This window comes from Microvirga guangxiensis, assembly GCF_900102135.1.
Lineage (GTDB): Bacteria > Pseudomonadota > Alphaproteobacteria > Rhizobiales > Beijerinckiaceae > Microvirga > Microvirga guangxiensis.
In genome coordinates this window covers 170,451-227,269 of the sequence record NZ_FMVJ01000007.1, presented here as the reverse complement: position 1 = coordinate 227,269, position 56,819 = coordinate 170,451, and the positions used below count along the sequence as shown (strand labels likewise).

52 protein-coding genes (2 of these 52 cut by a window edge) are annotated in these 56,819 nt (G+C 61.7%); 24 read left to right on the top strand and 28 right to left on the bottom strand.

What is annotated here, in order from left to right; all coding sequences use genetic code 11:
• The 3 genes from fabI to BLP10_RS13945 all read right to left on the bottom strand — a co-directional run.
• Positions 1-659, bottom strand: the 5' portion of a protein-coding gene (gene fabI, locus BLP10_RS13955) for an enoyl-ACP reductase FabI (protein WP_091135474.1). The gene continues 166 nt to the left of window position 1, outside the view; the window shows 659 of its 825 coding nt (coding positions 1-659); it begins with the start codon at positions 657-659; its stop codon lies off the left edge, out of view.
• A 122-nt stretch (positions 660-781) separates the two neighbouring features.
• Positions 782-1,726 carry a DnaJ C-terminal domain-containing protein gene (locus BLP10_RS13950; RefSeq protein ID WP_091135472.1) on the bottom strand — a complete coding sequence of 315 codons (945 nt, stop codon included), beginning with the start codon at positions 1,724-1,726 and terminating at the stop codon, positions 782-784.
• A 106-nt stretch (positions 1,727-1,832) separates the two neighbouring features.
• Positions 1,833-2,369 (bottom strand): RT0821/Lpp0805 family surface protein, encoded by a 537-nt coding sequence (locus BLP10_RS13945; RefSeq protein WP_244510531.1) that lies wholly within the window; start codon positions 2,367-2,369, stop codon positions 1,833-1,835.
• Between the two features lie 48 nt (positions 2,370-2,417).
• On the opposite strand from BLP10_RS13945, the gene pdxH reads away from it, so the two are divergent.
• Together pdxH and BLP10_RS13935 are read left to right on the top strand one after the other, a co-directional pair.
• Complete coding sequence (pdxH, locus tag BLP10_RS13940) at positions 2,418-3,026, top strand: pyridoxamine 5'-phosphate oxidase (RefSeq protein WP_091135471.1); 609 nt, start codon at positions 2,418-2,420, stop codon at positions 3,024-3,026.
• An 87-nt stretch (positions 3,027-3,113) separates the two neighbouring features.
• Positions 3,114-3,836: an SDR family NAD(P)-dependent oxidoreductase gene (locus BLP10_RS13935; RefSeq protein ID WP_091135616.1), complete on the top strand. Its 723-nt coding sequence runs from the start codon at positions 3,114-3,116 to the stop codon at positions 3,834-3,836.
• A 122-nt stretch (positions 3,837-3,958) separates the two neighbouring features.
• Here BLP10_RS13935 and BLP10_RS13930 read toward each other — a convergent pair whose 3' ends face one another.
• Positions 3,959-5,026, bottom strand: a complete 1,068-nt coding sequence (locus BLP10_RS13930; protein WP_091135610.1) for a citrate synthase/methylcitrate synthase — start codon at positions 5,024-5,026, stop codon at positions 3,959-3,961.
• A 73-nt stretch (positions 5,027-5,099) separates the two neighbouring features.
• On the opposite strand from BLP10_RS13930, the gene BLP10_RS13925 reads away from it, so the two are divergent.
• The 5 genes from BLP10_RS13925 to BLP10_RS13905 all read left to right on the top strand — a co-directional run bounded on the left by BLP10_RS13925 (position 5,100) and on the right by BLP10_RS13905 (position 8,975).
• Entirely contained in the window at positions 5,100-6,206 is a 1,107-nt protein-coding gene (locus BLP10_RS13925) for a citrate synthase family protein (protein ID WP_091135469.1), read from the top strand.
• Positions 6,203-6,652 (top strand): NUDIX hydrolase, encoded by a 450-nt coding sequence (locus tag BLP10_RS13920; RefSeq protein WP_091135467.1) that lies wholly within the window; start codon positions 6,203-6,205, stop codon positions 6,650-6,652. The genes BLP10_RS13925 and BLP10_RS13920 overlap by 4 nt, the downstream gene beginning before the upstream one ends.
• Positions 6,649-7,215 (top strand): TIGR02301 family protein, encoded by a 567-nt coding sequence (locus BLP10_RS13915; protein WP_244510529.1) that lies wholly within the window; start codon positions 6,649-6,651, stop codon positions 7,213-7,215. The genes BLP10_RS13920 and BLP10_RS13915 overlap by 4 nt, the downstream gene beginning before the upstream one ends.
• Positions 7,216-7,511: 296 nt before the next feature.
• On the top strand, positions 7,512-7,775 hold the full coding sequence (locus tag BLP10_RS13910; protein WP_091135465.1) for a hypothetical protein: 264 nt from the start codon (positions 7,512-7,514) through the stop codon (positions 7,773-7,775).
• Between the two features lie 186 nt (positions 7,776-7,961).
• Positions 7,962-8,975 carry a hypothetical protein gene (locus BLP10_RS13905; RefSeq protein ID WP_091135463.1) on the top strand — a complete coding sequence of 338 codons (1,014 nt, stop codon included), beginning with the start codon at positions 7,962-7,964 and terminating at the stop codon, positions 8,973-8,975.
• A gap of 52 nt (positions 8,976-9,027) precedes the next feature.
• Here the strand turns inward: BLP10_RS13905 and BLP10_RS13900 are convergent, their stop codons facing one another.
• Complete coding sequence (locus tag BLP10_RS13900) at positions 9,028-10,368, bottom strand: dihydroorotase (RefSeq protein WP_091135462.1); 1,341 nt, start codon at positions 10,366-10,368, stop codon at positions 9,028-9,030.
• A gap of 75 nt (positions 10,369-10,443) precedes the next feature.
• Here BLP10_RS13900 and ygfZ point away from each other — a divergent pair, with 75 nt between their 5' ends.
• The 10 genes from ygfZ (at position 10,444) to dxs (ending at position 21,350) form a co-directional block, all read left to right on the top strand.
• Complete coding sequence (gene ygfZ, locus BLP10_RS13895) at positions 10,444-11,337, top strand: CAF17-like 4Fe-4S cluster assembly/insertion protein YgfZ (RefSeq protein ID WP_091135460.1); 894 nt, start codon at positions 10,444-10,446, stop codon at positions 11,335-11,337.
• A gap of 104 nt (positions 11,338-11,441) precedes the next feature.
• Complete coding sequence (locus BLP10_RS13890) at positions 11,442-13,391, top strand: hybrid sensor histidine kinase/response regulator (protein WP_091135458.1); 1,950 nt, start codon at positions 11,442-11,444, stop codon at positions 13,389-13,391.
• 99 nt (positions 13,392-13,490) lie between these two features.
• The gene (locus BLP10_RS13885; RefSeq protein WP_091135456.1) at positions 13,491-14,126 is read left to right on the top strand and encodes an FMN-binding negative transcriptional regulator; all 636 of its coding nucleotides are present in this window, start codon (positions 13,491-13,493) and stop codon (positions 14,124-14,126) included.
• Entirely contained in the window at positions 14,126-14,581 is a 456-nt protein-coding gene (gene aac(6') / locus BLP10_RS13880) for an aminoglycoside 6'-N-acetyltransferase (protein ID WP_091135453.1), read from the top strand. The genes BLP10_RS13885 and aac(6') overlap by 1 nt, the downstream gene beginning before the upstream one ends.
• Before the next feature lie 54 nt (positions 14,582-14,635).
• Positions 14,636-15,244 (top strand): DNA-3-methyladenine glycosylase I, encoded by a 609-nt coding sequence (locus BLP10_RS13875; protein ID WP_091135451.1) that lies wholly within the window; start codon positions 14,636-14,638, stop codon positions 15,242-15,244.
• Positions 15,244-15,834, top strand: a complete 591-nt coding sequence (locus BLP10_RS13870; RefSeq protein WP_091135449.1) for a YfbR-like 5'-deoxynucleotidase — start codon at positions 15,244-15,246, stop codon at positions 15,832-15,834. Before BLP10_RS13875 ends, BLP10_RS13870 begins: the two co-directional genes overlap by 1 nt.
• Before the next feature lie 10 nt (positions 15,835-15,844).
• Complete coding sequence (locus BLP10_RS13865; RefSeq protein WP_091135447.1) at positions 15,845-16,393, top strand: tyrosine phosphatase family protein; 549 nt, start codon at positions 15,845-15,847, stop codon at positions 16,391-16,393.
• 23 nt (positions 16,394-16,416) lie between these two features.
• Positions 16,417-19,119, top strand: a complete 2,703-nt coding sequence (locus BLP10_RS13860; RefSeq protein ID WP_091135446.1) for a DUF2339 domain-containing protein — start codon at positions 16,417-16,419, stop codon at positions 19,117-19,119.
• 41 nt (positions 19,120-19,160) lie between these two features.
• The gene (locus tag BLP10_RS13855; protein WP_091135444.1) at positions 19,161-19,409 is read left to right on the top strand and encodes an exodeoxyribonuclease VII small subunit; all 249 of its coding nucleotides are present in this window, start codon (positions 19,161-19,163) and stop codon (positions 19,407-19,409) included.
• Between the two features lie 33 nt (positions 19,410-19,442).
• Positions 19,443-21,350 carry a 1-deoxy-D-xylulose-5-phosphate synthase gene (gene dxs / locus BLP10_RS13850; RefSeq protein WP_091135441.1) on the top strand — a complete coding sequence of 636 codons (1,908 nt, stop codon included), beginning with the start codon at positions 19,443-19,445 and terminating at the stop codon, positions 21,348-21,350.
• A 69-nt stretch (positions 21,351-21,419) separates the two neighbouring features.
• Here the strand turns inward: dxs and BLP10_RS13845 are convergent, their stop codons facing one another.
• Together BLP10_RS13845 and BLP10_RS13840 are read right to left on the bottom strand one after the other, a co-directional pair.
• Positions 21,420-21,548, bottom strand: coding sequence for a YHYH domain-containing protein (locus BLP10_RS13845; RefSeq protein WP_094078560.1), 129 nt, complete (start codon positions 21,546-21,548; stop codon positions 21,420-21,422).
• 149 nt (positions 21,549-21,697) lie between these two features.
• Positions 21,698-22,411 carry a superoxide dismutase gene (locus BLP10_RS13840; protein WP_091135439.1) on the bottom strand — a complete coding sequence of 238 codons (714 nt, stop codon included), beginning with the start codon at positions 22,409-22,411 and terminating at the stop codon, positions 21,698-21,700.
• Between the two features lie 104 nt (positions 22,412-22,515).
• Between BLP10_RS13840 and BLP10_RS13835 the strand changes: the two genes are divergently transcribed.
• Entirely contained in the window at positions 22,516-23,244 is a 729-nt protein-coding gene (locus BLP10_RS13835) for a TlyA family RNA methyltransferase (protein WP_091135438.1), read from the top strand.
• Complete coding sequence (locus BLP10_RS13830; protein WP_091135436.1) at positions 23,237-24,496, top strand: class I SAM-dependent RNA methyltransferase; 1,260 nt, start codon at positions 23,237-23,239, stop codon at positions 24,494-24,496. The genes BLP10_RS13835 and BLP10_RS13830 overlap by 8 nt, the downstream gene beginning before the upstream one ends.
• Positions 24,497-24,612: 116 nt before the next feature.
• On the opposite strand, the gene BLP10_RS13825 is transcribed toward BLP10_RS13830, so the two are convergent.
• From BLP10_RS13825 to BLP10_RS13795, 7 genes are all read right to left on the bottom strand, one after another.
• Positions 24,613-29,925 carry an Ig-like domain-containing protein gene (locus BLP10_RS13825; protein WP_091135435.1) on the bottom strand — a complete coding sequence of 1,771 codons (5,313 nt, stop codon included), beginning with the start codon at positions 29,923-29,925 and terminating at the stop codon, positions 24,613-24,615.
• A gap of 655 nt (positions 29,926-30,580) precedes the next feature.
• Positions 30,581-31,357 carry a gamma-glutamyl-gamma-aminobutyrate hydrolase family protein gene (locus tag BLP10_RS13820; RefSeq protein ID WP_091135433.1) on the bottom strand — a complete coding sequence of 259 codons (777 nt, stop codon included), beginning with the start codon at positions 31,355-31,357 and terminating at the stop codon, positions 30,581-30,583.
• A gap of 65 nt (positions 31,358-31,422) precedes the next feature.
• Complete coding sequence (locus tag BLP10_RS13815) at positions 31,423-32,475, bottom strand: DmpA family aminopeptidase (protein WP_091135431.1); 1,053 nt, start codon at positions 32,473-32,475, stop codon at positions 31,423-31,425.
• 27 nt (positions 32,476-32,502) lie between these two features.
• Complete coding sequence (locus BLP10_RS13810) at positions 32,503-33,246, bottom strand: amino acid ABC transporter ATP-binding protein (protein WP_091135429.1); 744 nt, start codon at positions 33,244-33,246, stop codon at positions 32,503-32,505.
• 44 nt (positions 33,247-33,290) lie between these two features.
• On the bottom strand, positions 33,291-34,397 hold the full coding sequence (locus tag BLP10_RS13805) for an amino acid ABC transporter permease (protein WP_091135427.1): 1,107 nt from the start codon (positions 34,395-34,397) through the stop codon (positions 33,291-33,293).
• Between the two features lie 17 nt (positions 34,398-34,414).
• Positions 34,415-35,263, bottom strand: a complete 849-nt coding sequence (locus tag BLP10_RS13800) for an ABC transporter substrate-binding protein (protein ID WP_091135425.1) — start codon at positions 35,261-35,263, stop codon at positions 34,415-34,417.
• 39 nt (positions 35,264-35,302) lie between these two features.
• Positions 35,303-36,160 (bottom strand): D-amino-acid transaminase, encoded by an 858-nt coding sequence (locus BLP10_RS13795; RefSeq protein ID WP_091135423.1) that lies wholly within the window; start codon positions 36,158-36,160, stop codon positions 35,303-35,305.
• Between the two features lie 152 nt (positions 36,161-36,312).
• Here BLP10_RS13795 and BLP10_RS13790 point away from each other — a divergent pair, with 152 nt between their 5' ends.
• The gene (locus BLP10_RS13790; protein WP_091135421.1) at positions 36,313-37,266 is read left to right on the top strand and encodes a LysR family transcriptional regulator; all 954 of its coding nucleotides are present in this window, start codon (positions 36,313-36,315) and stop codon (positions 37,264-37,266) included.
• Here the strand turns inward: BLP10_RS13790 and BLP10_RS13785 are convergent.
• The 5 genes from BLP10_RS13785 to BLP10_RS13765 all read right to left on the bottom strand — a co-directional run bounded on the left by BLP10_RS13785 (position 37,224) and on the right by BLP10_RS13765 (position 42,724).
• Positions 37,224-38,024, bottom strand: a complete 801-nt coding sequence (locus BLP10_RS13785; protein ID WP_091135420.1) for a M55 family metallopeptidase — start codon at positions 38,022-38,024, stop codon at positions 37,224-37,226. The two genes, BLP10_RS13790 and BLP10_RS13785, sit on opposite strands and share 43 nt — an antisense overlap.
• A gap of 211 nt (positions 38,025-38,235) precedes the next feature.
• On the bottom strand, positions 38,236-38,985 hold the full coding sequence (locus BLP10_RS13780; protein WP_091135418.1) for an SOS response-associated peptidase: 750 nt from the start codon (positions 38,983-38,985) through the stop codon (positions 38,236-38,238).
• Positions 38,986-39,054: 69 nt separating this feature from the next.
• Positions 39,055-40,050: a magnesium transporter CorA family protein gene (locus BLP10_RS13775; RefSeq protein WP_091135415.1), complete on the bottom strand. Its 996-nt coding sequence runs from the start codon at positions 40,048-40,050 to the stop codon at positions 39,055-39,057.
• A 39-nt stretch (positions 40,051-40,089) separates the two neighbouring features.
• Positions 40,090-40,941: an SDR family oxidoreductase gene (locus BLP10_RS13770; protein ID WP_091135414.1), complete on the bottom strand. Its 852-nt coding sequence runs from the start codon at positions 40,939-40,941 to the stop codon at positions 40,090-40,092.
• Between the two features lie 4 nt (positions 40,942-40,945).
• On the bottom strand, positions 40,946-42,724 hold the full coding sequence (locus BLP10_RS13765) for an acyl-CoA dehydrogenase family protein (RefSeq protein ID WP_091135412.1): 1,779 nt from the start codon (positions 42,722-42,724) through the stop codon (positions 40,946-40,948).
• Between the two features lie 119 nt (positions 42,725-42,843).
• Here BLP10_RS13765 and BLP10_RS13760 point away from each other — a divergent pair, with 119 nt between their 5' ends.
• Complete coding sequence (locus tag BLP10_RS13760) at positions 42,844-43,818, top strand: L-threonylcarbamoyladenylate synthase (RefSeq protein WP_425286956.1); 975 nt, start codon at positions 42,844-42,846, stop codon at positions 43,816-43,818.
• A gap of 20 nt (positions 43,819-43,838) precedes the next feature.
• Here the strand turns inward: BLP10_RS13760 and wrbA are convergent, their stop codons facing one another.
• Positions 43,839-44,441 carry an NAD(P)H:quinone oxidoreductase gene (gene wrbA / locus BLP10_RS13755; RefSeq protein WP_091135407.1) on the bottom strand — a complete coding sequence of 201 codons (603 nt, stop codon included), beginning with the start codon at positions 44,439-44,441 and terminating at the stop codon, positions 43,839-43,841.
• A 166-nt stretch (positions 44,442-44,607) separates the two neighbouring features.
• Here wrbA and BLP10_RS13750 point away from each other — a divergent pair, with 166 nt between their 5' ends.
• Complete coding sequence (locus BLP10_RS13750) at positions 44,608-45,573, top strand: LysR family transcriptional regulator (RefSeq protein ID WP_091135603.1); 966 nt, start codon at positions 44,608-44,610, stop codon at positions 45,571-45,573.
• Here BLP10_RS13750 and acuI read toward each other — a convergent pair.
• From acuI to BLP10_RS13730, 4 genes are all read right to left on the bottom strand, one after another.
• Positions 45,537-46,523 (bottom strand): acrylyl-CoA reductase (NADPH), encoded by a 987-nt coding sequence (gene acuI, locus BLP10_RS13745; protein ID WP_091135405.1) that lies wholly within the window; start codon positions 46,521-46,523, stop codon positions 45,537-45,539. The two genes, BLP10_RS13750 and acuI, sit on opposite strands and share 37 nt — an antisense overlap.
• Positions 46,524-46,611: 88 nt before the next feature.
• On the bottom strand, positions 46,612-47,865 hold the full coding sequence (locus BLP10_RS13740) for an MFS transporter (RefSeq protein ID WP_091135404.1): 1,254 nt from the start codon (positions 47,863-47,865) through the stop codon (positions 46,612-46,614).
• A 130-nt stretch (positions 47,866-47,995) separates the two neighbouring features.
• Positions 47,996-49,216, bottom strand: a complete 1,221-nt coding sequence (locus BLP10_RS13735) for a cell wall hydrolase (RefSeq protein ID WP_244510528.1) — start codon at positions 49,214-49,216, stop codon at positions 47,996-47,998.
• Positions 49,217-49,314: 98 nt separating this feature from the next.
• The gene (locus tag BLP10_RS13730; protein WP_091135600.1) at positions 49,315-50,151 is read right to left on the bottom strand and encodes a helix-turn-helix domain-containing protein; all 837 of its coding nucleotides are present in this window, start codon (positions 50,149-50,151) and stop codon (positions 49,315-49,317) included.
• 153 nt (positions 50,152-50,304) lie between these two features.
• Here BLP10_RS13730 and BLP10_RS13725 point away from each other — a divergent pair, with 153 nt between their 5' ends.
• Together BLP10_RS13725 and BLP10_RS13720 are read left to right on the top strand one after the other, a co-directional pair.
• Positions 50,305-52,278 carry a calcium-binding protein gene (locus tag BLP10_RS13725; protein WP_091135400.1) on the top strand — a complete coding sequence of 658 codons (1,974 nt, stop codon included), beginning with the start codon at positions 50,305-50,307 and terminating at the stop codon, positions 52,276-52,278.
• Between the two features lie 178 nt (positions 52,279-52,456).
• Positions 52,457-52,858 carry a hypothetical protein gene (locus BLP10_RS13720; protein ID WP_091135398.1) on the top strand — a complete coding sequence of 134 codons (402 nt, stop codon included), beginning with the start codon at positions 52,457-52,459 and terminating at the stop codon, positions 52,856-52,858.
• Between the two features lie 279 nt (positions 52,859-53,137).
• Here the strand turns inward: BLP10_RS13720 and BLP10_RS13715 are convergent, their stop codons facing one another.
• The 4 genes from BLP10_RS13715 to BLP10_RS13700 all read right to left on the bottom strand — a co-directional run.
• Positions 53,138-53,488 (bottom strand): GFA family protein, encoded by a 351-nt coding sequence (locus tag BLP10_RS13715; protein WP_091135396.1) that lies wholly within the window; start codon positions 53,486-53,488, stop codon positions 53,138-53,140.
• 15 nt (positions 53,489-53,503) lie between these two features.
• Complete coding sequence (locus BLP10_RS13710) at positions 53,504-53,770, bottom strand: hypothetical protein (RefSeq protein WP_091135394.1); 267 nt, start codon at positions 53,768-53,770, stop codon at positions 53,504-53,506.
• The gene (gene ppdK, locus BLP10_RS13705) at positions 53,767-56,445 is read right to left on the bottom strand and encodes a pyruvate, phosphate dikinase (RefSeq protein WP_091135392.1); all 2,679 of its coding nucleotides are present in this window, start codon (positions 56,443-56,445) and stop codon (positions 53,767-53,769) included. Before ppdK ends, BLP10_RS13710 begins: the two co-directional genes overlap by 4 nt.
• A 218-nt stretch (positions 56,446-56,663) precedes the next feature.
• Positions 56,664-56,819, bottom strand: partial view of a L,D-transpeptidase gene (locus BLP10_RS13700; RefSeq protein WP_091135390.1) — the 3' end only. The gene runs 492 nt beyond the window's last position; only the last 156 of its 648 coding nucleotides appear in the window; its start codon lies beyond the right edge, outside the window; its stop codon occupies positions 56,664-56,666.

Below are 56,819 nucleotides of genomic sequence, written 5' to 3'. Positions count from 1 at the left end.
GGCGAGTTATACTCGTTCCACTTGAGGATGTAGCGGAAGTCGCCGATGCCGGAAGCGGCCAGCGTCTTGATCGGGCCTGCCGAAATCGCGTTGACGCGGATGTTCTTGGGGCCGAGGTCGGCTGCGAGATAGCGCACCGACGCCTCGAGAGCGGCCTTGGCGACGCCCATGACATTGTAGTGGGGCATCCACTTCTCGGCGCCGTAATAGGTGAGCGTCAGCATCGAGCCGCCGTCGGTCATCACCTTCTCGGCGCGCTGGGCGATGGCCGTGAAGGAATAGCAGGAGATCAGCAGCGACTTGGAGAAGTTGCCCTCCGTGGTATCCACGTAGCGGCCGGTCAGCTCGTCCTTGTCGGAGAAGGCGATGCAGTGGATCACGAAGTCGATGGAGCCCCAAACGCGCTTCACTTCCTCGAACACCGCATCGATGGTGGCGCCGTCCGTCACGTCGCAATGGCCGACGACGATGGCATCGAGTTCCTTTGCGAGGGGTTCGACACGCTTCTTGAGGGCATCGCCCTGATACGTGAAAGCGAGCTCGGCGCCCTGCTGGCGAGCAGCCTGCGCAATGCCCCAGGCGATCGAACGGTTGTTCGCCACGCCCATCACCAAGCCACGCTTACCGGCCAGGATGCCGGTGGCCTTTGTCTCCGCCATGATTCACCTAGATCGTCGCTGGACACTTGAAAAAGAGCGGCTTCTTTAGCCGAGAGCACCGGCGTGGGGAAGCCCTCTTGGGCCTGAGAGGCCCAATCCAGGCGTTATATCGTGAATTTTTGCTATTCTGCCTTAGCGGAACGCTGCTTCCGGGCGTAATCCATCAGGCTCTCGTCCACGATCTGCGGAAGCTTGATCTCTACCGTCACCAGAAGGTCGCCGAAGTCTCCGCCCTTCATGGGAAGCCCCTTGCCGCGCAGCCGGAAGGTCCGGCCGGAATCGGTCATGGGCGGGATATTCATGCTCACCGCACCGGTCAGGGTGGGAATGCGGACGGAACCGCCGAGAATGGCTTCCTCGATCTGGATCGGCAGGCGCGAACGGAGGTTTGCTCCCTCCATGGTGAAGCGCTCATGGGGGGCGATCCTGATGGTGAGCAGCGCATCGCCCGGGTCCACGCCCGGAGCGCCCTGCCCCTGTCCGCGCAGGCGGATCACCTGCCCGTCGCTGACGCCCTTGGGAATGACCACGTCGAGATCGCGCCCGGTGGGAAGGCGGACCCGCTTCTTGGCTTCGGCCGCCACTTCTTCCAGAGTCACGGTGAGCGTGGCAGCCACATCCTCACCCTTCTGGGGTTGAGCCCGGCTCTGCTGTCGCTGACGCATGCCTTCCGCTCCGGCCGAGCGGAACGCCTCGCCGAAAAGTTCGGAGAAGAAATCGTTCGTGTCGCCTCCCGAGAAGCCGCGCGCGCGGCGTCCGCCGAAGCCGAAGCCTTCATAGCCCTGAGCACCCGCGCCCCGTCCGCCGAAGCCACCTCCAAAGCCCTCGAAGCCCTGGAAGCGCGGCTTGCCTTCGGCATCTATCTCGCCCCGGTCGAACTGCCCGCGCTTGTCGGCATCGCCCAGGATCTCGTAGGCGGCATTGATCTCGGCGAATTTGTCCTTGGTTTTCGGATCGTTCTTGTTGCTGTCGGGATGATAGGTCTTGGCCAGCTTGCGGAACGCCTTCTTGATCTCCGCTTCGCTCGCGGAGCGGGATACGCCTAGAACGTCGTAGGGGTTTCGCATGTTGGATAATCCATGAACCGTCGGATTAGGGCAGAACTGCCCTACGGAATTCAAGGGTTCATATGGGTGAAGTGTTGCCGCTTTGCAACGAGTTGATGGCGGCAGCCTAAGCTTTGGCGATCTTCTTGGCCGTTTTAGCCGGCGACTTATCCGGCTTCGCTCCGGCCCCTGCCGGCTTTACCTCCTTGATCGCCCATTCCTCGCCGGACAGGCGGCAGGCAGTGCCCTGGAGGGAGGCTGAGGCAGGACCGCTGAGCTGGGCGTTGAAGGCGCGGCAGATCTCGTCGTTCTTCACGAACGGCGCTCCGGCAGGGGTGAAGCTGCCCTTCATGGAGGTTTCGGGGTTGTCCCATGAGACCTGGGTGCCGGGCCCCTGAGGATCGAGGGCGACCGCGAGGGCAGCCTTCGCCCGGCGCCAATCCTCCTCGTCGAGATCGGCTGACAGGGGGGCAACCGCTTGCGGAGCAGCATCGGTCGGGGCAATCGCGCCCGTGGATTTGGGCTCATCGTCGCCCATGCCCATCATGCCGAGGGAAAAGCTGCAGGCGGACGTCGACAGGGCGATCAATCCCGCAGCCAGAATTTTCCCGGCTTCGCGCAGGAATGCATCTGATCTATAACGGCGCGGATTGGTCCACGGCACGCGTTGGATCCCCCTTAAGATCGAAAAGTCACACGACGAGATAAAACATTGAACCCGTTAACAACCGGTGACTTCACCGAGTCGGAAGAGCCCTTCGTCCTGTTTCAGTCCTGGCTGAAGGAGGCGGAAGCCTCCGAGCCGAACGACCCGAACGCCATGGCGCTCGCCACCGTCGACGAGACCGGCCTGCCCAACGTTCGCATGGTGCTGCTGAAGGGGTTCGATGAGAACGGCTTCGTGTTCTACACGAACACGGAATCGAACAAGGGCCGCGAACTTCTCGGCCAGCAGAAGGCCGCCATCGTGCTCCACTGGAAGAGCCTGCGCCGTCAGGTTCGCGCCCGCGGACCAGTAACCATGGTGAGCGACGAGGAAGCCGACGCCTACTTCCAGAGCCGCCCCCGGGACAGCCGCATCGGCGCCTGGGCAAGCCAGCAATCGCGCCCTCTGGAGAGCCGCTTCGCGCTGGAGAAGGCTGTTGCGGTCAACACCGCGAAATACGCCGTCGGCGAAGTGCCGCGCCCTCCCTACTGGACCGGCTTCCGCATCGCGCCGGTCTCCATCGAGTTCTGGCAGGACAAGCCCTTCCGGCTCCACGACCGCGTCGTCTTTACCCGCGACGGCGATGGCTGGCGGAAAGTCCGTCTTTATCCATAGGACTTGCCGTGCCGATGAGATAAGGGTCCGCCTTCCTCTCTAGAGATTGATGAAATGTCCTCCTCGTCCAACACCTCCCGCCGCATCATGCTGCTCACCGGCGCCAGCCGCGGGATCGGGCATGCCACGGTGAAGCGCTTCTCCGCCGCCGGCTGGCGGGTGATCACCTGCTCGCGCCACGGTTTCCCGGAGAACTGCCCATGGGAGATGGGTCCTGAGGATCACCTGCAGGTCGATCTCGCCGATGGCGAGGACACCGTCCGCGCCATCGCCGAGGTCAAGGAGCGGCTTGCAGCCGAAGGCGGCTGCCTACACGCGCTGGTCAATAATGCGGGCATTTCTCCGAAGGGCCCCGGCGGCTCGAGGCTGGATGCCATCCATACCTCCCATGATGATTGGCTGCGGGTGTTCCAGGTGAACTTCTTCGCCTCGATCATGCTCGCCCGCGGCCTTCAGGACGAGCTCACCCGCGCCAAGGGCTCGGTGGTGAACGTCACCTCCATCGCCGGCTCGCGCGTCCATCCCTTCGCGGGCGCGGCCTATGCCACCTCGAAGGCGGCGCTTGCCGCTCTCACCCGCGAGATGGCGGCCGATTTCGGGCCTCTCGGGGTTCGCGTGAACGCCATCTCCCCCGGCGAGATCGACACCTCGATCCTTTCCCCCGGCACGGAGAAGATCGTCGAGCAGCTCCCCATGCGCCGTCTCGGCACGCCGGACGAGGTGGCGAAAGCCATCTACTTCCTGTGCACCGAAGCGAGCTCCTACGTGACCGGCGCGGAGCTGCACATCAACGGCGGGCAGCACGTTTAAGAACTGCTGTCATCCCGGGGCTGCGGAGCAGAACCCGGGATCGTTTTCAGGATAGAGCGCCATTCTCGTCTTGCGATCCCGGATCGGCTGCGCCGTCCGGGATGACACGTTCAATCGATCGCTCAAGCCGCCTGTGCAGGCCACGGTCCCACATAGCGGGATTGCGGGCGAATGATGCGGCCTACACTCTCCTGCTCGAGAGCGTGGGCCACCCAGCCTGCCGTCCGCCCTGCCGCAAAGAGCGGGGTGAAGCCCTCACGCGGCACGCCCAGCGCGTCCAGCAGGATCGCCGTGTAGAACTCCACATTGGTGTCGAGACGGCGGCCGGGCTTGCGGCGCTGGAGCACGTTCAGGGCCGTTTGCTCGACGGCTTCCGCAAAGGCGATGCGGTTGTTGTTCCCCTTCAGGCGCGCGGCCGCGGCTTTCAGCACATCCGCGCGTGGATCGCGCACGCGATAGATGCGGTGGCCGAAGCCCATGAGACGCTCGCCCCGCGCCATGGCGTCATCGAGCCAGGAATCCGCATTTCCGATCGTGCCGATGGCATCGAGCATGTCGAGCACCGGTCCGGGAGCGCCGCCATGGAGCGGCCCTTTCAGGGCGCACAATCCGGCGACCACGGAGGAAAGCAGCCCTGCCTCAGTGGAGGCCACCACGCGGGCGGTGAAAGTGGACGCGTTGAGGCCGTGGTCGATCACCGTCACGAGATAGGTATCGAGCCCCATCGCGCGGGCCTCATCGACGGGTGCGTCCTTGATCATGCGCAGAAGATCCGCCGCGTGACCGGCGGATGCATCAGGCTCGACCGGGCCCAAACCTTTCGCGCCCCGGATCGCCATGGCTGCGGCGACCGCCGAGGCTCCGACCGCAAGGGAGGCAGGGTCTTCATCGGAATCCGGCAGGGCCGAAAGCAACAGGCGCATGCCTTCCACAGGCGACAGGCCGGAGAGACTCCTGGCCAGCGGCGAGAGATAGCGGAACGCCCTTTCCCGCGCCTCGCCGAAGAGCGCGCCTGGATCGGAGACGTCCGGCACCAGCCCGTCCCACAGCATTGCCGTCGTATCCTCGAAGGACATGCGGCCTGCCAGTTCCTCGAGATCGTGCCCGCGGATGATGAGACGGCCCGCCTCGCCATCCACGTGGCTCAGGATCGTCTCAGCGGCAATGACGTCATCAAGTCCGATGCTCATGGAAAACTCCTTGTCTGCCAGGAGAGTTGGTCCGGCTTGCAGAACCGTCAATCTTGAATCAACATATCAATATATGAGTGTTGAACTGACCTCGGCAGAAGAAGCCTCCGCCCGCCTCGGGATCAGCCGGGCGAGCCTCTACGCCTATGTGAGCCGAGGCCTGATCCGCTCGTTCTCTTCGCCCCACGATCCGCGCCAACGGCTCTACGCCCGAGACGACGTCGAAGCTCTGATTGAACGAAAAGCCCGCTTCCGCCGCCCGACCGCCGCAGCAGCAACGGCCCTTGATTGGGGCCTGCCGGTGCTCGAGACGAGAATCACGCAGATCAAGGGCGGACAGCTGCTCTACCGCGGGCACGATGCCGTCGCGTGGGCCAGGTCAGCGTCCTTAGAAGACACTGCGCGCCTGCTGATCGGCGGCCTGGACGCAGAGGCATTTCGCCTGCCTTCCATCATTCCGGAGAATCTGCCGGGCCCTGCGGAGGGCCTCCACGCCTACGTCACCAATGCCCTGCGCCTTCTCTCGGAGCCTGCACCAAAGGAGATGCGATCCGTGGAAATCGCGACGATCCTGCGTCTCATGGCTGCGGCAGGCAGCGGCACCAGCCCTGGAGCGGAACCGCTCCACGAGCACCTGGCCCGCGCCTGGAAGGTGCCTCGGGCCGCTGCTCCCATCCGCCGGTCCCTCGTCCTGTGCGCTGATCACGAGCTCAGCTCTTCCGCCTTCGCGGTCAGGGTGACGGCCTCGACCGGTGCATCCCTACGCAACGCCATCATCGCCGGGCTCGCGGCCTTGAGCGGACCCTATCATGGCGGCATGACCGAGCGGGTGCGGACCTATCTGGAGGCTCCCGGCAAGGCCCCTGCTCCGAGCTTTCAGCACAAGCTCTACCCCGAAGGCGATCCCCGCGCGGCGGCAATCCTCGAAGGTATTCCTCTGCTTTCCTCCGATGCAACGACCCTGCGAGCCATCGAAGCCGCCGGCGGAAAGCCCAGCATCGACACCGCCCTCGTGATGCTGGAAAGAGCCTATGGACTCCCGCGCGGCGCGGCCTTTACGCTCTTTGCTGTTGGACGTACGGCCGGGTGGCTCGCCCATGCCATCGAGCAGCGCAGCCAGGCCCGGCTTATCAGACCCCGTGCCCTGTATGTTGTTGGCGAGGAGCCATCGCCTTCATGACCAGCGACCGCTTCTATCCCTCCCGTCCCATTCTCGCTGCCTCGGTCGCGGTGATCCGCGACGAGCGGATCTTGCTTGCCGCCCGCGGCAAGCCGCCGAGCGAGGGGCTTTACTCCCTGCCCGGCGGCATGGTGGAGACCGGCGAGCTTCTGGGCGAAGCGGCTTTACGGGAATTACGTGAGGAGGTTGGCGTCGAGGCGGAGCTCATCGGCCTGATCGCTCCCGTCGAATTCATTGAAAGGGATGAGAAAGGCCATATAAAGCACCATGTCGTCATCGCCGCCCACGCAGCACGCTGGGTTTCCGGCGAACCCCAGACAGGACCGGAAGCAAAGGACATCCGTTGGGTTACGGAACGGGACATCGCCGATCTGCCCATGACAGCGGGGCTTACCGGAATTCTGGAGCAGGCTTTCAGGATCGCCCGCGAGGATTCGCGCCTATGAAGCGTACCGCTGTTCTGCTCACCGTTCTGGCGATGCTGCCGGCCTCTTTCCAGCCCGCGGGCGCACAGGGCTTCTTCGAGCGCCTCTTCGGCCCGCCGCGCGACCCGAACGCGCCGCAACAGGCTCCCCAACCGCAATACAGGCCACAGCCGCAATATCGGCAGCAGCCCCAACAGCGACGGCAGCAGCAGACACCGCCGCGCCAAGGGGCGCCGCAACAGCAGCAACAGGCCGAGCCCGCTCCCGTGGTCGAGCCGCCTCCAGCGCCGTATGAGAAGGAGCTGCTGCGTCTTGCCGAAATCATGGGCGCGCTCGCCATGCTGCGCCCTCTCTGCACCGCGCCTGACGCCGGCGAGTGGAGCCGGCGCATGCAGATCCTCATCGACACGGAGGGCACGACCCCGGGCCGCAAGGAGCGCCTGGCCGGAGCCTACAACAAGGGCTATCAGGCCTATGCCCTCACCTACCGCGTCTGCACGGCATCGGCCCAGGAGGCTTCGGCCCGCTTCATTCAAGAAGGTGAGCAGCTCGCTCGCAATATCACCGGACGTTATGGCGGCTGATTGACTGCCTTCCTGCTTTCTCTGCCTCACGCTGAGGGTTTTGCTCAGTTCTCATCCTGAGGAGGACGCGTGAGCGACCGTCTCGAAGGATGGTTCAGTGTGCTCTGGATCCTCCTTCGAGACGCAGCCTCACGGGTGCTCCTCAGGATGAGGGCGAAAGTCCTTATCCACATTTATCGAGGCAGCCCCTCTCGCGTTAACCTCTTTGCAAGGTGATGCTGGCGATGGGACGGCGCGATGTCCTAAAGTCGAATCAACCGAACCCGCGCGCCGCCCCTTCAAAGGGGCCAGGATTCATGAACGATAACGACGTCCCCCTCACCGAGCTGCCCGAACTCAGCGCCATCAAGCAGGCTGCCCTGAGCTATGTGACCGAGGCTTTTGCCGAGGCCGAGCTCGATGGGCTCGATGCCGATTGCATGGCCCAGGCCGCGCTCTTCGCCGCCTTCACGGAGCTCGTCACCACCTATGGCGAGGACGCAGTGGCCGAGTATGCCGCCACGCTCGCCGACAAGATCCGCAGCGGTGCGTTCTCGATGGCGGTTTCGCTGAAGCATTAAGCTGTTAGGCTACCTCCGCATCCAGGGTAGTTGCGCGTAGCCTCTATAACCGTGAGCAGTGCTGGTATCTTGCCGGCTTTTAGTGCAGCGGAAGCATGTGCACTGCTGTTGAGTATGGACGAAAGTATACCTTATTACATTTAAATTTCACGCTCTCATAAATCGACATTGGCCGGAACTGCCGACATGCTGATAGATGAAGCTGCCTATAGAGAATGCTTTGAGGACTACAAGATCACTGACTGCGTGGTCCGTTCCAGCCTGATGTTGTACTTCGTCCTTGTTGCGGATGACCCCCATTTTCTCCCTGCCGATCTCGACATGGAGGAGGACACCTCCCTATCGGATGCCGAACGCCCAACCCGCATAGTGTCCTGCTATTTGGATGAGCCTGCCGACAAACGCTGGGGCTACGCAACCTATAAAGGATATCAGGGACTCTATGCTGGAGCATCTCGGGAACCCTTAGGCCAGTTCGTCGGCGTCGATATGGACGGCAAGGTTCTCTCTATCGGGAGTGGCTTCAAGGGATTCGAGAACCCAATCCCAGGCAGCAGGCATGGGCCTCTGCGTGGCGTGGTGACAAAGGTGAAGACGATTGGCGGCCTCACACACATATCTACAGGATACCGAGGGCTAGCCTGCCGCGAAAATATGAACCAGTGGCGTTCCCTCTGCTCAAATCTCGAGTTCCAGCCTGATCCTGATGAAACGAGCGCTCTCTATGGCTTTGAGGATTTTGATGCGTTCGATACCGGAGAATTCTACTGTATCGGCGGGAAAGGCGATGTCTGGCGCTTCGATGGAAACCGTTGGCAGCAACTCGGCTTTCCGAACAAGGACTATCTAGAAGCAGTCTGCTGTGGTGGTGACGGTTACGTATACCTCTCTGATGCAAGCGGAGGCGTCTGGAAGGGCCGCATGGATCGGTGGGTTCAGATCCATGAGAGCACTTGGATGCCCGCCCGTTTCAAGGACATGGTCTGGTTTCAGGATCGAGTTTACAGCACATCAGAAGAAGGCATTCTTCATGAAATCATCGATGACGTTGTTCATGTTTGCGATCTCCCTCTGGAAATCAGCAATTGTGCCGAAAACCTTTCCGTTGGCGATGGAGTGATGTTGATGGCAGGCTTAGGCGGTGCGGCTTATCATGACGGGAAAGAGTGGAGATCCTTGGTCAATAGATCCGCTTTTTAGGATCGCATGCTCATGCAAGAACGACAAACCCTGTAGTCATAACTGAAGAGCATCAGCCTATTTCGCGCAGCGTCTCCTCGAACCGCACCACCTCGCCCTGCGAGGCTGTCTCAAGAGACCCGTCCCACATCACCACGTTGCCGCGTACGATGGTGCCGATGGGCCAGCCGGTGACCTTCTTGCCGTCATAAGGCGTCCACTGTGACTTCGAGGCGATCCAGTCGTTGGTGATGGTCTCGGTGCGCTTCAGATCGACAATTGTGAAATCCGCATCGTAGCCAACGGCGATGCGGCCTTTCCTGGCGATGCCGAAGAGGCGCTTGGGGCCTGCGCTCGTCATGTCGACGAAGCGCTCGAGGGTGAGCCTGCTCGCATTCACGTGGTCGAGCATGATGGGGACGAGCGTCTGCACGCCGGTCATGCCCGACGGCGTGTTGGGATAGGTCTTGTCCTTCTCCTCGCGCGTATGTGGCGCATGGTCGGAGCCGAGAATGTCGGCGACGCCTTCATCGAGCCCCTGCCAGATCGCGGCGCGATGATGTTCGTCACGCACGGGCGGGTTCATCTGGATGTAGGTGCCGAGGCGTTCGTAATCCTCAGGGCCCGCAAGCGTCAGGTGATGCGGCGTGACTTCGACGGAGACGAGATCCTTGTAATCCTTCAGCAGCGCCATCTCCTCCGCCGTGGTGATATGGAGCACGTGGATGCGCGCGCCGGTCTCACGGGAGATGCGCACGAGGCGCTGCGTGCAGGTGAGCGCCACTTCCGCCGAGCGCCAGACAGGATGGGAGCGCGGATCGTTCTCGACGCGCAGGTCTTTTCGCGCGCGCAGCATCGCTTCGTCTTCAGAGTGGAATGCAGCGCGGCGGCGCGTTTTGCGCAGGATGTTGGCGATGCCCTCGTCATCCTCGACGAGCAACGAACCGGTAGACGAGCCCATGAACACCTTGATGCCGGCGGCACCCGGCAGGCGCTCAAGTTCCGCAACGTCCTTGGTGTTCTCATGCGTTCCGCCGACCCAGAACGCGAAGTCGCAATGCATGCGGTGATGGCCTCGCCGCACCTTGTCGGCGAGCGCCTCGGGCGTCGTCGTCTGCGGGTCCGTGTTCGGCATCTCGAAGACCGCCGTGACGCCGCCCATGACGGCAGCGCGGGAACCTGTTTCCAGATCCTCCTTGTGATCGAGGCCAGGCTCGCGGAAGTGCACCTGCGTGTCGATGACTCCGGGCAGGATGTGCAGGCCGCGACAATCGATCTCGCGGCCGGCGGAGGCCTGCGAGAGGTCGCCGATGGCGGCAATGACGCCGCCTCGAATACCGACGTCACGCTCCACGCGTCCGTCGTGATTCACGACGATGCCGCCTTTCAGGATCAGGTCGAAGGTTTGGGGCATGGCGATCTCATCCCTTGAGGCTCGAGCAAAGGGGGCATATGTCACGCTCTGAGTGTTGAACAACTGGAGCGGGACATGCCGTCAGTCCATTTAGCCGACCGGGGCGTGGTAAGGGTTTCGGGCGAGGACGCCAAGAGTTTTCTCGACGGCCTCATTACCTGCGATCTGGACCGGGTCTCTCCGCAAGCCGCGCGGCTCGGTGCCCTGCTCACGCCACAGGGCAAGATCCTGTTCGATTTCCTCGTGTTCCAGGCACCTGACGAGATTGGCGGCGGGTACTATCTCGACACCTTCAAGGTCTTTATTCCCGATCTCGCCAAGCGGCTGAGCTTCTACAAGCTCCGGGCCAAGGCCACGATCGAGGATATGTCCGAGGCCATGGCGGTTGTGGCAGGCTGGGACGAAGCCAAGCCTGACGATGAAGTCGGCCTCGTCACGGAAGACCCTCGCCTGTCTGCCCTCGGCTGGCGCGCGATTGTCGCCGCCCAGGACGTGGCGGAGTTCGCCAAGGCCCCCCCGGAAGCCTATCATGCTCACCGCATCGCCCTCGGCGTGCCGGAGGGTGGGCGCGACTTTCTGTTCGGGGATGCCTTCCCGCACGAAGCGCTCATGGACCAGCTGCACGGGGTCGATTTCGATAAGGGCTGCTATGTAGGCCAGGAGGTGGTGTCGCGCATGCAGCACCGGGGAACGGCGCGCACACGCATCGTTCCGGCGGTTTATGAAGGCGGCTTTGCCGCCGATGTAGGCGTCGACGTGACAGCGGGCGAGAAGATCCTGGGAAAGACCGGCAGCGGCATGGAAGGCAGGGGCCTCATCATGATCCGCCTTGACCGCGCCGCCGATGCCCTGGCCTCCGGCCATCCCATCCTTGCAGGCGGTATCCCCGTTCAACTGACGAAGCCTGACTGGGTAAACTTTTCTTACCCCGGGGAAGGTGATAACCAATCGTCGGGAAAGCCGGCCTAGGAGCCAATTCCAAGGAACCCGGATAAGCGAAATGGCGTTAGCCGCGAACAGATCTCCTACGTGCCGAAAGTCATGCGCGAGGAAATCTTCTCAAGGGTCTCTCGATGATTGCTGTTCAAGTGCACGAGACGGCGCCCGATAAGGAACGTTTTCAGCTCCTTGTCGACTCCGTCACGGACTATGCCATCTACATGCTCGATCCGAGCGGCATCATCGCAAGCTGGAATTCCGGAGCCCAGCGTTTTAAAGGTTATATCGAAAGCGAAGTCCTCGGCGAGCATTTCTCACGCTTCTATACGGAAGAAGACCGCGCAAGCGGCCTGCCCCAGCGCGCGCTGGATACGGCACGGCGCGAAGGAAAGTTCGAAGCTGAAGGCTGGCGCGTTCGCAAGGACGGCACGCATTTCTGGGCCCATGTGGTGATCGATCCGATCATCGACGGCCAAGGCAATCTCATCGGCTTCGCCAAGATCACCCGCGACCTCACCGAGCGCCGCAAGGCGGAAGAAGCGCTCCGCGAAAGCGAGCGGCGTTTTCGCCTGCTGGTGCAGGGCGTCACCGATTACGCCATCTACATGCTCGATCCGGAAGGCCACATCTCGAACTGGAATCCGGGTGCGCAGCGCATCAAGGGCTACACCGAGGACGAGGTCAGGGGCCAGCACTTCTCGCGCTTCTATACCGAGGAAGATCGCGCAAGAGGCCTGCCGAAGCGCGCCCTGGAGATTGCACGACGCGAAGGCCGCTTCGATGCCGAGGGCTGGCGCGTGCGTAAGGATGGCACCCGGTTCTGGGCAAGCGTCGTCATCGATGCGATCTATGACGACGATAAGCAGCTGATCGGCTTCGCCAAGATCACGCGCGACATCACCGAACGCCGTAATGCGCAGGAAGCGTTGGAGCAGGCGCAGGCTGCCCTGTTCCAGGCGCAGAAGATGGAGACCGTCGGGCAGTTGACCGGTGGCATCGCGCATGACTTCAACAATCTTCTGACGATCATCGTCAACAGCCTCGACCTTCTGACCCGCAACGTGTCCGGCCCCCGCGAGACACGTCTTATCGAAGGTGCGCAGCGCGCCGCGCAACGAGGCGCACAGCTCACCCAGCAACTGCTGGCCTTCTCGCGCCGGCAGCCTCTTCAGCCGGCCCGGCACAATCCGAATAGCCTCATCGAAGGTTTCGAGACCGTTCTGCGCCGCGCCTGCGGGGAATTGGTGAGAATGTCGCTCGCCCTGCCCTCTCATGTGAGCGCGATCAATGTGGATGGCGCTCAATTCGAGGCTGCGCTCCTCAATCTCGTGGTGAATGCCCGCGACGCCATGCCGGATGGCGGCGAACTGATGATCACCGTTGCAGAGGCTATGGTGAACGACAAGCGCTCAGCTATCTGGAACATTCCCGCCGGCCCCTATGTCGTGCTGACGGTTCAGGACACAGGCATCGGCATGACGAAGGAAGTGGCCGAGCGCGTTTTCGAACCGTTCTTCACCACCAAGGAAATCGGCAAGGGAACGGGCCTCGGCCTGAGCCAGGTCTACGGCTTCATCACGCAGTCGGGGGGACATATCGAAGTCGGCAGCGAGCCCGGAAAGGGCACGACGATCACCATGCTGCTTCCAGCCCATGGCGATGGACAGGATCCTCGCGAGGAGCCCTCCTCAGAGACGGTCAGGCCTGCGCGCGACACCGCTGGAACCGTTCTCATCGTCGAAGACGAACCTGCCGTTCTGGATGTTGCGACGGAAATTTTCGAGAGCCTCGGCTACGATGTGCTGACCGCGACGGACGCGATCCAAGCCATCGGCGTGCTCGAGCAGAACACGCCAATCGATGTTCTGTTCAGCGACGTCATCATGCCTAATGGCATGAATGGCGTCGAGCTCTCCCGCAAGGCGCGCGAGTTGCGGCCCGGCATCAAGGTTCTGCTGGCCTCCGGCTATCCCATGTCGGCGCTGCCCTCGGAAGGCTTCGACGAAGGCGTGTCCTTCATCAGCAAGCCCTATCGCTGGACTGAGCTGTCCGACAAGCTGCGGGCGCTGCGGATCGGCTCCTGAGAACCGATCCGTTTCGCTGATGGACGGAATTTCGTTTTTTCATTGGCCTCGCCCTGAGACTTGGGATTAGCATTCCCGTTACATCGAAACGGGAATGCCATGTATCAGCCTCCGCACTTTCGCGAGGACCGCCTGGAGGTCCAGCACGCCCTCATCAAGTCTCATCCGCTTGGGCTTCTGGTGACCTGTGGGACTTCGGGCCTTATCGCCAACCCCCTTCCCTTCGCATTGGATGAGACGGCATCGCCCTACGGCACCCTGCGGGCGCATCTCTCCCGCGCCAATCCGCAATGGCGCGACTTCGATCCCGCTCAGGAGGTCCTCGTCGTCTTCCAGGGTACGGAAACCTACATCACTCCGTCCTGGTACGAGGCCAAGCGCGAGCACGGCAAGGTGGTGCCGACCTGGAACTATGCCATCGTTCAGGCCTATGGACACATGCGGGTGATGGACGACCCACAATGGCTTCTGCACCAGGTCGCGGCCATGACCTCGGCCCAGGAAGCGGTGCGGCAAGAGCCATGGTCGGTGAGCGATGCGCCCGCCGATTTTCTGGCCGCGCAGCTCAAAGGCATCGTGGGCGTGGAGATCGAGATCACCCGGATCGAGGGCAAGTGGAAGGTGAGCCAGAACAAGCCGGAGACGGACCGGCGCGGCGTTGCCCAGGGCTTACGAGGCTCGGGCGATGAGGCTTCACTCCGCATGGCCGATCTTGTCGACAACCGGGGAGCCTGATGCGGATCACCGCCTGCGATGACCAATCGCTCGATTCATGGATCAGGCTTCGGCGTGAGCTATGGCCGGATACCGCCTTGTCCGACCACGCCCTGGAGGCAGAAGACATGCTCAAGGATCCGGGACAGGCCATCGCCTTCCTCGCCCGGAATACCGACGGCACCGCCCTTGCCTTTGCGGAAGCGGCGCTGCGCCATGATTACGTGAATGGCTGCACCACGTCTCCGGTCGCCTTCCTCGAGGGGATCTACGTCAGTCCGGAGTATCGGAAGCAAGGCATCGCCCGCCTTCTGTGCGGGGCCGTGGAGGAATGGGCCCGAAGCCTCGGCTGCACGGAACTGGCCTCCGATGTGGAACTCCACAATAGTCGCTCTCAATCCATGCATCTCGCCATCGGCTTCGAGGAGACCGAGAGGGTCGTGTATTACCGGAAGTCCCTGCAGCCTCAGGGCTGAATTCAGCCTTCAGCCGATCTTCCCGTTTTCATCGAAGGCCGCTACACCTTGCCCATGACCGACGGACTGATCCTACACCCCGACAACAAGCACCGCTGCTGGTGGCCCGGCACGGATCCCTTCTATGTCGCCTACCACGACAACGAATGGGGCGTGCCCGAATTCGACGATAGAGCGCTCTTCGAGAAACTCATTCTCGACGGCTTCCAGGCGGGCCTGTCTTGGATCACGATCCTGCGGAAGCGCGAGAACTTCCGGACGGCTTTTGCCGGTTTCGATCCAGCCGTGATCGCGCGTTTCGACCAATCGCATGTGGAGGCGTTGATGCTCGACAAGGGCATCGTGCGCAACCGCGCCAAGATCGAAGCGACGATTGCAGGCGCACGCGCATGGCTTGCCATTCAGGAGCGCGGCGGCTTCTCGAATTTCCTCTGGAACTTCGTGGATGGTCGTCCTGTCCAGAACAACCTGATCAGCCGCAGCGACGTGCCGGCGGAAACGGATGTATCGAAGCGCATCTCGAAGGCGCTGCGCGCCGAAGGCTTCAACTTCGTCGGCCCCACCATCGTCTATGCCTTCATGCAGGCCGTGGGAATGGTGAACGATCATCTCGTCGGCTGCCACCGCCACGCGGAATGCGCCGCCATCGCCGAGAAGCTCTGATGGCGAAAGAACCCCGCGTCTGGCAGCGGATGCTCTCGGGCCGCCGCCTCAACCTGCTCGATCCTTCCCCTCTCGATGTGGAGCTAGACGACATCGCGCATGGCCTCGCGCGCGTTGCGCGCTGGAACGGACAGACTATCGGCGGGCATATCTTTTCCGTCGCGCAGCACTCTTTGCTCGTCGAAGCGATTGCCAACCAACTCGATCCCGAAATGCCACGCGCCACACACCTCGCGGTGCTGCTGCACGATGCGCCGGAATATGTGATCGGCGACATCATCTCGCCTTTCAAGGCCGTCATCGGCGACGCGTACAAGAAGATCGAAGCAGGCTTGCTCGGCGCGATCCATCTGCACTTCGGATTGCCTGCAGCCCCAAGCGCTGCGTTGAAGCGCTTCATCAAGCAGGCTGACAGGCAGGCCGCGTTTCTGGAAGCGACTCATCTCGCAGGTTTCGGACGCGAGGAAGCGATCAAGTTCTTCGGGCGTCCCGAACCGTTGCCGCGCAGCGTTTACCCACTTCTTGAGCCTTGGCCGGTAGCAGAGGCTGAGAAGCGTTTTCGCGAACGTGTTCTCGAATTCATGTCTTAAGACAAAATCCATGCCCACTCTTCACGTCTGCTCCCTCTCCCGCCTGAACGAGACGATTGCCGCTGTCGGCCCGAGCCATGTGGTAAGCCTCATCGGGACCGGCGCGAAGGTGGAGCGCCCCGCCTCCATCGCCCCGGATCGTCATCTGACCATCAGCGTGAACGACATCGTGGAGCCGATGGAGGGCTATGTTCTGGCGGGCCCCGAGCACATGGAGCGATTGCTTGCCTTCGTGAGCGCCTGGGATCGTGCAAGCCCCCTGCTCTTCCATTGCTGGGCCGGCATCAGCCGCTCGACGGCGGCGGCCTATATCGCCGCCTGCGCCTTGGCACCGGAGCGCGACGAAGCCGAACTCGCCCATCTTCTGCGCGAAGCCGCACCTTCGGCTACGCCCAATGCGCACTTCGTAGCGCTTGCCGACGATATCCTGCAACGCCAAGGCCGCATGGTTGAAGCCATTCGCGCCATCGGCCGGGGGGCGGAGGCTATGGAGGGCACGCCCTTCATGTTACAGCTTAACAAGGGCTCACCCGATTCCACCGTTCGGAAGCTGCCCTGATTTCCATTCTGAAGGGCTTCCTCGTGGACGACGTGCTGTTTGGCCTTGGCATTCTTCTGGCGCTTCTGGTTGCTGTCGCCTCTCCCATCATCGCTCTCTTCGGCCTGATCTTCGCGATCCGGGCACGCCGCGAGGTTCAACACCTTCAACTGCGCCTGAACCGCCTCGAGTCGGAGATGCGCCCGGCTCAAAGGCCCAGCGACGACCTTGCCGCCGAAGAGGCTGCCTTTACGGAGGTTGAAGTCGCCGAGCCTGTGGAAGCAACGCCACCTGAATCTGAGGCCTCCAAGCCGACCTCCGTTCCGCCGATCCCTGCTGCCGCGGCTCAACCGGTTCCGCCCCGCCAGGGCTTCGAGGAAAAGCTCGGCTCCCGGTGGGCTGTCTGGGTGGGCGGCGTAGCGCTCGCTCTCGGCGGCATCTTTCTCGTGCGCTATTCCATCGAGCAGAATCTGCTCACGCCGCAGACACGCATCATTCTCGGCATTCTCTTCGCGCTCGCCCTCATCGGCGCGGGTGAATGGATGCGCCGTCGCGAGAGCCGCTTCGGCCTGCTCGGCATTCCCAGCGCCAACATCCCGAGCATTCTGACCGCCGCCGGCACCTGCACCGCCTTCGCCTCGGCCTATGCCGCTTATGCGCTCTATGGCCTGATCGGCCCCGGCATGACCTTCGTGCTGCTTGGGCTCATTGCGATACTCGCCATGATCGCCTCGACACTTCATGGCCCGGCACTCGCAGCACTCGGCCTTCTCGGCGCCATGGGCAGCCCATTCCTTGTGTCGTCGGACAGGCCGCAGCCCTGGGCGTTGGTGATCTATCTCGCCTTCGTCGTTCTGCCCGCCTTCGGCGTCGCGAGGCTCCGGCTGTGGCGCTGGCTCGCGCTGGCGGCCTCTACGGGCGCACTGCCTTGGACGGCGCCGATCTTCTTCATCGATGGATCGAACGTGCTGCCCGCCATGGCGCATCTGGCGCTCCAAGCAGGGCTTGCCGCATTCTTCCTCGCGGTCGATCCCTATCGCCATGTCGCGGACGACGAGGCACGCATCGACAAGGCCGCGAGCGTGGTTCTCTTTGCATTCGCTTTTGCAGGAATCGTCGTAGCGAGTTCCGTCTATACTGGCGGCGGACGGCCCGTCTTCGTGACCGCCATGGCCCTGATCCTGCTGGGCGCAGGCCTGCGCATCGCCAATGTCTCGACAGCAGCGGCGAGCAGCGCCGCGCTTGCGGCGGGAACTCTTCTGGCCTGGCCCCTCGCCTCCGATATCGGGGATGCTCCGGAAAGCCTGTTCTTCCAGAGCGGCGACGCCTTTGCGCTTCGCCCCTATGCCCTCAATACTTATCTCGCCCTGGCCGCCCTTCTGCCTCTGCTGATCGCGGGTGCGTCCCTGCTCCGGCTGGCGCGCTCGCGCGGCCTGAACATCTCCGTTGCTGCATGGTACGCCGCCGCAGCGAGCGCCGGGCCATTGCTTGCCCTGATCGCCGCCTATTGGCGCGTGACTGAGTTCGAGCGCAGCCTCTCCTTCGCCATCGTCGCAGGCATTGTGGCCCTTGCTTTCGTCCTCGCCTCGCAATGGCTCATGCGCCTTCGCACAACGGATGAGGATCCTGCTATCCGCCTTGGCCTCGGCGCGACCGCTTCGGCAGCCTTGGGAGCTCTGGCTCTCGGCCTGACCTTTGCACTCGAGAAGGGAATGCTGACGGTCGCCTTCGCGCTTGCGGCTCTCGGCACCGCGTGGGTTGCTCACCGTATCGCTATTCCCGCCTTGCGCTATGCCGTGGGCGTGATCGGCTTGACCGTGCTCGGACGCCTGATCTGGGATCCCACGATCGTGGGCGGCGATCCGGGACCGGTCATTTTCAACTGGCTTCTCTGGGGCTACGGCATTCCCGCCATCTCGTTCTGGTGGGCGAGCCGCCTCCTGGAACGCAGCGGCCGCGACCGCACCGTCCAGCTCACGGAAAGCCTCGCCATCGTCTTCGCGGCCTTTCTGGTTTTCTTCGAAATCCGCCATGCCCTTCATGCGGGCAATCCGCTGGCAGCGGATTTCAGCCTCCTGGAGGCCGGTCTTTTTGCGACACAAAGCCTTGTCTTCGCAATTGTTCTCACGCGCATGGATTTCCGGAGAGCCGATCCGGTCTATCGCTGGGGTTCGCTGATCTTCAAGGTGGCTTCGTTCGGCGTGTGCGCCATCGGGTTGATCGTGATCGAGAACCCTCTTCTGACCAATGACAGGGTTACGGGCGGGATGATCTTCAACAGCCTGATCCCGGCCTATCTCCTGCCCTCGATCCTAGCCGGCATTCTGGCCTATGTGGAGAGGGGCGTCCGTCCCCCTTACTTCGCCCTCGCCTCTGGGATCCTGAGCCTCGTCCTGCAATGGGCCTATGTAGCGCTGGAGATCCGCCGCATCTTCCAGGGCCCGAATCTGGGCTTTTTCTGGCGCGGGTTCGCTCAAGGCGAGCAATGGAGCTATTCGGTCGCCCTCCTCGTCATCGGCATTGCACTCCTTGGCTATGGTCTCCTCCGCGACAGTCGCTTTGCGCGCATCGCCTCGGCGGTCTATCTTGTGCTCGCCGTTATGAAGGTGTTCATCGTCGACTTGTCCAATTTGGAAGGCGTGATGCGGGCCTTGTCATTTATTGGCCTTGGGCTTGTTCTCATCGGCATCGGCCTCGTTTATCAGAGGTTTCTCGTCCGCCGGCCGGGCAACGCCGCAATCTCGTGAGAAACGCGGCATAACAACGAAATTTTCAAGCGGATAGCTGCATGACCGACACCACTTCCATCAAGACCCTCCCCTTCGAGAAGGCCCTGGCCGAGCTGGAGGAAATCGTGCGCCGCCTCGAGCGTGGCGACGTGCCCCTCGAGGATTCCATTGCCATCTACGAGCGCGGAGAGGCCCTGAAGAAGCATTGCGAGCAGCTTCTGAAGAAGGCCGAAGCCCGAATCGAAAAGATCACCATCGGCCCGGATGGAGCCGCTTCCGGCACTGCTCCGCTGGATGTGGGCGAATAAGTCACAGGGATAACAACCGGATCCGGGGTCACTTTGTCCACAGCCCTCCTCGATACCATCAAGATCCCGGAAGACCTCCGGCGGCTCCCTGAGAGCCAGCTGAGGCAGATTGCTGACGAGCTCCGCACCGAGACCATCAGCGCCGTCTCCGTCACGGGCGGGCATCTGGGCGCGGGCCTTGGCGTGGTCGAACTGACAGTGGCGCTCCATTACGTGTTCGACACACCCCGCGACCGGCTGATCTGGGACGTGGGACATCAAGCCTATCCCCACAAGATCCTCACCGGCCGCCGCGACCGCATCCGCACCTTACGTCAAGCCGGTGGCCTTTCAGGCTTCACCAAGCGCGCGGAGAGTGAATACGACCCCTTCGGCGCGGCCCATACCTCCACCTCGATCTCGGCAGGCCTCGGCATGGCCGTGGCGCGGGATCTGGAGGGCAAGGCCAACAATGTGATCGCCGTCATCGGCGACGGCGCCATGTCCGCGGGCATGGCCTACGAGGCCATGAATAACGCGGGCGCCATGCATTCCCGCCTGATCGTGATCCTCAACGACAACGACATGTCGATTGCGCCGCCCACCGGCGCCATGTCGTCCTACCTCGCGCGCCTCGTGTCCGGTGGTGCCTATCGCAGCATCCGCGAAGCCGCCAAGCAGCTCGCGAAAAAGCTGCCGAAGTTTTTCTACGAGAAGGCGCAGCGAGCCGAGGAATATGCCCGCGGGTTCTGGACCGGTGGCACCATGTTCGAGGAACTCGGCTTCTACTATGTCGGCCCCATCGATGGCCACAACCTCGACCACCTTCTGCCGATCCTGAAGAACGTGCGCGATTCCGAGACGGGGCCGATCCTCGTTCACGTGGTCACACAGAAGGGCAAGGGCTACGCGCCTGCGGAAGCTGCCGCCGACAAGTATCACGGTGTCGTCACCTTCGATGTGGTGACGGGCGCGCAGGCAAAACCGAAGGCCAACGCCCCTTCCTACACCAAGGTGTTCGGCGAGAGCCTGATCCGGGAAGCGCAAGCCGACGACAAGATCGTGGCCATCACGGCGGCGATGCCTTCCGGCACGGGCGTCGATCTTTTCGGCAAGGAATTCCCTGCCCGCACCTTCGATGTGGGCATTGCCGAGCAGCATGCGGTGACGTTTGCCGCAGGCCTGGCGACGGAAGGCTTCAAGCCGTTCTGCGCGATCTATTCCACCTTCCTGCAGCGCGCCTACGATCAGGTGGTGCACGACGTGTCGCTTCAGAATCTGCCTGTGCGCTTCGCAATCGACCGCGCTGGTCTTGTGGGCGCGGACGGCCCGACCCATGCAGGCTCCTTCGACATCGCCTATCTCGGCACCCTGCCGAACATGGTGGTGATGGCGGCTGCCGATGAGGCGGAGCTGATGCACATGGTCGCCACCGCCGCGGCCTACAACGACGGCCCCATCGCCTTCCGGTATCCTCGCGGCGAAGGCGTTGGCGTAGACCTTCCAGGTAAAGGCGTGCCGCTTCCGATCGGCAAGGGCCGCCTTGTCAAACAAGGCAATCGCATCGCGATCCTCTCGCTCGGTACGCGCCTTGCAGAGGCGCTGAAGGCTGCGGAAGATCTGGAGGCTCGCGGGTTGTCCACCACCGTCGCCGACGCGCGCTTCGCCAAGCCGCTCGATGAGGAGATGATCCTTGCCCTCGCTCGCGAGCACGAGGTTCTCGTCACCGTCGAGGAAGGCTGCATCGGCGGCTTCGGCTCCTTCGTATTACAACTGCTTTCGGACAAAGGCGCGCTCGACCGAGGCACGCTGAAAGTGCGCTCCATGGTTCTGCCCGACATGTACCAGGACCATGACAAACCCGAGCGGCTTTATGCCGAAGCCGGACTGGATGCAGCCGGAATCGTGACGAAGGTATTCGAGGCTCTGGGCCAGGAAGAGATCCGCGAAGTGCGCGCCTGATCCCGCACGGTCATGGCCGGGACGAGCCCGGCCATTCAGGTCACCTGAAACGCGAAACCCGACGCCGTATCACCGATGGCAATGGTAATCGCCGGTTTTACGGTTGTTGTGACATCCATCCTTGTTCAGGCCGCCCGGATGACCCAGGGCAGCGGTGGCAACAAGAGATGCAAGAAGTCCAGCAAACAGTGCTTTCATGTAGGCCCCCAAACATGCCGTTCTGGCACCCACACACTCTTGCAACTCAAGATAGTGATTCGCAATACAGCATCTATAGATTGCAGGAGTCCTTGCCTTTGGGCTGCCAAGGGCCTGAAAGCCGACGGTGAGCCAGCCTCGACTGGCTGCTAGATCGTCAGAGTCCCCGCTTTCGCGGCGGCATAGCGTTCGCCGATCCGGTTCCAGTCGAGCACGTTCCACCAGGCCTTGAGGTATTCGGGACGGCGGTTCTGGTACTTGAGGTAATAAGCGTGCTCCCACACGTCGTTGCCCATCAGAACCCGCGCTCCATCCATGAGCGGCGTATCTTGGTTTGGCTTAGTCACCAGGGCGAGCTTGCCGTCGCGGCTCACCGTCACGAATACCCAGCCTGAGCCGAACTGCTTCTCGCCTGCCGTGTTGAAGTCGGCCTGGAACTTCTGGAAGCCGCCGAGATCGCGGTCGATGGCGCTCTTGATCTCCCCTGAGGGCTCACCGCCCGATCCGCCCATGATCTGCCAGAACATGGTGTGATTGGCGTGCCCTCCGCCATTGTTGCGGATGGCGGTTCTCACTGTTTCCGGCATCTCGCCGAGCTTCGCCAGCATCTCATGGAGCGGCATGCGGGCCAGTTCTCCGTTCTGGCTCAAGGCGGCGTTCAGGTTGTTGACGTAGGCCGCATGGTGCTTTCCATGGTGAAGTTCCATGGTCTGGGCGTCGATATGAGGCTCGTTCTTGGACGGGGCATATGGCAGAGGATCGAGCTTGAAGGGGCCGGAAGGCGCTTGCGCCCAAGCGCGAGGAATGGCAGCGCTGGCGGCAAGTAACGTTGCACCGGTCAGAAGGTGGCGGCGGCTGAGCATGGGGGCTCCGTTGGGTCTGGTGAATGGTCAAACGGATACGTTCTCCGACAGGTGCCGGTTCCGAGCCTGAAAGGATTGTGAAGTCACATGAGGTTGAAGCATCCATGACCCGCAAGCGTGCCGATGTGGTGCTCGTCGAGCGTGGCTTCTTCCTAAGCCGCGCCCGGGCGCAGGAAGCCATTGCGGCTGGCCTTGTGACCGCGAACGGCGCGGTCATCCGCAAAGCCTCTGAGACGATGCCGGACGACGCAGTCATCGCCGCCGAGCAGCCGCATCCTTACGTCTCCCGCGGCGGCGTGAAGCTAGCAGCCGCGCTCGATGCCTTCGCCATCGATCCCAAGGGCTGCATATGTCTCGATATCGGTGCGTCCACTGGCGGCTTCACGGAAGTGCTTCTGCTGCGGGATGCGAAGCACGTCTACGCAGTGGACGTCGGCCATTCGCAGCTTCACCCGAAGGTAGCGAACGATCCTCGCGTGACCAATCTCGAAGGCACGGATGCCCGCTCGCTCAACTCTGAAATCGTATCGGAGCCTGCCGATCTTCTTGTATCGGATGTGAGCTTCATCTCATTGAAGCTCGTACTGCCCACTTCCGTCGCCCTGCTGAAGCCGCAAGCAAAGCTGGCGGTTCTCGTGAAGCCACAATTCGAGGCAGGACGCGACAACGTGAAGAAGGGCATCGTTCGCGATGAAGCCGTACACCGTGCGGTGTGCGAGGATATCCGAACCTTCATCGCATCACTTGGATTTACAGTCGATGGCATCGTCCCTTCCCCCATCGAAGGCGGGGACGGCAATCGAGAGTTTTTGTTGGGAGCCCACCGTGGCTGAGCAAGTTGTGATCAAGCGCCTCGGCGCGAAAGCCGATGGGATTGCGGATACCGCCACCGGTCCCATCTTCGTGCCGAAGGTGTTGCCGGGTGAGACCGTCACCATCGAGCGCGATGGCTCGCGCGCCGATCTCATCGGCGTCGATGTGGCCTCGCCTGAACGCGAGGTACCGTTCTGCCCCTATTTCGATGAATGCGGCGGCTGCGCGACCCAGCACATGAAGCACGGCTTCTATCAGAGCTGGAAGCAGGAGACGCTTGCGCACACCTTGCGGCAGGCGCGCATCGAGGCTCCCATCGAACCGCTGATCGATGCCCATGGCGAGGGCCGCCGCCGCGTGACGCTGCATGTGCGCTTTCCCGACCGGGCCATGCATGTGGGCTACATGGCGGCACGCAGCCACAAGATCGTCGAGATCGGCTTCTGCCCCATCGCCGAGCCTCCTTTGAAGGAGCAGGCTCCTGGCATCGCCCGCGCCATCGGCGAACATCTGAAGGCTGCGCGGAAACCACTCGATATCCAGATCACGAACACCCAAACAGGCTTTGACGTGGATGTGCGAGGGCACGGACCGTTGAAGGATACGGATCGCCTCAGCCTGATCGACCTCGCGCAAAAGCTCGATCTCTCACGCCTGTCGATCCATGGCGATGCGATTGTCGAGCGCCGCCCACCGGCAATCATCATGGGGCGCGCTTCGGTCGTGCCTCCTGCGGGCTCCTTTCTGCAAGCGACGCGCCTCGGTGAGGAAACACTTGCGCGCCTCGTGACCGAAGCCTGCGAGCGGTCCAAGCGTATCGCGGATCTCTTTTCAGGCTCTGGCCCCTTCGCGTTGCGCCTCGCGGAAAAATCCGAGGTTCATGCCGTCGAATATGATCAGGGCTCGATGACGGCCCTCGACAAGGCATTTCGCGCGACACCCGGCCTTCGCCGGATTACGACCGAAGCGCGGGACCTCTTCCGTCGGCCGCTTCTGTCACCGGAGCTCAACGCATTCGATGCCGTTGTGCTCGACCCGCCGCGCGCGGGCGCTGAAGCGCAAGCCAAGCAGCTTGCGGTTTCGAAGGTGCCGCTCGTGGTGAGCGTTTCCTGCGATGCCGCCACCTTCGCGCGCGATGCTGCGATCCTGATGAGCAGCGGTTATCGCCTGGAGCGCGTGATCCCGGTGGATCAGTTCAAACACTCGCCGCATCTGGAAGTCGTCGGCATTCTGCGCCGCGAGGTGGCGAAAACGCTGTCGCGCCGCAGATAACAAGTACCGCTTCACGCTTCATTCTCAAGCGAACTCTCGGCGGCTTCCAGGTGGGACAGTGAAGAGACAGTTGGACAAGGCGGGCTTTGTCAATTCTCCCGCCTTGTCCTGGAGGCTTACAGGATCACGTCACCGCTGGCGAAGGAGCCGATGATCCTGACCTCGAAATCGGCACGTCCATCGCCGTTGACGTCGCCCATCAGAATGCCATTCTCATATCGCAACTGCCCCGCCTTGCCGGTGAAGCCCGATCCCAGGAGCGCGGTCGCAGCCTTGTGCGGGTTCAGGAAGGGCCAGGCCTTGTCGGCCCAACTCCAAGTGAAGGCCTGATTGCCCTTCTGGGTGGCGTCGGCATCGATCTTGCGCAGATCGATCTTGTCCCGGCCCGACTGGAAGTCGCGAATGATGTCGCGCTGCGAGCCGACGCGGCTCTCACGAACAGAGTGGAACGCAAAGGTGTCCGAGCCGGCACCGCCCCACATCTGATCGCGACCAAGGCCGCCCAGGATCCAGTCGTTGCCGGCCTCGCCTCTCAGCTTGTCATTACCGGCCTCCCCGTAGAGCCGGTCCTTGCCCGAACCGCCCCACAGGGCATCGTTGCCGGAACCCCCATACAGCGTGTCGTTGCCAGCATCGCCCCTCAGGGTATCGTTGCCGAGTCCGCCATCGAGCCTATCGTTGCCGGAACCGCCCCAAAGATGGTCATTGCCTGCACCGCCGGAGACGGTGTCATTGCCGTCGTCGCCATAGAGCCAGTCATCGCCGCCATGCGAGCCGATGTAGTCGTTGCCGCCGCCGCCATGGATGGTGTCGTCATCGGCACCCAGCACGATGTGCTGGCTCGCGTCGTCCGCGAACACGACCTGCGAGCCGTCCCCTCCGGTGACCCTTACGCTGCCGATGACCGCGGCGAAGTCCACATTCTGGAGTTCGATATGGCTGCCAGACGGCAAGCTACTCGTGTCGATCACCACCGCCGTGACTGGCGCACTCGGATCGCTGCTGCCGCTGATGACCAGCGGTGCGCCCGGAACCGTGCTGCTGCCTGGGCTCACCGTCGGCACAAGGGTCTGCACGATGATTGGGGTACTGCCGGACAATCCCTGCAGGAAGCCAGTACCGCCTTCGGTGAGCGAGGATTGTCCGGACGATCCCGTCGAGGTATGCGCCACGATCTCACGGATCAGGTTCGTCAGTGACGCGCCGGCAAGAGTTGGAGACGACGAGCCGGTGACCTGAAGGCCATAGCCAACTGGTAATTGGGCCAGCAAAAGCGGCACGCCGGAGCCGGAGACAACCAGGGGAATGTCGGCCAGCGTGGACGTGCCTGCCTGCTCTTGGCGGGTTGAGGTCACCACCGGAATGGTCAGCATCCGTCCGACACTGCCGTCCGAATTGGTGATCGGCGTTTCCACCACATCGACACCATCGGTCTGTCGCGCTTCCACGGCAAAGGACGGCGATACCGTGCTGCTCAACGGCGTATTGCCAGCCACATCGCTCCAGCCGGTGCCGACCGTGATCAGATTGTGAGCGTCCTCAACATTGGTGGCCGGCGTCAGGACCGCGGTGTAAACCTTCGCATCCGATCCCGAGACCACAAACCCTGACAAGGTACCGTTCTCCACCGTCACATCACTGGCCGTGAAGCCAACCGGAATTTCCGAGAAGGTGAAGGTGACGGTCGCCGTCTCACCCGCTTTCAGCTTGTCGGCAGACAGGGTGATCGCGACTGTCGGAGCAACGCTATCGAGGGTGTAGGTCCGGCTCACGCTCTGGCCTTCGTTGCCGGCCGCGTCGATCACCTTGAACTGCAGCGTATTGGTGCCTGAGGATAGGCTGACATTCGTCCAGCTCACCGCCGTGCCGTGCACCATCGCCGTGATGTCGGTCCAGTGCAGACCGCCATCGGAAGAAGCATGAAGGGTTTCTCCATTCTTCAACGCAGCCGAGAGCGTGGCACTCACGGTCTGAGCTGTTTGATTGGTCACGAGGTCGCTGCTCGACTGACCGTTGTCGGAGGAGAGGGCCACGTCGATTACCTGCGTGGAAGGCGCGTTGGTAATGACCTCTATCTCCAGCGCTTGCGAGGCCGGGCCAAGGTTGCCTGCAAGGTCGGTCGCCCGGGCGGTGATGGTGTGAGCTCCAGCCGGGAGAGTAGAGCTCGTGATCGTCCAGGTGCCACCGACGGCAACGGCCGTGCCGATTGGTGTCGAGCCGTTGTACAACGTCACCGTGGCCCCGATTTCCGCCGTGCCGGTAAAGGTCGGGGTAGTATCGCCGGTGATATCGTCGCTGTCGGAACCGCCGGTGTCCGAGGCTGCAACCAGATCCGGCATCGACGGCGCCGCCGGAGCTGCCGTGTCGAAGGTCAGCACAGCCATTGCACCTGCATTGCCCGAGTTGCCCGCAGCGTCGACATAGGACCCAGAGGACACCGCGATGCTGGCTGTGCCGGTATTGACACCCGAGAGAGGCGTGAAGACAGCAGTGTAAACAAGACCGCTTCCCGAAAGCGGGCCCAGCGTCCCACCGACGACACTGATATCCTCCCAGGTGAAGGTTCCGTGGGGATCCTCGCTGAAGGTGAAGGTGATGGTCGCCGACCGGCCGCTATTCAGCATCGCGACGTCGCTGGTGATGGTCAGGCTCGGCGCTGTCGTATCGATGGTGACAGACTGGCCACCTGAAACAGCACTCTCGTTGCCTGCGGCATCGATCGCCCTGGCACTGATCGTGTGCACACCGCCGGCCAGTGCGGCGGTAGGTGTAATCGTCCATGTACCGTTCACGGCGGTGCCGCTGCCGATCACATCGCCATTGGTGTCGTACAAGACCACCGTCGCGCCGGATTCTGCAGTCCCGGTAAAGGTCGGCCTGTTGTTGTTGGTCAGCTTGTCGATGCTGGAACTGCCAGTATCGCTGCCAGTAGCCAGTACAGGCACGGACGGCGCGCCTGGGGCCAAAGTGTCGACGGGCAGCACAAGGCTCATGCTGGCGCCGTTGCTATTGCCCGCAGCGTCCACATAGGCCCCAGGGGAAACCATGATGCTGGCCTGAGTGGAATTGATGCCGGAAGTTGGCGTGAAGACGGCGGTGTAAACAAGGCCGCTGCCCGAGAGCGGGCCCAGCGTCCCCCCGGTCACGACGATGTCGTCGAGGCCGAATCCTGATTGGGCTTCGTTGAACGTGAAGGTAATAGTTGCAATCCCGCCGATCTTCAGCTGCGTCACGTCACTGCGGATCGTCACACCCGGTGCTTCGGTATCGAGCGTATAGCCCTGTGCAAGCATTGAACCGCTATTGCCCACGGGATTTACCACACGCGCTGCGATCATGTGTGTGCCTTCCACAAGCGTGGTCGAAAACGACCAGCTCGTGGGGGTATCAACTCTGGCAACGCTCCAGCTCTGTCCACCATCGAACGACAATTCAACATGCTCGTACTGCCCCAACGCTGCGTCCAGAGTCCCACTGATGGTCTGGCTGGCCGTGTTGGTCACGAAGTCTGTCACCGAGGCGCCGGTGTCGCTCGAGAATGCCATGCTGGCCACCCGGGCCGTGGGTGCCCCTGTAATGATCTGGATTTCGAGCTCCTCCGATGCGGTGCTGGTATTACCGGCAGGATCGACCGCTCTGGCGGTGATGGTGTGCGTCCCAGCCAAGAGAGGAGAGGTGGTGATCGTCCAGACGCCGCCGACGGCGACTGTCGAACCGATGACAGTGTTGTCGGAATACAGAATCACCGTCGCGCCAACTTCCGCCGTGCCGCTGAAGGTCGGAGTGGTATCGCCGGTGATGTTGTCGCTGTCAGAGCTACCAGTATCGGATGAGGCGACGAGGTCAGGTGCGGATGGTGCGGATGGGCCAGCGGTATCGAGTGCATAGGGGCGTGAATGCACAGCACCGATGTTTCCGACAGCATCCACCACGCGCACTTGCAGGATGCTGCTGCCGCTCAACACAACTGGCAGCGACCAGTTGGTGCCGGTAGATGTGGCCGTGCTCCAGCTAGCGCCATTGTCCAGCGAGACCTCGACCCGCTCACCGCCGCCGAGGGCGGCACTCAGTGTGCCGGATATGGTCTGCACCGCGCTAGAAGTGATCAAGTCGGTATTCGAAGCGCCCGTATCGTCGGAGAAGGCACTGCTCAAGATCGTGGCCGTTGGCGCTTTGGTGTCGAAAGAGACCAGCGCGGTGTTGTTGACGACAATCGGGTTGCCAGCCGCATCCGTAAAAGAGCCGGGTGTGACTGCGATGGTGGCGGTACGAGTGTCGATCCCATCTAACGGAGTAAAGGTCGCTGTGCGCGTCAGACCGCTGCCGGAGATCGCGCCGAGTGTGCCGCCATCAACGACCACATGTCCCGAAGTGCCGTCCCAGGTGAAGCGGGAGCCGGGATCCTCGCTGAACGTGAAAGTGATCGTTGCCGTCTCGCCTGCCTTCAGAACCGACTTGTTGCTGGTGATGGTGAGCGTGGGTGCAATACCGTCGATGATGATCGCCTTGCTGCCAGCGAGCGAAGTGCTGCTGTTGAGGGCAGGCAGACCCAGCGAGGCATCCGTCGTACCGCCCCTCACCTTGATGGTGGCGCCTGCTTTATCCAGCGCCCCTGTGTGGAGATAGTTGAGATCGCTGCTGCTGTCGCCAGCCTGGACAATGTATTTGAACGTAAGCGTGTCGGTGCCGCTGCCGCTCTGGTAGACTGCGAAGCGATCGGTACTGCCGGTCTCGAGTTGCAAGGTCGGGGTTCCGCCGACGGAATCGACATCGACCGCTTGGTTGAACGTGACCGTCACGATGATCTCATCGCCAGCCTTATAGCTCCCATTATCGGTGGGCGAGGAAACAGAGACGATGCTGGGAGCAGCAGGCGCAACGGCTCCCGTAAACCCATTCACGTACTTATAGGGATTCCCCCCAAGCGATGGATCGTTCGTCGCCAGGAAGTTCCAGTCACTTGCAAGATAGTCTCCACCCGCTTCTGCGAAATTGGTGTTACGCACCACGATCCCTGGATCGTTAAGAAGCGGCGTGCTGCCACTAGGATTTCCGAGCGTGTCAACGATTATACCGTCCTTCTTTAGGACAAGCGCGATCACATCGGGTTTGGAGTCGCCTCCTGTGCTGATCATGGCAGTATTGTGGAAGCCAAAGACCCCCGGAAGGGAATCCATGTAGTCGTACCAAGTATCCTCGATGATGATGTACTCGGTGCCCGATTGAAGCACATCATGAACGGGCATGAACCATGTCGTCGGGGCTCCGTTAGCCCCACGATAGACAATTTCGAGCGTGTATCCTGCCCCTATCTGTGTACCGGGTAGACCGTAGTAATAGAGGCCGATCCCGACTTGCGATTGATTATTATTGTTGAGGCCGAGATCTGAATAGCTGGCGATGATGAGGCGGTCGGCAGGAGCGGTCATGTGTTGGTCTTTGTCTCGGAGAGCGTCCGGATCGGGCACGGGAATTTTCGGGATCGCCAGCTACCCGCAAGGACCGTGGTACCGGAACGGATGTTAGGCATCCGGCACCAAGTTGCTCATCACCATTACTGGCGGAGCAGTTTTGATACAGGTTAGGATTTTATGACGCGGGTTTTATTAATATTTCAAGTAATATAAATAGATATGTTATTTAATTACTTAGAATTACTTTCAAGCGGACTTCCGCGCGATAAGACACCAAGTAATAGACAGCTAACTTGCTGTTTCCATAAACACATTAGACCGATGCCGGAGGCAGAGCAGGTGATGGACGACACCAGGCATAAAATGCCCAAAGGCCGACCCCGGGGCAAAAGCTGGTCGAGATCGATCTGCGGCTCTAAGCCTCAGGCCGATCCGGATCTTTGCCAGCGCCTCAATGCTGAGGCTCTCTTTCGGGCACTGCGCAAGAACGCTCCTCACGCTTGAACCGAAAGTTGAGAGCCAGCCGACCAATCTTGAGCCCATGCAGGGCGGTTAGAGGCGGCGCTGGCACGGAGAGCTGTTCCAGCAGCTTTCCGCCCATCCGTTTCCGGTAGCGTCGTGCCGGTGAAGTATCTTCGAGTGCAGCCTCAAGTTTGCAGCGAGAGAACTTTTAGCGTGCCGCTCTCTTCTGACTATACGCTCTCACAGCCGACCCGAACGCGCTGAAGAGGCTGCGGGAAAGCTCGTTCTCTGAAGCCTGGAACTCCGGATGCCATTGGACTCCCATGCTGAAAGTGCAGCCTTGAACGCTGATGGCCTCAATCGCTCCGTCCGGCGCGCGTGCTTCTACTGTCAGGCCTTCACCAAGCCGCTCGATGGCCTGAACATGAAGCGAGTTCACCTTGAAGGGCTCCTGCCGGGTCAGGGTTTCCAAAGAGCCGCCCGGCGTGACGAGCAGGTCGTGAGCAGGTCCATATAGTTGCTCAAGGGGCGCGCCGGACACCCACGTGGTGTGGCAGTGATGTTCGTCGTCCGTCGCGATGTTGGCGTAAAGGCTTCCTCCGAATGCGACGTTGATTTCCTGAATGCCACGGCAAATGGCAAGCAGCGGGATATCTCTATCGCAAACCGAACGGATGAGCTTGAGCGCGGCATCATCCCGGCCCGCATCGAATGGCTTGTAGCTGTCCTGATCCGCCTCGGGATCGAAGTATTTCGGGTGGACATTGGTTGCAGCTCCAGTGAGCAGAACACCGTCCAGACGGTCGAGGATATTTTCCATCCCCGAAAGATTCTCAAGAGACGGGATGATGACGACGTCGACATCCGCCAATTCGATCGCGGCATGCAGGTACTTTTCGTCGACCGCCTGAGTTGGCAGCAACCCGTCGTAGATCCGGTTGCCGAGAATACCGACGATGGGCCGGGAGGTTTTGGATGCCGTCATGTCATAACTGCCTTTTCGAGCGGCGGAGCCTATCCTGACGATTTCCGGCTCGCATGGTTGGCGCTTTAAGGTTTCAGCTCGCTACGGCGCAGGACTTGCACCAACGATACGCGAGTTGCGCCGCCTCGCCCAACAAACTCATCGGCCGAGAGCATGGAATTCAGTACGGCCTCCTGCGTAGCCTCGGCAGCAGCACGAAACAGCAGATCGATCCGATCCTCGTTCAGAACACGCATCTCGGCCACGTCGGCCTTGCTGTCGTGATCGATTGTGTTTCCTGTCGTGAATGCGATGGCGATGTCACCGCTGCCATGTCCCCAGAACGAGCCGAGCCGGGCAAGGCCTGCTCCCGCACGCTTTGCGACGCGGGTGAGCTGCCGGTGCTCGAGCGGAACATCCGTGGCAAGGACGATGATGATCGAGCCCTTCTCCTGCGCCTTGGCCAAATTCTCGACAGTCTTCGGAGACGGGCGGCGGCCATCGGGAAGAACGAGATCGCCCGCATTGCCGAAATTGGTGAGCACGAGGACGCCCAAGTGATGCTCGCTCCCATCGAGCGAGATCCGCCGGGACGATGATCCGATGCCGCCCTTGAAGCCGAAGCAGGTCATGCCGGTTCCGGCACCCACACTGCCCTGCTCGACCGGACCGTCATGCGCAGCCTGCAAAGCGACCCTCGCATGATGCTCGGAGACGATCAGAGCCTGGATGTCGTTCAACGGCCCATCGTTGCACTCCCCCACCACAGGGTTCACGGTCGATGTGGTCCGTCCGATATCGGGGTTCTGCGAGATGGCTTCGCGGATCAGAGCCGTCGCGCAGGTGCCGACGGACAGGGTGTTCGTCAGCAGGATGGGCGTTTCGATCGTTCCGAGCTCGTCGATTTGCACGAGGCCCGTGGATTTCCCAAAACCATTGATGACGTGGGAGGCCGCAACGACCTTGCGGCGAAAAAGATTGCCGGAATGGGGCAGAATTGCCGTGACGCCGGTATTGATGTCTCCATCCCGGAGGGTGCAATGCCCGACCTGGACGCCAGGAACATCCGTGATCGCATTCTTTGCACCCTGCGGAAGGATGCCGCAGACGAGCCCGAAATCATTGATCGTGCGGTTCATCACCAGCTCCGGCTGTTTCGACGAGGCTCAAAGGCGGCCGGCGTCGATGATCCTCTTGAGAAACGCCTTTGTTCTCTCGCCCTGCGGGTTTCCGAAGATCTGAGAGGGAGGCCCCTCCTCATATACGACGCCTTCCTGCAGGAAGCAGACCTTGTCGGCAACCTCTCGCGCAAAACCCATTTCATGGGTCGCGAGTACCATTGTCATGCCCTTTGCGGCAAGATCGCGCACGATGTCGAGCACCTCAGAGACCAGTTCCGGATCGAGCGCTGACGTGATCTCATCGAGGAGAAGCAGCGCAGGGTCCATCATCAGGGCGCGCACAATGGCGACGCGCTGTTGCTGGCCGCCGGAGAGACGGTCCGGGAACTCGTCCGCCTTATGGGCCAGGCCGATACGGGACAAAAGCGCCATGCCCTTGTCGCGCGCCTCGGACCTGTCCATCCCCAGCACCTTGAGCGGGCCAAGGGTGATGTTTTCGATCACGCTCATGTGCGGGAACAGGTTGTAGCCCTGAAAGACGATGCCGATCTCGCGCCGGAGAACATCGAGGTCCACGCCAGGACCGGTGATGCGGTCGCCATGCAGGCGGATCTCGCCCTTCTGAATGGTCTCGAGCCGGTTGATGCAGCGAAGCAGGGTGGACTTGCCGCAGCCCGAAGGCCCGATCAAGCAGACGACCTGATGCTCCTCGATGTTCAAGGAGAGACCGTTCAGCACGCTGACGCTGCCATAGTGCTTGTAGGCCTTGTCGATCTCAACGAGTGCCATGGTGATATCCCTTCCGCGGTTCGATTGTCACGGTCATCCGCCCCTTATCCGGACCGGCGCTTGCTGCGGTCGCGCTCGATGAGCTTGTCGACGAAGCGAGCCTGCGGGATCGTAATCAGGATGAAGATGATGGCGACCGTGGTCACCGCCGAGAGATTGAAGTTGTTGCTTGCGATGATCTTCGATTGGTTGAAGGCGTCGATCGTGCCGATGATGGCCACAAGCGCCGTATCCTTCTGAAGGCTGATGCAATTGTTCATCAGTGGAGGAATGATGCCCCGCACCGCCTGAGGAACGATCACGTAGCGCATGGTCCTGAAATAGGAGAGCCCCAGTGAGCGCGCGGCGGCGATCTGACTTGGATGAACGCTCTCGATCCCTGCGCGATAAACCTCGGAGGTATAAGCGCCATAGGTGAGCGTCAGCGCGATGATCGCATAAGCGTTCGAAGAGAGATCCTTCAGGATCGGCAGGTTTGTGAGCGGCAGGCCGAAGCCGATCAGATAAATGGTGATGATGGCGGGAAGGCCACGGAACAGATCGCTGTAGATGATCGCGATCGTACGGATCGGGCGCCCTGCCTCACCCGGCAACGTGCGGGCGATGGCGATCACGAGCGCCCAGACGAGGATCAAAACCGCCGAAACCGCGAAGATGAGAACGTTGGTTCCGAAAGCCTTGATGACCGTCACGGCAGAACGCACGATGAGATCCATGTCGAAGAACGTGCGGCTGACCGCGGCATCGTTCACGACCATGAACCAGGCAAGCGCGCACAGGATCAGGAAAGCGACGGAATAGGATATGGTTTTCCAGGACGCCTCGGCTGCCTTGGCGCCCAAAGCCCGCGCCTCATAAACCTCAGCCGAGGATCTTGCCTTGCTCGAAAAGCGAGCCGCTTTCGCAGCACCCGCAACCACGAGAAAGGACAGCGCGACAGGAACTAGGCCCGCAATCCAGACGGGTCCTGTGCTCCATCCTTCCTGAATCATGAACTGGGCGATCGAAATCACCGTGGCAGCCACAGCCAGGAACGTGATCGCAGTGATTGAAAATGCGGCCCAGGTCAGAGCGCCGTACGCGCGAACCTTGCTACGAGCGCGCCATTGATTGGCGCGCTCGACATTGGCCAGAACAGCCGATGTGTTCATCAAAAATGATACCTGTCTTAGTGCTTCCAGGTCGGGATGCTATCCGGCGAGACGCCGCCCCAGGACGGGAGGAGGTAGGCGGCTTCGAGCTTCTTCAGAGTGCCGTCGTCCTTCAGCTCCTGAATGATCTTGTCGATCACCGGCTTGCTGGCCGTACCCTTGGGATAGATGCCGGCCGTTTGGCCTCCGCTCGAATACTGGCCTACGACTTTCAGGCGGCCTTTGGAATTTGCGACCTGCCCGAGAACGATGCTGAGATCCGTCATGACGGCATCGACCTTGCCTGCAGCTGCAGCCGTGAACATGGAAGCCGTGTCGTCGTACACGTCAACCTTGGAAGCCTTCAGGGTTTCCTGTGCGAAAGGAACCAGCGTGGTGCCGGCCTGAACTCCGACGCGGCCGCTCTTCAGCGAGGCTTCGGTGACATTAGCATCAGCCTTCGTGGCGACGCCGTAGCTCGACTCCATGTAGACCGTCGAGAAGTCGACCACCTTCTTGCGCGGCTCGGTCACCGAGATCAGCGCGAGAGCAATGTCGAAATCCTTGTTCTGACCTGCAACGATGGAGTCGAACGAAGCATTGACGAGCTTGACCTTGTCCAGGCCCAGACGGTGGGCGATGTTGACGGCCATGCAGAACTCATAACCGTCACGGACGGTGTCCGGCGTGTCGCCGTTGAACTGGCCGACGGCCGGCAGATTGATAATCACGGTGAACTGGCCCGGCACCGCAGGATTGATCGAGTGAGAGCCTTTCTTCCCAGTCAGTTCGCACTTTCCGTAACCAACCGTCTCAGCGGAAGCGATGCCCGTTCCGGCGAATGCGAGCGCGGAGGCGAGTAGAGCGGTTTTGAGAATTTTATTCATTGAGTCAGTCCCCTTTGGCTTTTCTGGTGATGATACCTACTAGGCGGCGCTCTGTTTGAGAGCGAGTTCTAGATAGATCTGTTGAACACGGCGTGTGATCGGACCGGGCTTCCCGTCTCCAATCCGATGGCCGGCAATTTCGACGACCGGCGTCACAAAGCTCGAAGCGCTTGTGAGAAAGGCCTCCCGGGCGAGATAAGCCTCGTCTGCGGTGAACAGCCGCTCCTCAATCTGCAGATCATGGGCAGCAGCAGCCCTCAGGACTGCGAGCCGCGTGCATCCCGGCAGAGTGACCCTCGAATTCGGCCTCGTAACGATTTTTCCGTCCTGCGTAATGATGAATACCGTCGAGGACGCGCCTTCCGTGATGAAGCCATCCTGCACCATCCATGCCTCGATGCAGCCGCTGGCTTTCGCCTGGCGCTTCGCCTGCACTTGGGCCAGCAGCATCGTGGTCTTGATGTCTCGCCGGTCCCAGCGGATATCGTCGACCAAGGCAACCTTGATACCATCCTTATGTGCGGCAGTATTTTGCAGCTTTTTCTTCTGCGTGAAGGCGACGAGATTCGGCTTCAAAGTGTCGCTGTAATCGAAATTCCTGTCCTCGCTGCCGCGGGTGACTTGCAGGTAAACGAGCCCCTCGTCGATCTCATTGCGCGCAATGAGAGTCTTCTGCATCGCGACGATATCGTCTCGCGATACGGGCATCGGAATATCGAGTTCACGAAGCGAGCGTTCGAGCCTGTCCAAGTGGAGATCGTTGTCGATGAGATTTCCACCGATGACGGCGCTCACTTCATAGATGCTGTCGCCGAACAGGAAGCCTCGATCAAAAATCGAAATCTGCGCCTCTGGCTCCGGCACATAGCTTCCATTGACATAGACTGTTCTCGACAACGCCGTTCCCCTTGGAGGATGAGTCTCGCGGGGAAGCTAGTGAGATCGGCAATTTATTGCTAATGCCGTGTTTCTCTAAAGCTGATGCAGAAAACGCATAAAGATAGAAGGTTTCATCTGCGAGGCATTCCTACGGAAAGGACCAAGGGGCTATGGAGCTGAAATGGCTGGAGGACTTCTGTTGTCTCGCTGAGCATCTGAGCTTCTCCAAAGCGGCGTCTCTGCGCGGAGTTTCCCAACCGGCCTTCAGCCGAAGAATCCGCCAGCTCGAGGAATGGATGGGCGTGACGCTCATCAACCGCGCCATTTATCCGTCCGAGCTCACTCATGAGGGCAAGCGCTTTCTGCCGATCGCCGTGCAGACAGTACAGCAATGGTACTATCATCGACTCGCTCTGCGCCCGGATCCTGCCATCGAGCAGCATCGCCTGACCTTCTCGGCCCTTCATACGCTGACCGTCACTTTCTTCCCCGATTGGCTGCAATCGATTCAGAAGCTGCTGCCGCCCTTCAGCTCTCATCTCAGCCCGGACAAGGGCGGCATCGAGGACAACATCGCTTCTCTTCTGGATGGGGACAGCGATTTCCTGCTCACCTATGCCCATGCCTCGGTGCCTTTCCAGCTCGATCAGACAAGATTTCCTTATCTCGTGCTTGGCACTGAACGCGTATTGCCGGTTTCGCGCGCGCATCCAGAGGGCCCGGAACTCGATAGAGCCCTGGCGCATGGAACAGACATGCCGTTCCTCAGCTATGGCGATTTTTCATTCTTTGGCGTCGCCTTGAACAAACTCTTCGCCAACCGCCCTCCGCTGAAGAGACGAGTGGTTCATGAGAACACCATTTCCATCGGGCATAAGGCCATGGCTATAGCGGGTTGGGGCGTTGCCTGGCTTCCGATGAGCCTGATCCGTGCGGAACTGGCCGACGGCACTCTTGTGCCCGCCAGCTCCGATCCCGCCTGGTCCTTAACGATCGAGATCCGCCTTTACCGGCATTCCCAGCGAAGCCGCCCCATCGTGGACGAGTTCTGGAAAGCTGCTGATGCGCAAAGCCTCGCGCCTCACACCGTAATGAACCGGATCGTGCGCAAGACTTCGAAATAATCATTCGAGACGAAACGCAGCGTGCAGGGTTCAGAGTGTTCTACGCCTGGATAGAAGCTGGAACGATAGGCATCGCTGGCATTGTTGAACGTGAGAACGACCTCGAACCTGTCAGGAAGGTTGAGCGAACAACGTGAGAGATCTCTGCTCAGCGATTCCTCGACTCCCTCGCGGATCATACGAAGGGCCGTTGCGGGTGAAACCGATAGCGTGGCCCGCCCGAATCCTTCGCTGACAGCGACCGTCGTCATTCCAGGAACAAGCCGTTTCGCGGCCCCGCAGATCCCGCGATCTCCCGAGAGAAAAACAGGCGGCACACCATTCAAGGCAGCCGTGTAAGCATTCACCGTGAATTCCGATGCCAGTTCGCCGTTGATCGTGAGGCGCGCGATTCTGTCGTTCATCGTGTGCGCGAGAGGGTTGCTGTCGGATCCCGCCGCGTCGTGATAGCCGATGAAAAGGGCCGCATCGAAGCTGGAGTCCAGACCGAACATCATCACATAGGGATGCCCGCTCCAGGCGCGGACGATGCGGGCATATTCCGGCAGGCGGGAAACGATCAGGTTGCAGCCGCTCTCGTGAGCGTCCTTGATCAGAATATCGGTCGCACCCGCAGCACGGGCGCCTTCACAGGCAGCGACGACCTCCGAGGTCATCTGCTCACGAAATTCCTGATAGCCCGCCCGCCCCTTGTGGACCTCGTCCCAGCTCGTGATTGCTGCGCAACCTTCGATATCCGCGCTGATGAAAACTCTCATGCCTTCTCCTCGCGTCTCTCACGCATCCCAGCTTGCTGCTTGCAGAATACAGGAGAGCGACCAACTCGAGCATCAATGGACACTCACCGCCTTGTCCCTGCCCTATTCCGGTTTGCCCGAGACCTGCAAGACAATTCTTATCGAATGGCACAGTCATGGAGGCTGAAGAAGACATCATAGCGTCTTGCTTGGTCAGCGCTTGCGGATGCGCCTAGAACAGGCTGCCCTGGTCATCCTCATCGCTGGAAAGCGGCTTCTTTGCCTTCGGCTTGGTTTGGCGCACCGGCGCCGGTTCCGGGTGAGTGAGAGGCTCCATGAGGTCGGCATCGTCATTCTCGACCTTGTTCACACGGCTCGAGACGGGCACCAGATCAAGCCAGTCGTCCGGACATGGCCTTACCAGATTCATGACACTCGCACGCTCATCGCTCACGTCGAGCCAGGCAGCGATGTTCTCTTCCGAAAGGATCACCGGCATGCGGTCGTGCACAGCGGACATGGTGCCGTTCGCATCCGTCGTCACGATGGCGGCCGTGTCGATCTCCGAGCCGTCGGGGCTGGAATAGGTTTCCCACAAGCCCGCCATCGGCAGCGGCTTGCGGCTACGCGGCCGAATGAGAAACGGCGTCTTTTCCCGGCCGTCGCGACGCCATTCATAAAAGCCATCCACCATGAAGATGCAGCGCCGGCGCTTGAGCGCCGCTTTGAAGGTGGGCTTCGTCTCAAGCGTCTCGCCGCGCGCATTGATGACGAGCGGAAAGTCCTTAGGGTCCTTCACCCAGGACGGCAGGAAACCCCAACGCACCAGCATGAAATGCCGTTCGCCGCGATCCTCCAATACGATCGGCACAGGCTGCGTTGGGGCCACATTATAGCGCGGAGGAAAGTTCGGCTGCTCCGAATACCCGTAGAAATCCCGATAAACATCTGGAGGGAGAGTGATGGCATAGCGCCCGCACATGATACGTCCTTCATCTCTCCGTCATGCCGCAAGGAAGCGGCCATGCCACGGAGCAAGAAATTACTATTCCTATAGCCAGCGCTTCCAGCGAAAAAAGAGATAGGGAACGACAGCGGCCGAGATCATGAGGCCTATGGCCCAGAGATAACCGTATTCCCAGTTCAGCTCCGGCATGAGCCTGAAATTCATGCCGTAGAGCGACGACACGAGCGTCGGCGGCAAGAAGATGACGGACATCACCGAGAAGATCTTGATGATATCGTTCTGCTCGATGGAGACGAGGCCGAGCGTGGCATCGAGCAGGAACTGCACCTTGCTGGATAGGAAGGTCGCATGTTCCTCGATGGACTGAACGTCCCGCAAGGCCGTGCGCCATTCAGCCTGATAGCCGCGCGTCTTTTGAGGGCGCGGCATGCTTGCGGAGAGAAACAGGAGAAGACGCTCGACCGATACCATGCTCTCGCGCACTTTCGAGATCACGTCAGCCTTGCGCCCGATGGATTTCAAGGCGGCACGGAATGACGCGGTTCGGCGCTTGCCCTTCTTCTCGTTCTCGAAGATCGCTTGCGAAAGGCGATCGATGTGCTGCCCCACGGTACCGAGAATTTCTGCGGCGCGGTCGATGATCGCCTCGACGAGGCCATCGAGAACCGCCTCCGGCTGGTGACGGCATCCACCCGGCTTCCCGGCGCGGGACATGAACATGCTGAAGGAACGCGGCTCACCATAGCGCACGGTCACGAGCGCCTGCTCGGTCAGGATGAAGGAAACATCGATGAGCTTGGGGTTGTCGGTGTCCGAGCTGCAGAGAACACGCGCGGTCATGTAGCGGGCATTGTTCTCATGGTAGAGGATTTCGGACGGCTCGATATCCGCCATCTCCTCCCGGGTCGGAATTTCGATGTTGAGGTGATGCTCGACGAGCTTGTCCTCGTCACGGCTGGGATCGATCAGGTCGACCCAGATGGCATCCGGAGGTATCGGCTCCCCTTCCGGCAGCACGAAACGGTCGAGGGATTCCCCCTTGGGATTGACCGCCTGCGCCGGCCTGTGGATCAAGATCATAGCCGTCTCCGCCTCATCAGGTGAGTGATCGCCTGACCTTTATGATGTTTGTTTCAGCGGTGGAATATCGTCGGGCACGAAGAAGTCAGGCATCAACGGCTTCGTCGGATCGACACGGTACTTCTCGAAATCCGTCACGCCTTCCTCACTCAAGAAGACGTCGTCGATGAGGAAATGTCCCGAGAAGTTCCTGGCAGGCTTCTGGAAGATGGCATAGGCCGCGTCGGAGAGGATCTCCGGCGTGCGGCTGGCCTGCACGATCTCGTCGCCCCCGAGCAGGTTCTTCACGGCGCTCGTCGCAATCGTCGTGCGCGGCCAGAGCGCGTTGACGGCAATGCCCTTCGGACGCAGCTCACCGGCAAGCCCGAGCACGCAGAGACTCATGCCGTATTTCGCCATGGTGTAGGCGAGGTGCGGCGCGAACCATTTCTCCTTCATATCGAGGGGCGGCGACATCATGAGGATGTGCGGGTTCTCGGCCTTTTCCAGATGCGGAATTGCGTATTTCGAGACCATGTAGGTGCCGCGCGTGTTGATCTGATGCATCAGATCGAAGCGCTTCATGTCGGTCATCGTTGTGGGCGTAAGGCTGATGGCGCTGGCATTGTTGACCACGATGTCGAGACCGCCGAAGGTCTCGACGGTTTTCTCGATTGCGCCACTCACCGCCGCCTCGTCGCGGACATCGACAACAAGCGGCAGCGCCTTGCCGCCAGCCTTCTCGATCTCCTCCGCAGCCGTGTAGATGGTACCGGGGAGCTTGGGATGCGGTTCGGCGGTCTTGGCCGCGATCACCACATTCGCCCCATCCCGGGCGGCCCGTAGGCCAATGGCGAGACCGATGCCGCGCGAAGCGCCGGTAATGAAGAGAGTCTTTCCCTTGAGGCTCATGATATCAGCTCGCCAGTGCCAGGGTTGCATCCTGCAGGAAACCCGCGCCACCGAGGACCGTGTCCTCCAGTCCTTTCGCACCGACCGCGATGTTTTCCGCGAAGAAACGGCACAGCGCGATGCGGCCTGCATGTGCAGGATCGGCATCGCCGCTTGTTGACAGGGCATGTGCGGCAAGCGCTGTTTCCGCGAGAGCCGCACCGCCCTGGGCAAGACCGAAGAGGCGAAGGTAAGGCGTTGCTCCAGCCAGCGCATCGCCTTGCGCGTTGGAGGAAATGGCCTGGAGCATGTAGCTCGTGGCGCGATCCAGGCTCTCGATGGCATCGCGCAGGCGCGAGGCGGTAGCGCCGAAGGCGGGGACGTTCTCCTTCAGTAGCCTTGTAACGACGGCGCGCATCGAAGCGATCTGTGCATGCACTGTCTCGCCGCCGGAGAGCGGCAGCTTGCGGGTGACAAGATCGATGGCCTGAATGCCGTTCGTGCCCTCATAGATCGGGGCGATGCGTGCATCGCGGTAATGCTGGGCCGCGCCCGTTTCCTCAATGAAGCCCATGCCGCCGTGGACCTGCACGCCGAGGGAGGCAACCTCCATGCCGATATCGGTCGAGAATGCTTTTGCAACGGGAGTAAGAAGCGATGCGCGTTCGTGCGCCTTTTTGGCACGAGCGGGATCCTGCTCCAGATGCGCACGGTCGATGGCTTCCGCCGTCATGTAGCAGATGGCGCGGGCTGCAGCGGTCATCGCCTTCATGGTGAGAAGACTGCGCTGGATGTCGGGATGCACGACGATGGGGCTCATGCCTTCGACGGCGCCGATGGCGCGACCCTGCCTGCGCTCATTCGCGTAAGACAGCGCCTGCTGATAAGCGCGCTCCGCAATGGCGACACCCTGCAGGCCAACCGCCAAGCGCGCATTGTTCATCATCGTGAACATGCAGTTGAGACCACGGTTATCCTCGCCTACGAGCCAGCCGATGGCGCCACCGTTGTCGCCGAAGATCATCGTGCAGGTGGGCGAGGCGTGGATGCCGAGCTTGTGCTCCAGACTGTGGCAGCGCAGATCGTTGCGCGTGCCGTCGGGCAGAACTTTCGGCACGAGGAACAGCGAGATGCCGCGCGTGCCTTGTGGTGCGTCGGGCAGGCGCGCGAGCACGAGGTGGACGATGTTGTCGGTGAGATCGTGCTCGCCGTAGGTGATGAAGATCTTCTGGCCCGTGATCTTGTATGTGCCGTCACCGACAGGTTCGGCGCGGGAGCGCAGCGCAGCGAGATCGGAGCCTGCCTGCGGCTCCGTGAGGTTCATCGTAGCTGTCCATTCGCCGGAAACGAGCTTTTCGAGATAGCGGCTCTTCAGGTCGTCGGAGGCGTGGGCCTCCAGCGCCTCGATGGCGCCATGGGTCAAGACCGGCCCGATACCGAAGGCCATGGAGGCGGCATTCCACATCTCGACGCAGGCGGAGTTCAGCAGCGTCGGCAATCCTTGCCCTCCGTACTCAACCGGGCCAGGAAGCGCGTTCCAGCCGGCCTCCGTCCAGGCCTTGTAGGCCTCCTTCCAGCCAGGAGCGGTGGTGACGATGCCGTCTTTCACCTTCGCACCGGCCTTGTCCCCTTCCCTGTTGAGCGGAGCGATCACATCGTTGGCGAAGCGCCCGGCCTCGTCCAGGATGGTCTCGGCGAGATCGACGGAGAGGTCGCCATAGAGGCCATCGGCAACGGCGCGGTCCAGACCCGCGACATGGCGCATGGTGAAGACGATATCCGACACAGGCGCGCGATAGCTCATGGCATTTCCTCTCACTGCAAATGGCTTTTGGATATTGACGCGTTACCACGCGCGGTTAAACCCGCCCATGGTATCATCTCGAAACAGGGAATAGTTTAGACGTGAACGATCGCGGGTCAATGCTACGGACGGCACGTCTATCCGCCGATGAGGCCGGTCTGTCTGAAGCCGCGGCCATTCTGCGGCGCGGCGGCCTCGTGGCGTTCCCGACCGAAACGGTCTACGGCCTGGGGGCCGATGCTACTCAATCGGAAGCCGTGGCAGGCATCTATGCCGCCAAGGAGCGCCCGAGCTTCAACCCGCTCATTTCCCATCTGGAGAGTTTCGAGGCCGCCAAGGAGCAAGGCCTCTTCGATGAGACCGCGCGTAAGCTGGCCGAGGCCTTCTGGCCAGGCCCCCTCACCCTCGTGGTGCCGGTAGCGCCCACCTGTACGATCTCCGATCTCGCCCGCGCCGGCCTCGACAGCGTGGGCCTTCGCGTGCCTGCCCATCCCCTCGCCCATGCCCTGCTGAAAGCCACCGGCCGCCCGGTGGCCGCGCCATCCGCCAACCGCTCGGGACGCGTGAGCCCAACGGCCTCCGATCATGTGCTGGGCGATCTCGATGGACGCATCGATGCGGTCGTCGAAGGCGGCGCGGCGGATGTGGGCGTCGAATCCACGATTGTTGCCTGCCTCGGCGGCGCACCCCGCCTGCTGCGCCCGGGCGGCGTGGCGCGCGAGGCGATCGAGGCGCTGATCGGGCAGCCGCTCGAAAGCGGTTTTGAGGGCGGCGAAAAGAACCCGCTCGCGCCGGGCATGCTCGCATCGCACTACGCACCGCGCGCGCAAGTGCGCCTGAATGCAACGCGCATCGAGCCTGGAGAGGCCGCATTGCTGTTCGGCTCTTCTTCTCTGCCGAAAAGCGAGCAGGCCAAGGCTGCGTTGAACTTAAGCGAAAGCGGCGACCTCAAGGAGGCCGCCGCTCATCTGTTCTCGTATCTCAGGCGGCTCGATGCCTCGGGCGCTCACACCATCGCGGTCGCGTCGGTTCCAGAGACGGGCCTGGGCGAGGCCATCAACGACCGCCTCCGGCGCGCTGCCGCGGAGCGGTGACCCGCTCCGCCTGAATGCGCTTACTTCACTGCGAGCTTCGCAGCGATCTGGGCCACGTGCTTGCCCTGGAAGCGGGCACCGTCGAGGTCGATCTCGCTCGGCTGGCGAGAACCGTCGCCGCCGGCAATCGTGGACGCGCCGTAGGGCGAGCCGCCGCGGATCTGGTCGACACCCATCTGGCCCTGGAACGAGTAAGGCAGGCCGACGACCACCATGCCATGATGCAGCAGCACCGGCAGCGTGGTGAGGATCGTGGCTTCCTGGCCGCCATGCTGGGTCGCCGTGGAGGTGAACACCGAGCCCACCTTGCCGATCAGCTTGCCTTGCGCCCACAGGGCCCCGGTCTGGTCGAGGAAGTTCTTCATCTGCGCCGTCATGGTGCCGTAGCGGGTCGGGGTGCCGAAGATGATGGCATCGTATTCCGGCAGTTCCTCGACGGTGGCGACGGGGGCCTTCTGATCGGTCTTGTAATGGGCGGCCTTGGCAATCTCGTCTGGGACGAGCTCGGGAACACGCTTGACCACCACTTCGGCCCCAGTCTCGCGCGCACCTTCGGCGGCGGCGTAGGCCATCTGCTCAATGTGTCCCCAGGACGAATAATACAGCACAAGAACCTTGGTCATGTGATCTCCAATGCGAAAGGGATGAGCGCAGGCACGTTCCGGCCCGGCTTTAAGCCAGCCTGGGCAAAACAGTTCTGCAATTACGTGATGCTCTTAAGATAACCTTTCCAGCATGCAAAACCAGTGCTAGATATGCAGGGCTCCCATTGCACTAATGCAAGTGAACATGGCTAAACAACAGCATCTCGACTGGGACGACTTCAGGCTCGTCAAGATTATCGCCGAGGCCAACGGCCTTGCTGGTGCGGCAGAACGTTTAGGCGTCAATCACTCGACTGTTTTCCGAAGACTCGGCCAGATGGAAGAGAATCTCGGCGTCAAGCTCTTCGAGCGGCACCGGACCGGCTATGTGCTGACGCCGGCCGGCGAGGAGATGTCCGCCCTTGCCGAGCAGATGGAGGAGAACGTCACCTCATTCACCCGCAAGCTCGCGGGTCAGGCCGTCGCCCCCGCTGGCGAGTTGCGGGTGACGACGAACGATACGCTGCTCGTTCATATGCTGACGCATCTCTTTTCGCGTTTCGTGAAGACCAACCCGGAGATGCGGCTCGACGTGGTGCTCGCAAACCAGGCGCTCAACCTGTCGAAGCGCGACGCCGATGTGGCGATCCGCGCCACGGACGATCCGCCGGAGACTCTCGTCGGCCGACGCGTGGCCACCATCGCCTGGGCCATCTATGGGCGGCTGGAGGATTTCCCGGATCAGCATCAGCCGACGGATCTCAACTCTCCTGAACTCTACAACCGTCCATGGGTGGCGCTCGGCGACAACCTCGCGGCTCTCAAGGCCGCCCGCTTCGTGCGCGACCGCGTGGCGCCGGAGAATATCGTCTACAAGGTCAACACGGTGCTGGGGCTTGCGGAATCCGTCGAGGCCGGCATCGGCATCGGCCCCCTGCCCTGCTTCATCGCGGATGCGAGCCCGAACCTCGTGCGCCTCTCGGACGTGAATCCGGAATTCTCGGCAGGCCTGTGGCTGCTCACCCATCCGGATCTGCGCCAATCGGCGCGCGTGCGCGCCTTCATGGATTTCATGGCCGCCGAGATCGCCAAGCAGCGGCGCTGGATCGAGGGCAGCGGCAGAAGGCCGACCGATCAGGCGATAGCCACGACCACACGCCCCTTGACCTGACCTTCCACGATCCTGCGCCCTGCTTCCATCACTTCATCGAGGGAGATGGTGGAGGTCATGGATGCGAGCTTGCCGTGATCGAGTTCATGCGCCAACCGGTTCCAGGCCTCGATGCGCAGCGCCTTGGGCGCCATCACTGAATCCACGCCCAGCAGGGCCACATTGCGCAGGATGAAGGGCGCCACGGTGGAAGGCAGGTCCATGCCTGCTGCCAAGCCGCAGGCGGCGATCGCGCCATCGTATTTCGTCATCGAGATCACGTTCGCAAGCGGGATCGAACCCACCGTATCGACACCGGCGGCCCAGCGCTCCTTGGCCAGCGGCCGCACGGCGCCCGTCAGCTCGCTTCGGTCGAGAATCTCGGAAGCGCCGAGGCCTTTCAGGTAATCCGCTTCTTCAGGCCGTCCTGTCGCGGCGATCACATGCCAACCCGCCCGCGCGAGCAGCGCCACGGCCACGGAGCCGACGCCGCCGACCGCGCCAGTGACGATCGCAGGGCCGCGCTCAGGGGTAAGCCCGTGCTTCTCAAGCGCCATCAGGCAGAGCATTGCCGTATAGCCTGCCGTGCCGATGGCCATGGCCTGTTGCGGGGAAAGACCTGCCGGCAGCGGGATCAGCCAGTCGCCTTTCACGCGTACCTTTTCCGCATAGGTGCCAAGATGCGTCTCACCCAGGCCCCAACCGTTCAGGATCACCGCATCGCCCGTCTTGAAGTCCGGGTTGGAGGAGGCCTCGACCGTGCCGACGAGATCGACGCCGGGGATCATCGGAAAACGTCGCACCACCGGCGCCTTGCCGGTGAGCGCAAGACCGTCCTTGTAGTTCAACGTCGAGTGAGACACGCGGACGGTGACATCGCCATCCATGAGATCGGTCTCATTGAAATCGCGAAAGCTGACGGACTGACCCGCCTCATTCTTGTCGATGACGAGTGCCTTGAACGTTCCCATGAGCGTGAATCCTCCTCGCACCGATTTTTGGCGCGAGGGAAGATCAGGGCAAGCGTGATCGCCTCATCCCTTCGAACGAGTTACCGCTTTACTCCGCCGGCTGAAGCGCGGGGCCACGCTCGACCGGACGCTCCTTGATCGGCAGGTTGATCAGGGCCGAGGCGATGCCGAGCGCGATCGAGAGCCACCACACGAGCGTGTAGTTGCCGTAGATCTCGTACAGCTCCCCGCCGAGCCACACCCCGAGGAATCCGCCGACCTGATGCGAGAAGAAGGCGAAGCCATAGAGCATGGCCATGTAGCGCGTGCCGAACATCAGCATCACGAGGGAGGATGTGGGCGGCACGGTGGAAAGCCACAGGAGGCCGATGGAGATGCCGAAGGCAATCGATGTCACCGGCGATGCGGGCAGCAGGATGAAGGCTGCAATCGCGATCGAGCGGCCGAAATAGATCCAGGCGAGGAGCCAGCGCTTCGACATGCGCGTGGAGAGCCAGCCGGAACCGAGCGAGCCGAAGGCGTTGGCAAGGCCGATCACGGCAAGCGTCCAGCCTCCCACGGCTGCAGAGAGTCCTGCATCCTTCAGATAGGCCGGAAGATGCGCGGTGATGAACGCGAGCTGAAAGCCGCAGGTGAAGAAGCCGAGCACCAGCAGCACATAGGACCGGTGCTGGAAGGCTTCCGTCAGCGCCTGTCTGATGGATTGATTCGGCACGTTGGCCGCGCTCGCCTGGCCAGCCGCACCCGGACGGGTTGCAAGCGCCAGCGCCAGCGGCATCACGAGCAGAACCGAACCCGCGAAGATCACGAGCGCTTGGTGCCAGCCGAACGAGTCGATGAGAACGTTGCCGATGGGCGGGAACAAGAACTGGCCGAAGGAGCCTGCCGCCGTGCCTGCACCGAAGGCCATGGGACGCCATTGCTCAGGCAGGAGCTTGCCGAAAGCGCCGAGCACCAGATTGAACGAGCAGCCGGAGAGGCCGAAGCCGATCAGAATGCCCGCACCGAGATGCAGGGCGCTCGGCGTCGAGGCATAGGCCATCACCACAAGACCGATGGCATAGAGCAAGGCTCCGAAGCAGAGCACCCGGAAGGCCCCGAACCGGTCCGCCACCGCGCCCGCGAAAGGTTGGCCGACACCCCAGAGAAGATTCTGAAAGGCAATGGCCAAGCTGAACGTGTCACGCCCCCAGCCGAACTCCGTCGTCATCGGGATCTGGAACAGTCCCACCGAAGCCCGCGGCCCGAATGTGATCAACGCGATCAGGCAACCGGCCAGAACGATGATTTCAGGGGAGACGCGGGATGGAGCGGCGGGCGCAGAAGACGTGGGTGCGGACATGGGCACAGCCCTCGAAAGGCAAATCGGAGGGCGGATCCTAGCGGAAGTCTGACATCAGAAACATTGAAAGTTTGTAGGCTTCGGCATGAGCGGCCGTGATGGATCGCAGTGATATGGCCCGCGATCCCGCTCAGGTCTGCCCAGGCTTGAGCTTGTAGAAGATGTGGCGGCCGATCACGTCCATCTTCTTCAGGCGGCGGGCCCAGTAGGGACGCACGTAGTTTGCGTGGTAGTGCGTCGCACCGCCCACATCGGCGAGATAGGTCTTGCCTTCGAGCACGGCGCTCGCCACCCGCTTGGCGCGTTCCCAGGAGACCGTGTCGGTCGTGCGCAGGGCCTTGCCTTCGCAGGCGAAGGTGAACTGGCAGGCCAGATGCCGATGGCGGTTCTGATAGACCACCCCGCAGATCGAGGACGGATAGAGGCCGCTCTTGACGCGGTTGAGAACCACTTGCGCTACGGCGGCCTGGCCCTCTTCGGGCTCACTGCGCGCTTCGAAGTAGACCGCCTCCGCAAGGCAGCGCTGCTCCTTGCTCAGGTTGTCCGGGTCGATGAGGTCCGCATAGCGAGGCTGCGATGGTTCGTCGGCCTTGGGCACGAGGCTTGTGCCGAAGCCGCTCTTGTCGAGCCGTGGCGAGACAGGCGCGGCGGCGATCTCGATGGGGGTCGCTTCCATCGGGGCCGGAGTCGTCGACGAGAGAGTGATCGCGCGCTTCACCATCGGCGTGGTGAGGCTCGCGGCAGCCCCTGTCGAACCCGCTGCCGCCGCTGCGGGCGATTGCACGGAGATGGTCTGGCGCGTGGTGGTGAACTCGGGAGCCTCCCAAGGCTCGAAGCCCTGCTCCATCTCAGGTGTTTCGAGCTGCCCCTCCATGAGGACGGTGGGCGGCAGGAGACGCTCGTCCTGGCCGAAGAGAAGACGGGAGCCGCCGACCTGCGCGAGATCCGGTCGCAATTGGCTTGCGCGCAGCGACAGGGTGATGTGCGGGGCGACGAGCGGATCGCCCTTCCCTGTCCTGACGACGACCGGATCAGCGACCGCGCCAACCTTGCGATCCGACTTGGGAAGCATCCCATTCAGCATGTGGTCGGGCAGATCGTAGCGCGGCACGAATCTCAGGACGTCGCGCTCGAGATCCAATCTTCCACCGGCGATGGAGGTGGTGATGGGCGGCACGAGAGCCGTCTGCGTCAGGCGAGCCAGGGATCCGCGCGGCGCGAAGCTCACACCGGCCTGCGGGTCGTTGCTGGCGGCAGCGGTGAACGAGATCAGAAGGCCGGTCGCCAGCGCCCAGGGCGCGGTGGTGGCGCAGATCCATTTCACCCGAGAGCGACGATTCCGAAGACGCACGCGAACACCCACTCAAACAGAAGGGAAGCATCGAACAGAAGGCTTCCATTGCTTATGGTTATCGCGGGTTAAGGTTGATGGGTGGTTAAGACAGAGCCTTAAACTGCTTGCGCCCCTGCGGCGGCCTGCCGCTTCTCGGCCATGCGCCGCAACGCGCTCCCTGTCTCCGGATCAGCGGGGAAGAACGCCTCGATGGCGAGTTCCGAGAGGGTCACGTCCACGGGCGTACCGAAGACCGTCGTCGTGCTGAAGAAAGTGAGCACGCCCTCCTCCGTCATCAGCTTCAGAGGCACGACGATGCTCGCATGATCGGCCTTCGAGGATGGCGAGCGCCTGGCGGCATCGGGGATCGGATAGGAGCGCAATTCCTCGATGAGCGCGGAGAGCACTGCATCGCCCGTTACGTTCACCTGATGATGCAGGCGTGCGATGAGATGATCGCGCCATTCCGAGAAATTCACGATGCGCCGCGCGAGGCCTGCCGGATGGATGCTCAGGCGCAGCACGTTGACCGGTGGGTTCAGCAGCGCGGGATCGACACCGTGCACAAGCGAGAACAGCGCATCGTTTGCGGCAACCAGCGACCAGTGCCTGTCGACCGCGAGCGCCGGAAACGGATCGTGCCCTTTCAGCACGAGACCGATGGCCTCGCGCATGCTCTGCAAGGCCGGATCGTCGAGGGAGCGTTCGGGATAGACCGGCGCGAAACCGGCGGAGGCGAGCATCACGTTGCGCTCGCGCAAGGGCATGTCGAGCTTTTCTGAGAGCAACTGCACCATCTCGCGGCTGGGCTGCGAACGGCCCGTTTCGAGAAAGCTCAGATGCCGGGTCGAGATCTCGGCTTCGAGAGCCAGATCCATCTGGCTCATACGCCGCCGCTGGCGCCACTCGCGCAGGTAATCGCCGAAATGCTGGACAGGATTGGTCGTTCTCATAGGCGGACCATAACGCGGGCCGAACGCCTGTTCCATGACCTTGGAGGTAAAGACAGCCAGGAGGCTGGTGCCCCTTGCGTTGAGTGGAGGGCGACGATATTCCCAATGTTATATAGTTAAGATTCATCAACCAACGTTACGCAGGGGAAGACCATGACCACACCAGCACTTTGGGGCAATCCGTTCGGCGTCAGCACGACCGCAGGCGAACAGTTCGCCATGGAAACCGCAACCTTCGCCGATGGCTCCTTCGTGGCCATTTGGACTGATACGAGTCAGACTGGCGCAGACACATCCGGAAACGCCATCCGTGGCCAGATTTTCAACGCGGACGGCAGCAAGAGAGGCGGCGAGTTCGTCGTCAACACCACGACCGATGGCGACCAGGAAAATGCTGTCATTACCGTTCTCAACGATGGGCGCTTCGTGGTCGCCTGGGCGGACGGCAGTGGCGCGGAGGATAAGGATGGTTCCGGAATCCGCGCCCGCATCTTCAATGCGGACGGCACGGCTTTCAACCGAACCGGCGCAGCAGGTGGCGACGCGGACTTTCAGGTCAATGTTACCACGCAGACTGGCTCGCAGAATGCGCCTTCAATCGCTGCTCTTGCGAATGGAGGATTCGTCGTCGCCTTCGAGGATAACAGCAACAGCTTCAGCAATTTCGATGTCAGGGCTCAGGCCTTCGATGCCCGAGGCTTCCAGTCCGGCGCAGAGGTTCTGGCCAATACGGCAAATGAGCGTCATCAGGCCACTCCAGCCGTCGTAGCGTCGGGAAATGGCTACACCGTGTTCTATCGATCGTACAGCGTAAACGACACACTCGTCTATGGCAGGAACTTCTACACGGATGGGCGAGAGCCGTCGGGCGAGTTTCTTGTTTCAAATGCACAGGTACTATCAGATGTTCCGAAGACGACAAAGCTTTCAGATGGCCGCTTCGTTGTCACTTGGTTGTCGGCTGAAGGCACCTCTACCGGAATAAGCTATTCCAGCAAGGCACAGATTTTTAACGCGGACGGAAGCAAGTCCGGTGCGGAGTTCAGCGTCTACGGCTCTGATGCACCGCTTCAAATTATCTCCGATGTGACTGCGCTGTCCAACGGAGGTTTCGCCGTCGTGCTCGTGTCGACGACAGAAACAGATCCGAGCAAGTTCGGCAAAATGGATGTCGGAGTGGCCTTCTTCGATGCCGATGGCAACAGGACCAGCAGCAATACCAAGATCGCCGGTCCAATCGACATTGATCTCTTTGCGACTCTCGACATCTCAACCTTCGCAGACGGTCGGATCGTTGTGACCTCACCATTGTTCAATGGTATCAGCGATTACGCTGTGATTGGCCAGATCGTGGATGGCCGCACGGTAGGTGTTTCCGTCCCTGGCAGCGCTGGCAACGATGACTACTACGGATCAGCCTTCAACGACACGCTGAGCGGTGCCGCCGGCAACGACACGCTCAGGGGCGAAGCCGGCAACGACATTCTCGATGGCGGCGCCGGCATCGACACGATGACCGGCGGCCTCGGCAACGATACCTACCACGTCGATAGCGCTGGCGATCAGGTGACGGAACTCGCCGGCGGCGGCACCGATACGGTCATCGCCTCCATCAGCTATGCTCTCGGCGCCGAACTGGAAAATCTCACCGGTTTCGGATCGTCCGCGCTCCGCTTCACCGGCAATGGCCTAGCCAATGCGCTCACCGGCGCTGACGGCAAGGACCGGCTCGATGGCGGACTCGGCAACGACACGTTGTCAGGCGGCTACGGCAATGACGTGCTTGTCGGCGGCAAGGGCAAGGACGCATTTGTGTTTGCCGGAAAGCTCGGCACGCACAAGACGGACCGCAAGGTGAACTTCGACACGATCAGCGACTTCAAGCTCAAGGAGGACAAGATCCACCTGGAGAACGCGATCTTCACCAAGCTGAAGAAGACAGGCAAGCTGAACAAGAAGTTCTTCTCCATCGACAAGGCGCAGGACCGCAACGACCACATCGTCTACAACAAGAAGACCGGCGTCCTGTCCTATGACGCAGACGGCTCGGGCGGCAAGAAGGCGGTGGAGTTCGCCAAGGTGAAGAAGAACCTGAACCTCAAATATTCCGACTTCCTCGTCATCTAAAGACGGGCACATCATCTCAGGTTGATCTCAAGAGACAAACGGCAGGCTGCTTCTCAGGAGCGGCCCGTTTCTCATGATCATCACTCATCGTTACCTGACACGTAATCGACTGCCTTCTCCATCTACACGATCCTTCGAGCCGGTTGGATGACCGACCGCGCTTTGAAAGGAACCTGCCATGACGACGATCCACCCCTCCCCGCTTCTTCGCCAGGCCCTGCTGGCGGACGCCACCACGAGCGGTGCGTTCGGGCTGCTGATGCTGCTTGCTGCCGGGCCATTGAGCCAGCTGCTCGGCTTGCCGGAGATGCTGCTGCGCATCGCGGGTGCGGTTCTGTTGCCTTACATGGCGCTGCTTGCGTGGCTTGGACTGCGCGAGCAGATGCACAGGGGCCTCGTGTGGGCCGTAATCGCCGGCAACATTCTTTGGGTAGCCGACAGCCTGCTGCTTCTCATCAGCGGATGGGTCTCGCCCACGAGCGCAGGTTATGCCTTCGTGATCATGCAGGCGCTTGTCGTGCTGATGTATGCGGAGTTTCAGATCGTAGGCCTGCGTCGATCAAATGCTGCAGCGATCTAAGACATTGCCTTCACGACACGGACAAACGCGTCATCCTGGGCCGCTGAGCAAAACCCGGGATCGCATGAGAAGAATGGCACGGGAACCCTCCTCCCCCTTGTGGGGAGGAGTTGGAGGTGGGGGTCGGCGTTACGCTGGTCCAGTTCAGCGCTCGCACCCCCACCCTGACCCTCCCCACAAGGGGGAGGGAAACACGCGCCCCGTTTTAGAACGATCCAGCTCGGCTGACGCCGTTCGAGACGACGCCGTAACGTGAGAAGTGTCGAAGAGCTTACGGAACTACCTGTCCCTGCCGTTGAACGGGGTAGGCTTCACCTCGGAGAACTCCACCGTGTCCAGGCATCGCACATTGATGGCGGCCATCGGCTCGCCGCCCGGCTGCTGCCCCTCGCCGAAGGTTGCCGTGCCGCACGAAGCGCAGAAGCGATGGCGGATGGTGTGCGTGTTGAAGGTGTAGGTGGACAGGTGCTCCTCGCCGCGGAGCACGTTCAATGCGCTGCGCGGCGCGAAGGTGAGCACATAGCCTTTCTTGCGGCAGATGGAGCAATTGCACTCGATGATCTGGGAAAGGTCGGTCTCGACCTCGAATGCCACCTTGCCGCAATGGCATGATCCCTTGTGCAGCGCCATATCCGTCCCCCGCGTTTACAACGCCGTCATCAGCGTCACGATGAGCCCCGCGCCGATCACCGCGACGAAGCGGTCGCCCATGGTGAGCGGCTCGGTCTTACCTTGAGCCGCCAATTGGCCGATGACAAGATCGATGACGAGCGACACCGCGAAGGGCCATGCAGCCGGCGGCACGGCCAGCTGCTGCCACTCGGGCCTGCTTCGAACGACGAAACCGATGACGATGCCGGAAACCAGCACCGCCCCGATGTAGAGAAGCTTCACGCGCGACAAGGCCATCATGCCTGGCTCGCTGCTTTGTTGCCGAGCGCGGCCTGCGCTGCCGCGAGGCGCGCGATCGGCACGCGATACGGCGAGCAGGACACGTAATCCAATCCTGTCTGCTGACAGAAATGGATCGAGGCCGGATCACCGCCATGTTCGCCGCAGATCCCGAGCTTGATGTTGCTGCGGGTTTTCTTGCCGCGTTCGACGGCGAGCTTGATCAGCTCGCCCACGCCTTCCTGGTCGATGGTCACGAACGGGTCGGCGGGCAGCAGGCCCTTCTGGGTATACGGACCGAGGAAAGACGCAGCATCGTCACGCGAGATGCCGAGCGTGGTCTGCGTGAGGTCGTTGGTGCCGAAGGAGAAGAACTCCGCCGATTCCGCGATCTCGCCCGCGCGCAACGCCGCACGCGGCAGCTCGATCATCGTGCCGACCTGATATTCGACCGCCACTCCGCTTTCCTTCGCCACGGCCTCGGCCATGGCGACGATGCGCTCCTTCACAAGGTCGAGTTCCGGCTTCGTCATGACGAGCGGCACCATGACCTCCGGCACGACGGGCTTGCCCGTCGCACGTCCCGCTTCCACGGCCGCCTCGAAGATTGCGCGCGCCTGCATCTCGGCGATCTCGGGATAGGCTACGGCAAGACGGCAGCCGCGGAAGCCGAGCATCGGATTGAACTCGTGCAGCTCGCGGGCGCGGTGCCTCAACTTGTCGGCGGAAGTGTTCATCGACTTCGCCACTTCCTCCATCTCCGCATCCGTATGCGGCAGGAATTCGTGCAGCGGCGGATCGAGCAGGCGGATCGTGACCGGCAGACCGCTCATGATCGTGAACAGCTCCACGAAGTCCTTGCGCTGCATGGGCAGAAGCTTGCTGAGAGCAGCGCGGCGTCCGGCTTCGTCGTCGGAGAGGATCATCTCGCGCACCGCCACGATGCGGTCGCCTTCGAAGAACATGTGCTCCGTGCGGCACAGGCCGATGCCTTCCGCGCCGAAGGTGCGGGCGGTCTTGGCATCAAGCGGCGTTTCCGCATTGGCGCGCACCTTCATGTGGCGCACCTTGTCGGCCCAGCCCATGAGGGTTGCGAACTCGCCGGAGAGCTCCGGCTCCAGCATCTTCACCTGACCGAGCAGCACCTGACCGTTCGAGCCGTCGATGGTGAGCACGTCGCCCTTGTTCAGCGTCTGCCCTGCCACCGTCATGGTCTGCTTGGCGTAGTCCACGCGGATCGAGCCAGCGCCGGAGACACAGGGCTTGCCCATGCCGCGCGCCACGACGGCTGCGTGCGAGGTCATGCCGCCGCGGGTGGTGAGAATGCCTTCGGCGGCATGCATGCCGTGAATGTCTTCCGGCGAGGTTTCGACACGCACGAGAATGACCTTGCGGCCTGCCTTCTTCGCAGCTTCAGCATCGTCCGAATTGAACACGATCTCGCCCGAAGCGGCGCCTGGAGAAGCGGGAAGGCCCGATGCGAGAATCTTGCGCTCGGCCTTGGGATCGATGGTCGGATGTAGCAGCTGATCGAGCGCCGCAGGTTCGACGCGGGTGATCGCCTCTTCCTGCGTGATCAGGCCTTCGGAGGCCAGCTCCACCGCGATGCGGAGCGCAGCCTTCGCGGTGCGCTTGCCGTTGCGGGTCTGGAGCATCCAGAGCTTGCCCTTCTCCACCGTGAATTCCATGTCCTGCATGTCACGGTAGTGCTTCTCGAGAATGCCGTAGATGCGCACCAGCTCGGCATAGGCCTGCGGCATCGCGTTTTCCATGGAAGGCTTGTCGGAACCGGAGGCGATGCGGGCCGCTTCCGTGATGTCCTGCGGCGTGCGGATGCCGGCCACCACATCCTCGCCCTGCGCATTGATGAGGAACTCGCCGTAGAGCTCCTTCTCGCCGGTGGATGGATTGCGGGTGAAGGCGACGCCGGTGGCGGAGGTCTCGCCCATGTTGCCGAATACCATGGCCTGCACGTTCACCGCCGTGCCCCAGCTGGCAGGGATGGCATGCAGTTCGCGGTACTTGATAGCGCGGCTGTTCATCCAGGAACCGAACACGGCGCCGATGGCGCCCCAGAGCTGCTCCTGCGGGTCCTGCGGGAACGGCTTGCCGAGCTCCTTCTCGACCAGCGCCTTGTAGCGCGGGAGAATGGCCTTCCAGTCTTCAGCCGTCATGTCCGTGTCGAGGGTGTAGCCCTTGCGGTCCTTGTACTCGTCGAGCACTTCCTCGAAGTGATGGTGGCCGATATCGAGCACCACGTTGGAATACATGGTGATGAAGCGGCGGTAGGAATCATAGGCGAAGCGCTCGTCGCCCGCGCCCTTGGCGAGCGCCTCGACGGTTACGTCGTTGAGGCCGAGATTGAGCACCGTGTCCATCATGCCCGGCATCGATGCGCGCGCGCCGGAGCGGACGGAAACGAGCAGCGGATTGGCGGCATCGCCGAAGGTGCGGCCCGTGAGCTTGCCCACGAAGTCCAGAGCGTTCTCGACCTGGCTTTTAAGCTCCTGCGGATAGGAACGGCCATGGTCATAGTAATAGGTGCAGACTTCCGTGGTGATGGTGAAGCCCGGGGGGACCGGCAATCCCAGATTGGACATCTCGGCGAGGTTCGCCCCCTTGCCCCCAAGCAGGTTCTTCATTCCCGCCTGGCCTTCGGCCTTGCCGTCTCCGAAGGTATATACCCACTGCGTCATCGCTAGATCCCTTGGCTCGTCACACGCCCTGCTGCAGCGCAGGTTTTGGCTTGAAACATCTAGTGCCCAAACGCAAGCTGAACAGCCAAGGTTCCTTTGTTGCATATGAGGGCTCAATGGAGGTCAATCTAGGGGAGATCTCCTCGCCAAGAACATCATTCTGCAAATAAAAATGGCCGGGACATGCCCGGCCATTTTTGAAGCTCTGCAATTGAATATCAGACGCGATAGCGCCCATTGCGCTTCACATAGACCGTGGCGCCGACGGGAACGCGCTCGTAGAGATCGACGATATCCTCGTTGAGCATGCGTACGCAGCCGGAAGAGACCTGCTCGCCGATGCTCCAGGGCTCGTTGGTGCCGTGGATGCGGAA

Excerpts from the sequence above, each read along its gene's own strand:
- BLP10_RS13950 (WP_091135472.1), bottom strand. The coding sequence starts at position 1,726 with ATGCGAAACCCCTACGACGTTCTAGGCGTATCCCGCTCCGCGAGCGAA.
- BLP10_RS13935 (WP_091135616.1), top strand. The coding sequence starts at position 3,114 with ATGCTGCTCACCGGCGCCAGCCGCGGGATCGGGCATGCCACGGTGAAG.
- BLP10_RS13930 (WP_091135610.1), bottom strand. The coding sequence starts at position 5,026 with ATGAGCATCGGACTTGATGACGTCATTGCCGCTGAGACGATCCTGAGC.
- BLP10_RS13925 (WP_091135469.1), top strand. The coding sequence starts at position 5,100 with ATGAGTGTTGAACTGACCTCGGCAGAAGAAGCCTCCGCCCGCCTCGGG.
- BLP10_RS13920 (WP_091135467.1), top strand. The coding sequence starts at position 6,203 with ATGACCAGCGACCGCTTCTATCCCTCCCGTCCCATTCTCGCTGCCTCG.
- BLP10_RS13915 (WP_244510529.1), top strand. The coding sequence starts at position 6,649 with ATGAAGCGTACCGCTGTTCTGCTCACCGTTCTGGCGATGCTGCCGGCC.
- BLP10_RS13910 (WP_091135465.1), top strand. The coding sequence starts at position 7,512 with ATGAACGATAACGACGTCCCCCTCACCGAGCTGCCCGAACTCAGCGCC.
- BLP10_RS13905 (WP_091135463.1), top strand. The coding sequence starts at position 7,962 with ATGCTGATAGATGAAGCTGCCTATAGAGAATGCTTTGAGGACTACAAG.
- BLP10_RS13900 (WP_091135462.1), bottom strand. The coding sequence starts at position 10,368 with ATGCCCCAAACCTTCGACCTGATCCTGAAAGGCGGCATCGTCGTGAAT.
- ygfZ (WP_091135460.1), top strand. The coding sequence starts at position 10,444 with ATGCCGTCAGTCCATTTAGCCGACCGGGGCGTGGTAAGGGTTTCGGGC.
- BLP10_RS13890 (WP_091135458.1), top strand. The coding sequence starts at position 11,442 with ATGATTGCTGTTCAAGTGCACGAGACGGCGCCCGATAAGGAACGTTTT.
- BLP10_RS13885 (WP_091135456.1), top strand. The coding sequence starts at position 13,491 with ATGTATCAGCCTCCGCACTTTCGCGAGGACCGCCTGGAGGTCCAGCAC.
- BLP10_RS13875 (WP_091135451.1), top strand. The coding sequence starts at position 14,636 with ATGACCGACGGACTGATCCTACACCCCGACAACAAGCACCGCTGCTGG.
- BLP10_RS13870 (WP_091135449.1), top strand. The coding sequence starts at position 15,244 with ATGGCGAAAGAACCCCGCGTCTGGCAGCGGATGCTCTCGGGCCGCCGC.
- BLP10_RS13865 (WP_091135447.1), top strand. The coding sequence starts at position 15,845 with ATGCCCACTCTTCACGTCTGCTCCCTCTCCCGCCTGAACGAGACGATT.
- BLP10_RS13855 (WP_091135444.1), top strand. The coding sequence starts at position 19,161 with ATGACCGACACCACTTCCATCAAGACCCTCCCCTTCGAGAAGGCCCTG.
- BLP10_RS13845 (WP_094078560.1), bottom strand. The coding sequence starts at position 21,548 with ATGAAAGCACTGTTTGCTGGACTTCTTGCATCTCTTGTTGCCACCGCT.
- BLP10_RS13840 (WP_091135439.1), bottom strand. The coding sequence starts at position 22,411 with ATGCTCAGCCGCCGCCACCTTCTGACCGGTGCAACGTTACTTGCCGCC.
- BLP10_RS13835 (WP_091135438.1), top strand. The coding sequence starts at position 22,516 with ATGACCCGCAAGCGTGCCGATGTGGTGCTCGTCGAGCGTGGCTTCTTC.
- BLP10_RS13825 (WP_091135435.1), bottom strand. The coding sequence starts at position 29,925 with ATGACCGCTCCTGCCGACCGCCTCATCATCGCCAGCTATTCAGATCTC.
- BLP10_RS13820 (WP_091135433.1), bottom strand. The coding sequence starts at position 31,357 with ATGACGGCATCCAAAACCTCCCGGCCCATCGTCGGTATTCTCGGCAAC.
- BLP10_RS13815 (WP_091135431.1), bottom strand. The coding sequence starts at position 32,475 with ATGAACCGCACGATCAATGATTTCGGGCTCGTCTGCGGCATCCTTCCG.
- BLP10_RS13810 (WP_091135429.1), bottom strand. The coding sequence starts at position 33,246 with ATGGCACTCGTTGAGATCGACAAGGCCTACAAGCACTATGGCAGCGTC.
- BLP10_RS13805 (WP_091135427.1), bottom strand. The coding sequence starts at position 34,397 with ATGAACACATCGGCTGTTCTGGCCAATGTCGAGCGCGCCAATCAATGG.
- BLP10_RS13800 (WP_091135425.1), bottom strand. The coding sequence starts at position 35,263 with ATGAATAAAATTCTCAAAACCGCTCTACTCGCCTCCGCGCTCGCATTC.
- BLP10_RS13790 (WP_091135421.1), top strand. The coding sequence starts at position 36,313 with ATGGAGCTGAAATGGCTGGAGGACTTCTGTTGTCTCGCTGAGCATCTG.
- BLP10_RS13785 (WP_091135420.1), bottom strand. The coding sequence starts at position 38,024 with ATGAGAGTTTTCATCAGCGCGGATATCGAAGGTTGCGCAGCAATCACG.
- BLP10_RS13780 (WP_091135418.1), bottom strand. The coding sequence starts at position 38,985 with ATGTGCGGGCGCTATGCCATCACTCTCCCTCCAGATGTTTATCGGGAT.
- BLP10_RS13775 (WP_091135415.1), bottom strand. The coding sequence starts at position 40,050 with ATGATCTTGATCCACAGGCCGGCGCAGGCGGTCAATCCCAAGGGGGAA.
- BLP10_RS13770 (WP_091135414.1), bottom strand. The coding sequence starts at position 40,941 with ATGAGCCTCAAGGGAAAGACTCTCTTCATTACCGGCGCTTCGCGCGGC.
- BLP10_RS13765 (WP_091135412.1), bottom strand. The coding sequence starts at position 42,724 with ATGAGCTATCGCGCGCCTGTGTCGGATATCGTCTTCACCATGCGCCAT.
- BLP10_RS13760 (WP_425286956.1), top strand. The coding sequence starts at position 42,844 with ATGCTACGGACGGCACGTCTATCCGCCGATGAGGCCGGTCTGTCTGAA.
- wrbA (WP_091135407.1), bottom strand. The coding sequence starts at position 44,441 with ATGACCAAGGTTCTTGTGCTGTATTATTCGTCCTGGGGACACATTGAG.
- BLP10_RS13750 (WP_091135603.1), top strand. The coding sequence starts at position 44,608 with ATGGCTAAACAACAGCATCTCGACTGGGACGACTTCAGGCTCGTCAAG.
- acuI (WP_091135405.1), bottom strand. The coding sequence starts at position 46,523 with ATGGGAACGTTCAAGGCACTCGTCATCGACAAGAATGAGGCGGGTCAG.
- BLP10_RS13740 (WP_091135404.1), bottom strand. The coding sequence starts at position 47,865 with ATGTCCGCACCCACGTCTTCTGCGCCCGCCGCTCCATCCCGCGTCTCC.
- BLP10_RS13730 (WP_091135600.1), bottom strand. The coding sequence starts at position 50,151 with ATGAGAACGACCAATCCTGTCCAGCATTTCGGCGATTACCTGCGCGAG.
- BLP10_RS13725 (WP_091135400.1), top strand. The coding sequence starts at position 50,305 with ATGACCACACCAGCACTTTGGGGCAATCCGTTCGGCGTCAGCACGACC.
- BLP10_RS13720 (WP_091135398.1), top strand. The coding sequence starts at position 52,457 with ATGACGACGATCCACCCCTCCCCGCTTCTTCGCCAGGCCCTGCTGGCG.
- BLP10_RS13715 (WP_091135396.1), bottom strand. The coding sequence starts at position 53,488 with ATGGCGCTGCACAAGGGATCATGCCATTGCGGCAAGGTGGCATTCGAG.
- BLP10_RS13710 (WP_091135394.1), bottom strand. The coding sequence starts at position 53,770 with ATGATGGCCTTGTCGCGCGTGAAGCTTCTCTACATCGGGGCGGTGCTG.
- ppdK (WP_091135392.1), bottom strand. The coding sequence starts at position 56,445 with ATGACGCAGTGGGTATATACCTTCGGAGACGGCAAGGCCGAAGGCCAG.